Annotated in this window: 46 protein-coding genes (1 of these 46 cut by a window edge); 28 read left to right on the forward strand and 18 right to left on the reverse strand. The window is 72.3% G+C overall.

All coding sequences use genetic code 11. The features are described 5' to 3' along the window. Positions 1–162 precede the first annotated feature (162 nt). The 3 genes from ACFWU9_RS19285 (at position 163) to ACFWU9_RS19295 (ending at position 2,805) form a co-directional block, all read left to right on the forward strand. Positions 163–765 carry an NADPH-dependent FMN reductase gene (locus ACFWU9_RS19285; RefSeq protein WP_384319859.1) on the forward strand — a complete coding sequence of 201 codons (603 nt, stop codon included), beginning with the start codon at positions 163–165 and terminating at the stop codon, positions 763–765. A 157-nt stretch (positions 766–922) separates the two neighbouring features. Beyond that, positions 923–1,948 carry an ATP-binding cassette domain-containing protein gene (locus tag ACFWU9_RS19290; protein ID WP_384319861.1) on the forward strand — a complete coding sequence of 342 codons (1,026 nt, stop codon included), beginning with the start codon at positions 923–925 and terminating at the stop codon, positions 1,946–1,948. Continuing rightward, on the forward strand, positions 1,945–2,805 hold the full coding sequence (locus tag ACFWU9_RS19295; protein WP_384319864.1) for an ABC transporter permease: 861 nt from the start codon (positions 1,945–1,947) through the stop codon (positions 2,803–2,805). Before ACFWU9_RS19290 ends, ACFWU9_RS19295 begins: the two co-directional genes overlap by 4 nt. A 136-nt stretch (positions 2,806–2,941) precedes the next feature. Here ACFWU9_RS19295 and ACFWU9_RS19300 read toward each other — a convergent pair whose 3' ends face one another. The 3 genes from ACFWU9_RS19300 to ACFWU9_RS19310 form a co-directional block, all read right to left on the reverse strand. Next, positions 2,942–6,262: an ATP-binding protein gene (locus tag ACFWU9_RS19300; protein WP_384319866.1), complete on the reverse strand. Its 3,321-nt coding sequence runs from the start codon at positions 6,260–6,262 to the stop codon at positions 2,942–2,944. Positions 6,263–6,482: 220 nt separating this feature from the next. After that, entirely contained in the window at positions 6,483–6,800 is a 318-nt protein-coding gene (locus ACFWU9_RS19305; RefSeq protein WP_384319869.1) for an SCP2 sterol-binding domain-containing protein, read from the reverse strand. A gap of 278 nt (positions 6,801–7,078) precedes the next feature. Next, positions 7,079–7,504, reverse strand: a complete 426-nt coding sequence (locus ACFWU9_RS19310) for a universal stress protein (protein ID WP_384319871.1) — start codon at positions 7,502–7,504, stop codon at positions 7,079–7,081. A gap of 229 nt (positions 7,505–7,733) precedes the next feature. Here ACFWU9_RS19310 and ACFWU9_RS19315 point away from each other — a divergent pair, with 229 nt between their 5' ends. The 7 genes from ACFWU9_RS19315 to ACFWU9_RS19345 all read left to right on the forward strand — a co-directional run bounded on the left by ACFWU9_RS19315 (position 7,734) and on the right by ACFWU9_RS19345 (position 20,333). Further along, the gene (locus ACFWU9_RS19315) at positions 7,734–8,351 is read left to right on the forward strand and encodes a TOPRIM nucleotidyl transferase/hydrolase domain-containing protein (RefSeq protein ID WP_384319874.1); all 618 of its coding nucleotides are present in this window, start codon (positions 7,734–7,736) and stop codon (positions 8,349–8,351) included. 376 nt (positions 8,352–8,727) lie between these two features. After that, positions 8,728–9,927, forward strand: coding sequence for a S1 family peptidase (locus ACFWU9_RS19320; protein WP_384319876.1), 1,200 nt, complete (start codon positions 8,728–8,730; stop codon positions 9,925–9,927). 181 nt (positions 9,928–10,108) lie between these two features. Continuing rightward, positions 10,109–11,050 carry an XRE family transcriptional regulator gene (locus ACFWU9_RS19325; RefSeq protein ID WP_384319878.1) on the forward strand — a complete coding sequence of 314 codons (942 nt, stop codon included), beginning with the start codon at positions 10,109–10,111 and terminating at the stop codon, positions 11,048–11,050. 50 nt (positions 11,051–11,100) lie between these two features. After that, complete coding sequence (locus ACFWU9_RS19330) at positions 11,101–12,537, forward strand: hypothetical protein (RefSeq protein WP_384319880.1); 1,437 nt, start codon at positions 11,101–11,103, stop codon at positions 12,535–12,537. An 823-nt stretch (positions 12,538–13,360) separates the two neighbouring features. Then, the gene (locus ACFWU9_RS19335) at positions 13,361–15,124 is read left to right on the forward strand and encodes an AAA family ATPase (protein ID WP_384320028.1); all 1,764 of its coding nucleotides are present in this window, start codon (positions 13,361–13,363) and stop codon (positions 15,122–15,124) included. Between the two features lie 125 nt (positions 15,125–15,249). Beyond that, positions 15,250–17,703: a hypothetical protein gene (locus ACFWU9_RS19340; RefSeq protein ID WP_384319882.1), complete on the forward strand. Its 2,454-nt coding sequence runs from the start codon at positions 15,250–15,252 to the stop codon at positions 17,701–17,703. 116 nt (positions 17,704–17,819) lie between these two features. Continuing rightward, positions 17,820–20,333 (forward strand): hypothetical protein, encoded by a 2,514-nt coding sequence (locus ACFWU9_RS19345; protein WP_384319884.1) that lies wholly within the window; start codon positions 17,820–17,822, stop codon positions 20,331–20,333. Between the two features lie 24 nt (positions 20,334–20,357). On the opposite strand, the gene ACFWU9_RS19350 is transcribed toward ACFWU9_RS19345, so the two are convergent. From ACFWU9_RS19350 to ACFWU9_RS19360, 3 genes are all read right to left on the reverse strand, one after another. Then, the gene (locus ACFWU9_RS19350) at positions 20,358–20,804 is read right to left on the reverse strand and encodes a protein-tyrosine phosphatase family protein (RefSeq protein WP_384319886.1); all 447 of its coding nucleotides are present in this window, start codon (positions 20,802–20,804) and stop codon (positions 20,358–20,360) included. A 159-nt stretch (positions 20,805–20,963) separates the two neighbouring features. Further along, positions 20,964–21,764, reverse strand: a complete 801-nt coding sequence (locus ACFWU9_RS19355) for an SAM-dependent methyltransferase (RefSeq protein ID WP_384319888.1) — start codon at positions 21,762–21,764, stop codon at positions 20,964–20,966. Next, positions 21,761–22,645, reverse strand: coding sequence for a helix-turn-helix domain-containing protein (locus tag ACFWU9_RS19360; protein WP_384319890.1), 885 nt, complete (start codon positions 22,643–22,645; stop codon positions 21,761–21,763). The genes ACFWU9_RS19355 and ACFWU9_RS19360 overlap by 4 nt, the downstream gene beginning before the upstream one ends. Before the next feature lie 230 nt (positions 22,646–22,875). Between ACFWU9_RS19360 and ACFWU9_RS19365 the strand changes: the two genes are divergently transcribed. Both ACFWU9_RS19365 and ACFWU9_RS19370 read left to right on the forward strand, forming a co-directional pair. Then, on the forward strand, positions 22,876–23,355 hold the full coding sequence (locus ACFWU9_RS19365) for a hypothetical protein (protein WP_384319892.1): 480 nt from the start codon (positions 22,876–22,878) through the stop codon (positions 23,353–23,355). A 347-nt stretch (positions 23,356–23,702) separates the two neighbouring features. Next, positions 23,703–24,380 carry an SDR family NAD(P)-dependent oxidoreductase gene (locus ACFWU9_RS19370; protein WP_384319894.1) on the forward strand — a complete coding sequence of 226 codons (678 nt, stop codon included), beginning with the start codon at positions 23,703–23,705 and terminating at the stop codon, positions 24,378–24,380. 131 nt (positions 24,381–24,511) lie between these two features. Here ACFWU9_RS19370 and ACFWU9_RS19375 read toward each other — a convergent pair whose 3' ends face one another. Both ACFWU9_RS19375 and ACFWU9_RS19380 read right to left on the reverse strand, forming a co-directional pair. Further along, the gene (locus tag ACFWU9_RS19375) at positions 24,512–24,946 is read right to left on the reverse strand and encodes a PPOX class F420-dependent oxidoreductase (RefSeq protein ID WP_384319896.1); all 435 of its coding nucleotides are present in this window, start codon (positions 24,944–24,946) and stop codon (positions 24,512–24,514) included. A 16-nt stretch (positions 24,947–24,962) separates the two neighbouring features. After that, the gene (locus ACFWU9_RS19380) at positions 24,963–25,847 is read right to left on the reverse strand and encodes an NAD(P)-dependent oxidoreductase (RefSeq protein ID WP_384319898.1); all 885 of its coding nucleotides are present in this window, start codon (positions 25,845–25,847) and stop codon (positions 24,963–24,965) included. 87 nt (positions 25,848–25,934) lie between these two features. Here ACFWU9_RS19380 and ACFWU9_RS19385 point away from each other — a divergent pair, with 87 nt between their 5' ends. From ACFWU9_RS19385 to ACFWU9_RS19400, 4 genes are all read left to right on the forward strand, one after another. After that, on the forward strand, positions 25,935–26,390 hold the full coding sequence (locus ACFWU9_RS19385) for a MerR family transcriptional regulator (RefSeq protein WP_384320030.1): 456 nt from the start codon (positions 25,935–25,937) through the stop codon (positions 26,388–26,390). A 562-nt stretch (positions 26,391–26,952) separates the two neighbouring features. Beyond that, entirely contained in the window at positions 26,953–28,404 is a 1,452-nt protein-coding gene (locus tag ACFWU9_RS19390) for a diaminobutyrate--2-oxoglutarate transaminase family protein (RefSeq protein ID WP_384319900.1), read from the forward strand. After that, a complete protein-coding gene (locus tag ACFWU9_RS19395) occupies positions 28,401–29,981 on the forward strand; it encodes a pyridoxal phosphate-dependent decarboxylase family protein (RefSeq protein ID WP_384319902.1) in 1,581 nt (526 codons plus the stop codon). Before ACFWU9_RS19390 ends, ACFWU9_RS19395 begins: the two co-directional genes overlap by 4 nt. 121 nt (positions 29,982–30,102) lie before the next feature. After that, positions 30,103–31,530, forward strand: coding sequence for a lysine N(6)-hydroxylase/L-ornithine N(5)-oxygenase family protein (locus tag ACFWU9_RS19400; RefSeq protein ID WP_384319904.1), 1,428 nt, complete (start codon positions 30,103–30,105; stop codon positions 31,528–31,530). A 64-nt stretch (positions 31,531–31,594) separates the two neighbouring features. Here ACFWU9_RS19400 and ACFWU9_RS19405 read toward each other — a convergent pair whose 3' ends face one another. Further along, positions 31,595–32,572, reverse strand: a complete 978-nt coding sequence (locus ACFWU9_RS19405) for an ABC transporter substrate-binding protein (protein WP_384319906.1) — start codon at positions 32,570–32,572, stop codon at positions 31,595–31,597. A gap of 211 nt (positions 32,573–32,783) precedes the next feature. Here ACFWU9_RS19405 and ACFWU9_RS19410 point away from each other — a divergent pair, with 211 nt between their 5' ends. Both ACFWU9_RS19410 and ACFWU9_RS19415 read left to right on the forward strand, forming a co-directional pair. Further along, positions 32,784–34,229, forward strand: a complete 1,446-nt coding sequence (locus ACFWU9_RS19410; protein WP_384319908.1) for an amino acid permease — start codon at positions 32,784–32,786, stop codon at positions 34,227–34,229. A 140-nt stretch (positions 34,230–34,369) separates the two neighbouring features. After that, complete coding sequence (locus ACFWU9_RS19415; RefSeq protein WP_384319910.1) at positions 34,370–35,140, forward strand: GPP34 family phosphoprotein; 771 nt, start codon at positions 34,370–34,372, stop codon at positions 35,138–35,140. 26 nt (positions 35,141–35,166) lie between these two features. On the opposite strand, the gene ACFWU9_RS19420 is transcribed toward ACFWU9_RS19415, so the two are convergent. After that, entirely contained in the window at positions 35,167–36,621 is a 1,455-nt protein-coding gene (locus ACFWU9_RS19420; RefSeq protein WP_384319912.1) for a hypothetical protein, read from the reverse strand. A 113-nt stretch (positions 36,622–36,734) separates the two neighbouring features. Between ACFWU9_RS19420 and ACFWU9_RS19425 the strand changes: the two genes are divergently transcribed. Further along, complete coding sequence (locus ACFWU9_RS19425) at positions 36,735–38,243, forward strand: molybdopterin-dependent oxidoreductase (protein WP_384319914.1); 1,509 nt, start codon at positions 36,735–36,737, stop codon at positions 38,241–38,243. Between the two features lie 346 nt (positions 38,244–38,589). On the opposite strand, the gene ACFWU9_RS19430 is transcribed toward ACFWU9_RS19425, so the two are convergent. Genes ACFWU9_RS19430 through ACFWU9_RS19440 form a run of 3 tightly spaced genes read right to left on the reverse strand, consistent with a single transcriptional unit; the run spans position 38,590 to position 40,765 of the window. After that, positions 38,590–39,381: a methyltransferase domain-containing protein gene (locus ACFWU9_RS19430; RefSeq protein ID WP_384319916.1), complete on the reverse strand. Its 792-nt coding sequence runs from the start codon at positions 39,379–39,381 to the stop codon at positions 38,590–38,592. Beyond that, on the reverse strand, positions 39,378–40,031 hold the full coding sequence (locus ACFWU9_RS19435; protein ID WP_384319918.1) for a DUF2064 domain-containing protein: 654 nt from the start codon (positions 40,029–40,031) through the stop codon (positions 39,378–39,380). Before ACFWU9_RS19435 ends, ACFWU9_RS19430 begins: the two co-directional genes overlap by 4 nt. Continuing rightward, positions 40,028–40,765 carry a glycosyltransferase family 2 protein gene (locus ACFWU9_RS19440; RefSeq protein ID WP_384319920.1) on the reverse strand — a complete coding sequence of 246 codons (738 nt, stop codon included), beginning with the start codon at positions 40,763–40,765 and terminating at the stop codon, positions 40,028–40,030. The genes ACFWU9_RS19435 and ACFWU9_RS19440 overlap by 4 nt, the downstream gene beginning before the upstream one ends. A 123-nt stretch (positions 40,766–40,888) precedes the next feature. On the opposite strand from ACFWU9_RS19440, the gene ACFWU9_RS19445 reads away from it, so the two are divergent. Further along, on the forward strand, positions 40,889–41,665 hold the full coding sequence (locus tag ACFWU9_RS19445; RefSeq protein WP_384319922.1) for a response regulator transcription factor: 777 nt from the start codon (positions 40,889–40,891) through the stop codon (positions 41,663–41,665). Further along, a complete protein-coding gene (locus tag ACFWU9_RS19450; protein ID WP_384319924.1) occupies positions 41,658–42,764 on the forward strand; it encodes a sensor histidine kinase in 1,107 nt (368 codons plus the stop codon). The genes ACFWU9_RS19445 and ACFWU9_RS19450 overlap by 8 nt, the downstream gene beginning before the upstream one ends. A 30-nt stretch (positions 42,765–42,794) precedes the next feature. Here ACFWU9_RS19450 and ACFWU9_RS19455 read toward each other — a convergent pair whose 3' ends face one another. Both ACFWU9_RS19455 and ACFWU9_RS19460 read right to left on the reverse strand, forming a co-directional pair. Continuing rightward, positions 42,795–43,241, reverse strand: a complete 447-nt coding sequence (locus ACFWU9_RS19455; RefSeq protein WP_384319926.1) for a hypothetical protein — start codon at positions 43,239–43,241, stop codon at positions 42,795–42,797. 569 nt (positions 43,242–43,810) lie between these two features. Then, complete coding sequence (locus ACFWU9_RS19460; protein ID WP_384319928.1) at positions 43,811–44,887, reverse strand: NAD-dependent epimerase/dehydratase family protein; 1,077 nt, start codon at positions 44,885–44,887, stop codon at positions 43,811–43,813. 115 nt (positions 44,888–45,002) lie between these two features. On the opposite strand from ACFWU9_RS19460, the gene ACFWU9_RS19465 reads away from it, so the two are divergent. Together ACFWU9_RS19465 and ACFWU9_RS19470 are read left to right on the forward strand one after the other, a co-directional pair. Next, positions 45,003–46,676 carry a hypothetical protein gene (locus tag ACFWU9_RS19465; RefSeq protein ID WP_384319930.1) on the forward strand — a complete coding sequence of 558 codons (1,674 nt, stop codon included), beginning with the start codon at positions 45,003–45,005 and terminating at the stop codon, positions 46,674–46,676. A 134-nt stretch (positions 46,677–46,810) separates the two neighbouring features. Continuing rightward, complete coding sequence (locus ACFWU9_RS19470; RefSeq protein WP_384319932.1) at positions 46,811–48,328, forward strand: alpha/beta hydrolase; 1,518 nt, start codon at positions 46,811–46,813, stop codon at positions 48,326–48,328. Between the two features lie 7 nt (positions 48,329–48,335). Here ACFWU9_RS19470 and ACFWU9_RS19475 read toward each other — a convergent pair whose 3' ends face one another. After that, entirely contained in the window at positions 48,336–49,673 is a 1,338-nt protein-coding gene (locus tag ACFWU9_RS19475; protein WP_384319934.1) for a CAP domain-containing protein, read from the reverse strand. A 361-nt stretch (positions 49,674–50,034) separates the two neighbouring features. On the opposite strand from ACFWU9_RS19475, the gene ACFWU9_RS19480 reads away from it, so the two are divergent. From ACFWU9_RS19480 to ACFWU9_RS19495, 4 genes are all read left to right on the forward strand, one after another. Continuing rightward, complete coding sequence (locus ACFWU9_RS19480; RefSeq protein ID WP_384320031.1) at positions 50,035–50,841, forward strand: class I SAM-dependent methyltransferase; 807 nt, start codon at positions 50,035–50,037, stop codon at positions 50,839–50,841. 95 nt (positions 50,842–50,936) lie between these two features. Next, positions 50,937–52,013: a pyridoxal-phosphate dependent enzyme gene (locus tag ACFWU9_RS19485; RefSeq protein ID WP_384319936.1), complete on the forward strand. Its 1,077-nt coding sequence runs from the start codon at positions 50,937–50,939 to the stop codon at positions 52,011–52,013. Continuing rightward, the gene (locus tag ACFWU9_RS19490; protein WP_384319938.1) at positions 52,010–53,257 is read left to right on the forward strand and encodes an ATP-grasp domain-containing protein; all 1,248 of its coding nucleotides are present in this window, start codon (positions 52,010–52,012) and stop codon (positions 53,255–53,257) included. Before ACFWU9_RS19485 ends, ACFWU9_RS19490 begins: the two co-directional genes overlap by 4 nt. 26 nt (positions 53,258–53,283) lie before the next feature. Then, a complete protein-coding gene (locus ACFWU9_RS19495; RefSeq protein WP_384319940.1) occupies positions 53,284–54,567 on the forward strand; it encodes an MFS transporter in 1,284 nt (427 codons plus the stop codon). Between the two features lie 28 nt (positions 54,568–54,595). Here the strand turns inward: ACFWU9_RS19495 and ACFWU9_RS19500 are convergent, their stop codons facing one another. Continuing rightward, on the reverse strand, positions 54,596–55,360 hold the full coding sequence (locus tag ACFWU9_RS19500) for a sigma-70 family RNA polymerase sigma factor (protein ID WP_384320033.1): 765 nt from the start codon (positions 55,358–55,360) through the stop codon (positions 54,596–54,598). Positions 55,361–55,494: 134 nt separating this feature from the next. Continuing rightward, entirely contained in the window at positions 55,495–56,223 is a 729-nt protein-coding gene (locus ACFWU9_RS19505) for a hypothetical protein (RefSeq protein ID WP_384319942.1), read from the reverse strand. Between the two features lie 225 nt (positions 56,224–56,448). Between ACFWU9_RS19505 and ACFWU9_RS19510 the strand changes: the two genes are divergently transcribed. Then, positions 56,449–57,494, forward strand: partial view of a ferric reductase-like transmembrane domain-containing protein gene (locus ACFWU9_RS19510; protein ID WP_384319944.1) — the 5' portion only. 91 nt of this gene lie beyond the right edge of the window; only the first 1,046 of its 1,137 coding nucleotides appear in the window; it begins with the start codon at positions 56,449–56,451; the stop codon falls past the right edge of the window.

Genomic DNA, 57,494 nt, shown 5'->3' on the forward strand with positions numbered 1-57,494 from the left:
GTTGTCTCTACGCTTTCGGCGCGGGGGTTGGGGGGGCCCGGGGGCCGGCCGTCCCCCTCTTTGCCTCCGCGCGGCGCCCCGCTTTTTTGTTTCGGGGGGGCGCGCGGTCCTGTCTGGCGCCTTGTCTGTGAGGGCGGGCGAGGGGGGAAGGAGGCGGCCCACATGCGGCACTGCGGCGACGGGGAAGAGGACGGCGCGACTCCGCTGCGGGTCGCGGTCATTATCGGCAGCACCCGTGAGGGGCGCCTCGGTGAGGCGATAGGGAGGTGGTTCGCCGGAGTGGCCGCCAAGCGGGACGAGTTGGAGGTGTCGGTGGTGGATCTGGCCGACTTCGACTTCCCCGCGCGCTACCCCGACCGGGCGACGGAGCCGATGACGGACTTCACCGCGGAGGTCGACCGCGCGGAGGCGTTCGTGGTAGTGACTCCGGAGTACAACCGTTCGTTCCCCGCCTCCCTCAAGCAGGCCGTCGACTACGCGTACGACGAGTGGCAGACCAAGCCGGTCGCCTTCGTCAGCTACGGCCACGGGTCCGGCGGGCTCTACGCGGTGGAGGCGCTGCGCACCGTCTTCATCGAATTGCACACGGTCACCCTGCGCAACGGAGTGTCGATCAACCTCTTCGACTGCGGCGACGACGTGCTCGACGTCGACGCGGTGACGGAGGAGCGCAGGGACCGCGAGGCGAGTGTGCTGCTCGACCAGCTCGGGTGGTGGGGCCTTGGCCTCCGCGAGGCGCGGGCGGCCAGGCCGTACATCTGCTGAGCACACGGGTGGCACGGGCGGCACCGCTGGATGGTGATGAGTTTCGGGCCCGCCCGGAGTCGTAACGGAAACCCCTCACACGTTCCGGAACGCAGACGCAGTACGAAGTCGCAGAACGCAGACGCAGAACGATCAAGCAGAACGACAAGGACTGATGATGAGTAATGATCTCGCGATCGAGACCACGGGGCTGGTGAAAGTCTTCGGCTCGAACCGCGCCGTGGACGGAGTCGATCTCGCCGTGCCGACGGGCACGGTCTACGGAGTGCTGGGTCCGAACGGCGCGGGCAAGACCACCGTCGTACGGATGCTCGCGACGCTGCTCCGCCCGGACGGCGGCGAGGCCCGTATCTTCGGCAAGGACGTGGTGAAGGACGCCGAGTCGGTCCGCAGCCGGGTCGCGCTCACCGGGCAGTACGCGTCGGTGGACGAGGACCTGACCGGTTCGGAGAATCTGGTCCTGCTCGGCAGGCTCCTCGGGCACACCAAGCCCGACGCCCGCGACCGCGCGGGGCAGTTGCTGGACGCGTTCGGTCTCACGGAGGCGGCCGGCCGGCAGGTCAAGAACTACTCGGGCGGTATGCGGCGCCGTATCGACATCGCCGCCTCCATCCTGAACACCCCCGACCTGCTCTTCCTGGACGAGCCGACGACCGGCCTCGACCCGCGCAGCCGCAACCAGGTGTGGGACATCGTGCGGGCCGTGGTCTCGCAGGGGACGACGGTGCTGCTGACCACCCAGTATCTGGACGAGGCCGACCAGCTGGCCTCCCGGATCGCGGTGATCGACCAGGGCAAGGTGATCGCCGAGGGCACGAAGGGCGACCTGAAGGCGTCGGTCGGCTCCGGCGCCGTCCACCTGCGGCTGCGTGACGCGGCGCAACGGCCCGACGCCCAGCGGGTGCTGGCCGCCGTGCTCAGCGCGGAGATCGTGCTGGACGCCGACCCGCTCGCGCTCACCGCCACGATCAGCGGGGCGGGCAGCGACCAGGGCGCGGCCGAGAAGGCCGGGCGGGCGCTGGCGGAGCTGGCCCGCGAGGGGATCGTCGTGGACAACTTCTCCCTCGGCCAGCCCAGTCTGGACGAGGTCTTCCTCGCCCTCACCGACAAGAAGAAGCCGGCCGGTCGGCCCGCCGGGAGCTCCACCGAGACCACCGATCTGAAGGAGGGGGCGGCGGTATGACCACCGTAGCCACGAAGACGCAGGACCTGGACGACCTCGAACTCGCCACGCCCACGGCGGAGGACCTCGCCGCCCTGCTGGTGAGGAAGGAACGGCCGTCGAGACCCAGCGCGCTCTCCGCGTCGATGACATTCGGCTGGCGGGCGATGCTGAAGATCAAGCATGTGCCCGAGCAGCTCTTCGACGTGACCGTCTTCCCGGTCATGATGGTGCTGATGTACGCGTATCTCTTCGGTGGTGCGCTGGCGGGGTCGGTCTCCGCGTACATCCAGTTCCTGCTGCCCGGCGTGATGGTGATGAGCGTCGTGATGATCACGATGTACACGGGCGTCGCGGTCAACACCGACATCGCCAAGGGCGTCTTCGACCGCTTCCGTACGCTCCCGATCTGGCGGCCGGCCCCGATGGTCGGCTATCTGCTCGGTGATGTGATCCGGTACATGATCGCCGCGGTCGTGATCCTGGGTGTGGGCCTGGCCATCGGATACCGGCCCGACGGTGGCGTGCTGGGCATCGCGGCCGGCGTGCTGCTGCTGCTCGTCTTCTCCTTCTCGTTCTCCTGGATCTGGACGATGTTCGGGCTGATGCTGCGCACCGAGAAGTCGGTGATGGGCGTCAGCATGATGGTGATCATGCCGCTGACGTTCCTGAGCAACGTCTTCGTCGACCCGAAGACGATGCCGGGCTGGCTCCAGGCGTTCGTCAACAACAGCCCCGTCTCCGAACTCTCCAGTGCTGTGAGGGAGTTGATGGCGGGCAACTGGCCGACCCACGACATCGCGGTGACGCTGGGCTGGTCGGTCGGTCTGGTGCTTGTCTTCGGTACGTGGACGATGCGGCTGTACAACCGCAAGTGAGCACATGGATCCCGACAGCTGTGGCCCGCGACTCCCGGGGGGAGAGCCGCGGGCCACAGCTCTGTGCGGGGGCGTGGTCGTGACGAAGGGGCCGTGGCGGTGGACGAGGTGCCGCCGTCCCCGGCGGGGCCGGGTCTCAGAGGCGCCAGTTGAGCGCACCGGGCGAGGCGTTGTCCGCGAGGTCGGGGCGGTAGGCGCAGGTCGAGCCCGTCGTCACCGACCTCCGCAGATGCGCGGCCAGTTCGGGGTGGAGCGCGTCGAGTCTGCGCAGCGTGTCGCGGATCCGGGCCGTGACCGTCTTACGGGCCCGTTCGGCCTCGTCGCCCAGCCGTCGCGTACGCCCGCCGAGACCGGCCGCGGTGCGCAACTCGTCCAGGAGCGCCTGGCGTTCCCTGTCGTACGTGGCCGCGCGTGCGTCGTCGCCGCGCTCGCCCGCGCGGTCGATCTCCCGGTCCAGCTGATCAAGCCGTCGGCGGTACTCGGACTTGGCCCGTTCGTCCAGGACCGGGTCGCCGCCCATGGCGCGTGCCGCCACGACCGTCTCGCCGCCGTCCGGGGCGAGCAGCCGGACGGCGGGGAAGTCCGTGCCCGGGTGGGAGAGCAGCGTGTGCAGGTCACGCAGCCCCTTGGCGTCCGGCACATGGACCGCCCGCCCGTCGAAGGCGAGCGCCCACACGGTCCCGTCCCGTCTGAACTCCGGCCCGGGCGGGCCCGGTTGACCGCCCGTGCCCGAGCTGGCGCCTGCGCCTGGGCTTGTGCCCGCGCTTACGCCCGTGCCCGTGCCCGGGTCGGCCTCGGTGTGGAGGGGGCGCGACCCCTCCGGCAAGCGCCGCTCCAGATGCCCCAGCCCCAGCCCCATCGCCTTCGCCGCCCGCACCGCCTCCGCCCGCACCTTCGCCTCCGCCGCGGCGTCCCCCGGCCCGCCGCGGGCCCGCAGGGCGTCCGCCAGTCCCAGTCCGGCGCGCACGGACCACGGTCGCGCCTGGAGACGGTCGGCCGAGTCGCGCGCGGAGGTGAACGCGGAAACCGCCGCGTCCCAGCGCCCCTCCGCCGCGTCGAGCATGCCGAGCCAGAGGTCCACGGGTCCGCTGACGTCGCAGCCGTACAGCGCGACGAGCCATCGCCCGCTGTGCGCTCCGAGGGCGTCCCTGGCCTCGGCGATCAACTGGGGATCGCCCGTCGCGGCGGCCGTGTGCGCCCGGAGCCGGAACAGCAGCGGCGCGAAGATGCGCGACACCGGCTCGGGCCGGTCCTCCAGCTCCCGCAGATGCCGCAGCGCCCGTTCCGTGTCACCGCGCTCGATCGCGGCGATCCCGTCGAGCAGCACGGGCAGCGGATAACCCACGCCTTCGAGACGGCGCGTGACACCGTCGGCCCGGTCGTAGCGCCCCCGGATCATGTGCAGGGCCCAGAGCAGATGCGAGGCGAGGAACTCATAGGGCCCGTGCCCGTCCGTCACCTCGACCGTGTCGGCGTACCACTTCTCGGCCTGCTCGAAGTCCCCGCTGAGCGCGGCGACGATGCCCAGGTCGACGGCCTTCCCCAGTTCGTACCGGCGCTTGCCCGCCCGCTCGGCCAGTCCCGTGTACGTACGTAACTGGCTGAGGTAGAGCGGATCCCCCAGCTCCAGCAGCGTCACCCAGCGCATCGCCGCGGCGTGCAACTCCATGTCCAGATTCTGGGTGCGGCGCGCGACGGCGGACATCTCGGTCGTGAGGGTGAGCCGCTCCTCGGAGGTGCCGAGACCCCAGATCGTGTCGTGGCGCGCCCAGAGGGAGAAGGCCAGCGCCTCGTCGTCATCGTCCCGGCGGGCGAGATCGGTGGCGCGGACGGCGAGGTCCTGCGCCATCCGCTCCCTCTCCCCTTCGCCGGCCCGGCCCCCGCCCCGGCCGACGATCCCGTCATCGTCACCGTCATCGTTACCATCACCGGCACGCTCGCCGTCGCCGAAGAGCGCGCGGTACGCCTCGTGCAGCAGCTCCGCCGCCTGAGGCGCCTGACCGGGGATGTCCTGCAACTGATGGACCGTGAGCGCCACGCGGGTCAGCAGCTCCGGATCGCCCAGCTCACGGGCGGGTGTCACCGCGCGGTCGAAATAGCGGTTGGCCTCCTCCTCCATGCCGTGATGCCGCAGCTCGCCGGCCAGGTCGAGCGCGATGAGGACGGCGCGGCGAGGATCACCCTCCCCCGCGGTCTCGGCCACCTCCAGCGCCCGCCGGTAGTGACTGATCGCCTCCTCCGCCGCGATCCTGCTCGACGCGTCCCGCGCCGCCGCGAGCAGCAGATCGATGCGGTGGTCCCGGTCCACGCTGTCACCGGCCAGATGGGCGTGCCGGGCCAGATCGGCGGGGAAGATCTTCTCGCCCAGCGCGGGCGCGGTGTCCAGGCCCCGTACGACCGCGCCGTGCAACCGGGCCGCCTCCGCCTCCTCCAGGGAGTCGTAGAGCGTCTCGCGGACGAGGTCGTGGGCGAAGGCGAACCGCCCGCCCTTGCGCGTCACCACGAGCCGGGCCGACACGGCCCGGTCCAGCAGCCGGTCCACGTGCGGCACGGGCGCCGAGGTGGTGGCGGCGAGCACCTGGCGGTGGAACTCCCTGCCCAGCACGCTCGCCGTGACCAGCAGGTCGCCGACCGGTTTCGGCAGCATCGACAGCCGCCGCCGCACGGCCTCGCGCACGCCGGGGGCGATCGTGCTGACCGGGCTGCCGCCGTGCCAGAGGCGGGCGGTCTGCTCCACGAAGAACGGATTGCCGCCGGTGCGGCTGTGCACCTCGTCCACCAGATCGGGCTCCGGCTCCCGCCCGGTGGTCAGCGTGAGGAGCGCGCCCACGTCGTCCCTGTCGAGCCCGGTCAGAGTCACGGCCGTGGTGGCGCGGGCGACGAGCGGGAGCATGAGCTGCTGGAGGGGGTGGCCGGGGGCCTCCACCTCCACGTCGCGGTACGTCCCGATGAGCAGCAGCCGCTCGAACCACGCGTGCTGGGCGGCGAACTCCAGCAGCTTGAGCGACGCGGTGTCCGCCCAGTGCAGGTCGTCCACGACCACGACGACCGGCCGGTGCTGGGAGACCGTGACGAGGGCGGTCGTCACCGCGTCGTACACGGAGAAGGCGTCCTTGGCCTCGTCGTCCCCCGCCGACTCCCCGAGCAGCACCGAAAGCCGCCCGCCCGCCGCCCGCTCGGCCTTCGTCCACTCCGTCTCGTCCAGGCCGCGCCGCAGCCCGCGCACCACCTGCACCCACGGCCAGTACCCCGGAGCGCTGCCCTCCCAGCAGGAACCGCCCAGCACGAGCGCCCCGCGCTGTCTGGCCTCCTGGGCGGCGGCGGTGACGAGCGTCGTCTTGCCGATGCCCGCCTCGCCCGCGATCAGCACGAGACCCCCGTGGCTGTCCGTCGCCCGGGCGATCTCCGCGCGCAGGACGCCTGCGGGGTGGTCACGCCCGATCAGTGCAGGGGTCATGACCAAAACCATAGAAGGCACCACTGACAATCGGCATACGAGATCTTTGCCGGCGGCTGACCTGCCACTTTGCCGGGCCGGGCCGGTCGACCCCGCCCGGCCCGTCGTACGAGTCGGCCCCTCACGCGAGTGGGCCCGCGGTCACCGAAGTGACCGCGGGCCCACCGCGTCAGCCGATCAGCGGGATCAGCTGTTCGTCCGGATCAGCCGTTCGGCCGGATCAGGCCGGGAACAGCGTGCTGAGCTTCTGGGCGACGTCCGCGTCGCCCTCTATGCGGAGCCTGCCGGCGGCGAACTCCTGCGTCCCGTCGGTGGATCCCGACTGGATGGACTTCAGGGTGTCCGCGTCCAGCACGAGCGTGGCGTTGGCGTCCGCGTTCTCCCCCTCTTGCAGCGAGCAGGTTCCGTCCTTCACGGTCAGCGCGAAGTGCTTGCCTTCGTCGGTGACGTTGAAGCCGAAGGTGAGGTCCAGGCCGGCGGCCGCGGCCGAGTCGAACCTGGCGGCGAGAGCCTGCATGGTGGCGTCGGAAGTGCTCAAGGGTCTCTCCATCGTTCAAGCGAGCTTGGTCGAGGTCCATTCAACCCCTCTCGACCGACCGCTTGGAGGATGTTCTTGAAAACATTCGGAACGTTTCAGAGAAGGTCGTCGCGATGCACACAACACTTGCGAACAGCCACGTGAATTCCTGCAAGAAATTCGCGTGTTTGTAGTAGAGGTTCGAGTCAACTCCCGTACGTTTTAGTCGACTTGGCCGAATAGCGCGGAAGTTCGCTCTTACGCCCCGCCTGCTCGTACGGCGCCCTTTATTCGCCGGATCATTCGCCTCGGACGACCACTACCGGAACCGACGCGTGCTGAGTGACATGAAGGCTTACGGAGCCGAGCAGCGCCGCCTTGAAACCGCTGTAGCCGCGGTCGCCGACCACCAGGAGTTCGGCGCCTTCGGCGCGGGCGAGAAGCGCCTGGGCGGCGTGCGCTCCCACGACCTGCCGGTCGACCGCCGCCGCGCCCTCCTTACCGAGGGCGGACTCCAGCGTCTCGTCCAGGATCTGCGCCGCCAGCTTCTCCGGGTCGAACTCCGGCGGTATGCCGGGGGCCATCGTCGCCCAGGCGCCGGCCGGGTACTCCCAGCCGATCGCGGCCTCCACCGTGTCCCCGGTGAGCCCCGCCTGCCGTACGGCCCAGTGCAGCGCCTTGACCGAGGAAGCCGACCCGTCGACTCCCACAACTATCCTGCCCATGACATACCTCCGTGCGTTCAGTGGTTCATCTCCGAGACGCCGCGGACGCGGCGCTCCCAGAGTGTTGTTGAAGCTTGTACCAGCCATGCCTGCAACCTCTGGCATCACCGGGCTATTCCGACGTACCGCCTCTGATCGCCCCCCGCGCCTCACCGCCCTCCCGTCCGCCGAGCGGCGCGCCGGTCGAAATTCCTTATCGCGCGGGCCGAAAAGGGCGGAGACTCGCCATATGGCTGACATGGAGTCTTTCCGGCAAGCGGTCATCGCGTGGGCGGCCGGGGGTCCCGAGGCCCCCGCGCGCGAATTGGCCGCGCGGCTGTCCGTCCGGACGGCCGTCCTGCTCGAAGGGCCGAGCGATGCCGCGGCGGTCGGCGCGCTGGCCGCGGCCCGAGGCCGGGACCTGGCGGCCAAAGGGGTCTGCGTGCTGCCGATGGGCGGCGCGATGAGCGTCGGCCGCTTCGCGGGGCTTCTCGGGCCACCCGGCCTCGATCTGCGGCTCACCGGCCTGTGCGACGAGAAGGAGCGCCGCTTCTACGAGGCCGGACTGGAGCGGGCCGGAGCCGCCGAGGGGAAGTTCTACGTCTGCACGGCCGACCTGGAGGACGAACTCATCCGCGCGCTCGGCGTGACACGGGTCGCCGAACTTGTCCGCGCGGAAGGTGACGTACGCGCGCTCCAGACGTTCCTGCGCCAGCCCGCACAGCAGGGACGTCCGGCGGAGCAGCAGTTGAGGCGCTTCCTCGGTACGAAGAAGGGGCGCAAGATCCACTACGGCCGGGTTCTCGTGGAGGCCCTGGGGCCCGACCGCATACCGGCACCGCTCGCCGATCTCTTCGCCGACCTGTGAGGTCCTGAACGACCGTTCCTGTCCGGCAAGTCCGACGCGACGATCTCGCGGCGCACCGGCGGTGAGCACGCGGACGGCGCGGTGGTCGCGATCGGCGGCAACGTCTCCGGCCTCCGGCGGCAACCGGCGCCCGGCCCCCTGGGCTCTCAACAGTTATCCGCAACTCTGTTGAAAACACCTCCCTGGCCAGCCCTTGTCCGGAAAGGGAGCGTTCGGCGAGAGTTCATCCCGCGACGCCCCACACACCCCCCAACCACGTCGCCGGACAAGCGCCCAGCCATGGCTCATCCATGAACGCACGCGGCAGCCAGCCCTCATCCCCAGGGGCTCGACGCCGCGCGGCTCGGCGCAGCCTCCGATAACGAGAGGAAGCACTGTGCAGGTTTCCCGCAAATATCTCGTCGCCGCCGTGACCGGCGTCCTGCTCTCGGCCTCCGCCGTGACCGGCGCGCAGGCCGCCGACCCGTCCGGTGCCGCGGCTCAGGCGCCCCGGTACCAGCCCGAGATGGTGGCGGCACTCGCCAAAACGCTCGGTGGCAGCGAGCAGGCGGCCGTCGAGAGGCTCGACCACGAGGCCGCGCAGCAGCGCGAGTTGGCCGCCGTGAACAAGCAGGGCATCAAGACGGACGGCGCCTTCTTCACCAAGGCGGGCACGCTCACCGTGAACGCGCCGGACGCGAGATCCGCGGCCCAGGTGGAGGACGCCGGCCTCAGCGCCCGCGTCCCCGAGCACGGCAAGTCCGCGCTGGACCGGATCAAGAGCGAGCTGGACGCGAAGGCCGTCAAGCAGGTTCCCGTCGGTGTGTCGTCGTGGTCGGTCGACCTCGCGTCCGACACCGTCACGGTGGAGGTGAACAGCGACAGCGGCGCCGCCGCCCGTTCGTTCATCAAAGCCGCGAGCAAGCACGGCGACGCCGTCCGTGTCGTACGGGGCCAGGAGCGTCTGGAGACCCAGGCCGTGGTGCCTCCGGGCAGCCGGATGACGTTCAACGGCTACATCTGCTCCGTCGGCTTCGGGGCGCGCGACGCCGCCGGCAAGCAGTATCTGGTGACCGCCGGGCACTGCATCGAGGACCTGCCGAACCTGGCGTACAACAACGTCAAGTTCGCCAAGGGCACGAACTCCCGCTTCGCCGTGGGCACCCGCAGCGTCGACATGGGCATCGCCGCGGTCGACGCCGAGGACTCCATAGGCACCCAGGTCACCACCCACGGCCAGGCCGGGAACGTCGCCGTCCGGGGCAGCACGCGCGCCTCGCAGGGCTCCGCGATGTGCAAGTCCGGCCAGACCACCGGCTGGACCTGCGGCACCGTCGGCTCGTACAACGTCACCGTCACCTACACCGACGCCAACGGCGGCCCCGACACGGTCGTCACCGGTCTGGGCAGCTCCACCGTCTGCACCGAGGGCGGCGACAGCGGCGGCGCGTACATCTCCGGCAACCAGGCGCAGGGCATGACCTCCGGCGGCCCGATCGGCCAGAACTGCACCGGCGTGAACACCCGCGGCTCCTCGTACTTCCAGCCGCTCACGGACGCGCTCTCCTACTACAAGCTGACCCTGAACGTCGCCTGACCCTCCCGACAGGGAGCGATCCCGAACGTCACCCGAGCCACTGATCTCTCCGATGCCCCCGGGGAGACAGCGGCGGAGCCGCCCACCCTTACCGGTGGGCGGCTTTCGTCGTCCGCTTACCATCGGACGGAATATCGGAGTTCGGCCGGTGCGGGACTCCTCTTCGATCGGAGCTGCTGCCATGACCGACATGGATACGGACATGGACCTGGGCGGGGCCGACGGAGACGCCGAGGTGACGTTCGCCGACGTCTTCCGCGACGCGCTGCGTCGCCGCGGTCTCTCCCTCGAACGTGTACGGGACCGGCTCGAAGCCCAGGGCATCGGCGTCAGCCTGGCCACCCTCAGTTACTGGCAGCGCGGGCGCAGCCAGCCCGAGCGCGCACGGTCCCTGCGCGCCGTGGACGCGCTGGAGTCCATCCTCGCCCTGCCCGCGGGCGCGCTCCGCTCGCTCCTGCGCCCCGGCCGGCCGCGCGGCCGTACGACGACCGAGCTGCTCGACCTGTCCGCGTCGCACCGTGTCTTCGGCGAGAACTCCGACGTCGAACAGGCCCTCGGCGCGGACTTCGCGCGCTTCAACGAGGACGTCACCTCGCTGGTCATCCATGAGACGGTCCATCTCGACGAGGAGCGCTGCATACGGCAGATGTCCGTGAACCAGGTGCTGCGCGCGACCCGCGACGGGGCGAGCCGGATGACCGCCGTGCATGTCATCGACGACCCGGCGACGGCGTCGGTCGACGTCACCGTACGGTGCGGCAAACTCGGCCGCCTGGAGTTCCTGCCGGAGCGGCAGAGCATCGTGACGGAGATCCTCTTCGGCGGGGAACTCGCCAAGAACGAGACCGTGGTGGCCGACTACACCATCTCGCTCACCCCGAGCCGCGAGGTGTCGACGTACCACGAGCGCCGGACGCGGGTGAGCCTGCGGGAGTATCTGCTGCACGTCTACTTCCACCCGGACGCGCTGCCGGTGAGCTGCCACCGCTACTACCGGGAGCGGATCGGCGCGGAGAAGACCAGCAGCCGGCAGATCGCCCTGGACGTCTCGCACTCGGCGCACATGCTGCCGCCGAAGTGCCCGGCGGGGATACACGGCATGTCGTGGGAGTGGCCCGCCTGACGGGTTCCTCCGCCGGACGGGATGTCAGACCCCGCCGCTACTGTTTTCCCATGACCGAAGCGTCCGTGACCACGCCCACGCACGCCGCCGAACTGCGCGACTGGCGGCGGCTGTTGGACGACCCCCCAGACCCTGTCGTCACCGAGAAGGGCCGACGGCTCAAGGAAGCCGCCATGCTCGACTTCGGGGTGCGGGAGAGCGCGATCGCGTCCTGGCTGTACACGAAGTGCCATCAGCAGATTCCCACCCTGGCCGTGGACACGGCCGCCGTCGTCGCCACCGGCGACGGCAGCTGCGTGCTTCTGTACAACCCGGAGTTCTTCGAGGCGATCGGCGCGGACGGCGTGCGCTTCGTGCTCTTCCACGAGGCGCGCCACCTCATACACCGGCATCTGTACGCGGCTCCGGAGCTGCGCGCGGACCCCGTGTTCAAGCTGGCCGCCGAGGTCTCCATCAACCATGTGGTCATGCGGCGGCTGCGCAGCAAGCTGCCCACACGCCTGACGGGCGGCACGGCGGGTGAGGGGAGCGGCGGGCAGGTACGGGAGCCGGTCGGGATCGATCCGCACGAGATCCACGCCCTGTACGAGGAGGACCTGCGCGCACAGGGCCTGGAGCCGGTCTCGTACGAGCACTTCACCGAGACCGACATGAGCGTGTACGGCGAGCTGAAGCGGATGAGCGACCCACCCGTGCCGGCCGGTGCCGTCTGCCCGCATCTGCTCGTCGACGGGATCCCCCTGGACGACGAGACCGTGGGCCAGGTCGTGGAGGGCGTCCTCGCGAACGTGCTGCGGGCCGCCCTGCGCGGGGAGGGGATCGCCCGCGACGAGATCCTGCATCTCGCCGACCGCTCCGAGGGCGGCAGCGACCGGGTCTCCAAGCTGTGGGGCCGCCTCGGCCTCGGCGCGCTGCGCGGCCGGACCGAGCCCACCCGCCGGGTCGAGTGGTGGAAGCGCTGGCTGTCCGACACGCTCGCCTCCAAACTCCGCGACGGCGAACGGCTCATCTACCCCAGGAAGCACGGCGCGGTGCTGCTCGCCCTCGGGCACGATCCGATGCTGTCGCGGCGCGGCAAGGAGCGTACGAAGGTGGTGGTCATCGCGATCGACACCTCCGGTTCCATGTCCCAGCGGGTGATCGACTGGCTGATGACACTGGTCGGCCGCACCGACGGCGTCGAGACGCACTGGCTGAGTTTCGACGGGGAGGTCATGCCGTTCGTCGCGGGAGAGCGGGTGACCGGCGGTGGCGGCACGGACTTCGGCAAGGTCGTGGAGTACGTGGAGGGGCGCCGGGAGGTCGGCGGCAAGCGGTGCGAGGTGAAGCCGGACGCGGTGATCATGGTCACCGACGGTCATGCGCCGCCAGTGACTCCGGCCCGGCCCGAGAGCTGGATCTGGCTGATAACCGACGGCGGGGACGACTGGCCGGAGCGGCACACCCCGCCGATGGCCTGCCACCGCGTCACGACCGGCGACGGCTGACGGCTCGGGGGCGTACGCCGCGCTGGCGGGGGAGCGGTGGCGCGGGCGCCGGGGTCCGTGAGCCGCACCGGCCCCGGTGCGGGGTCAGCCGACCGCACCGGCGTCGGCGCGGGGCCCGGACCGCCGCCGGTGCCGGGGCAGCCGACCCAACCGCACCGGCGCGGGACCGGCGTTGGCGCCGGGTCTGCCGTCCGAACCGCACCCGCACCCGCACCCGCACCCGCACCGGCGCGGGGCCCGGACCGGCGTCGGCGCGGGGCCCGGGGAGGCCCCGGTGCCGAGCCGGGCCCTCCGACCCCAGCCCCAGGCCGGCCCCCGCGCAGGCGCCAGACCTGCACGCGCACCCGCACCTGCGCCGACCCGCACCGGCCCCGAGCCGACCCGCACCGGCCCCGAGCCGGCGCGGAACCGGTACCGGCCGACCCCCCGACCCGCACCCGCCCTCCTCACCCGCACTGGTACCGGCGCCAGTTCAGCTCCCCGACCCGCACCCGCACCGGTACCGGCCAGCCCCCCGACCCGCACTCGCCCTCCTCACCCGCACCGGCACCAGCGCCAGGTCAGCCCGCCGACCCGCACCCGCACCCGCACCGGTGCCGACCCACCCGACCCGCACCCGCCCTCCGCTCCCTCACCCGCATCGCCGTAACCCGTATCCACCGGACGAGGACTGGACCCCACCGTGATCAAGACCGCTCCCAAGCCCGCCGCGCGCCGCTCCTCCCGGGGCTCCCGGGACGAGGCATGGACCGTCACCACCACCTATCCGGAGCGGCCGGCCGGGCCCCAACCGGGCACGCGCCTCGCGGAGTTCATCGACGCCATGATCGCCATGGGCCAGACCGGCCAGGTGTTCGGCGAGCACGGCATCGGCAAGACCTCCACCTTCCTCAGCCACATCCCCGAGGCCCACCCCGGCACGCGCGTCGTCCTCGTCCCCGCGGCCAATCTCACCCCCGACGACCTGCTGATGAACGCACCCGTAAGGGACGACAGCACCGGCGGGCTCGTCCTCACGCAGCTGATCATGAGCCAACTCGACCCCGGCGAGCCGTTCGTGCTGCTGATCGACGACTCGTTGCAGGCCGGCGAGATGATCCAGTCCCAGCTCATGCAGGTCGCCTGCAACTGGACCCTCGGCGAACACGACCTGCGCGCCCTCGGCTGCGTCGGAGTCTTCCTCTGCGACAACGAGTCCCGGACCGAGACCGGCTCCGTCCGCAGCGACCTCGCCGTGCTCGACCGCATGGTCACCCTGCGCCTCACCTCCAACGACACGGCCTGGCGCCACACCCTCGCCGCCCGCTACCCGGACTGGGACCTCGGCGAGGTCTTCCGGATCTGGGCCGCCCTGACGCCCCCGCTGCGTTCCCTGCTCTCCCCGCGCACCCTGGAGCACGTGCTGGACTGCGCCCGCGCCGGTCTGCCGCTGAGCTGGGGGCTGCCGCTGGTGGGCGGGGTCCGGCTGCGGCTGAGGGACCGGCGCAAGGACGGTACGGAGGGAGCCGACCGTACGGCGGAGACCCTCGACGCGCTCGCGGCGGCCGTGGGCGCCGCGAACCCGCGGACCGTCTCCGATCCCGTACGCCGCATTCTGCGCACCGCCCTGCGGGAGAACTGGGCCGTGCTGCTGCAAGGACCGCCCGGCTGCGGAAAGACGGAGATCACCAAGAGTCTCGTACGGGACGAACTCGGCGCGGAGCCGGTGTACTTCTCGCTCCCCGTGACCAACGTCGAGGACCTGTGCGTGCCCGTGCCCACCCCGGACGGCCGGCTGGACACCCTGCTCACCCAGTCGCTCTCGGGGCCGGGGGAGAAGGTGATCATCTGGGACGAGTACAACCGGCCGAAGGACAAGGCCGCGTTCGCCAAGCTGATGGAGATCACCCAGGAGTGGTCGCTGGCGGGGCGGCCGGTGGAGGGCCTGCGCGCCCAGATCGCCCTCCAGAATCCGCCGTACCACCTCGGCCGGAAGCTCCAGGTCAGCCGGAACAACGTGGCGCAGGCCAGCCGCTTCACGATCAGTTACGAGGTGCGGCCCGAGGACATCCCGGCCAACGAGTGGCTGATGGCCGCGTACGGTGAGGTGGCCGAGACCGTCCTCGAATGGTGGAAGAACGACATAGACGACGAGGCCCGCGACTGGATCACCAAGCGGACCCTGGAGCGGCTGATCAAACTGCATCTGGCCGGCCAGCCGCTGATCTCCGGCCTGATCTATCTCGGCGAGGGCGAGTTCGCACCGGTGCCGCTGACCGCGCTCGAAGCCAGACTGCTCGGTGCCGGGCAGGAAGCGGCCCTGGGCTTCAAGGAGTTGGTGCGGGACATCGACATCTGGGAGAAGCGGCTCGCGGTCGCGTCGGAGGTCTCGTCGGAGGGGACGAACGACACCGACCTGGTGCACCGGGTGCTGGCCAACGCCGAGTTGTCGCAGCTCAAGAGGAACCCCGAGGTGGTCGCGCGGGCGCTGCGCCATCTGCCGCCGAAGCTGCGCGCCACGTATCTCGTGGGGCAGACGCCCGCCCGCCAGAGCTTCTGGGTCGGCGCGCTGGCCCGGATGAAAGAGCTCGCCGCGTCGTCGTCCTGAGCCGGCCTCGGGCCGCTGACCTCCGCGGCCGACGTCCGGACCCGGCCCCGTACCTGAGCCCCGTCATCGGCCCCCGTAACCGCCTTTCCCTCACCGCCTTCTCCAGAAAGCCGCAGCCCCTCGCCATGCGCCTCGCCGAGCACACCGTCGTGTCCGCCGCCTACGCACTCGCCGACCGGGACTTGACCCGCGCGCTGATACCGCGGATACGGGAGGAGACGCTCGCGCTGCTCGGCAGCGCGGCGCCGGTCCCCTCGGTCCTCCTGGACGAGGTGCTCGCCTCGTCCGACCCGGAGTTGCGCGGCGCGCTCTTCTCGGCGGCCCGATACCACAGCGATGTGTTCCGCCGGCTGGCCCTGCTCGGCGATCCCGCGCTGGCCGTCCACCTCCACGGCCTGCGCGACTGGGAGCGCACGGCGAGCGAGCGGGCCGCGGTGTGGGAGGGCGCGGCTGCCACGGCCGACGACCCCGCCTGGCACGCGAAGGGCGCGCTTCCGGGGCGGCTGCTGACGGCCACGTCCCGGGACCTGCTGGAGCCCGCCCTGCTCTCGCCCTTCCCGGAGCTGGTGGCGTACGCGCGGCGCGTCCTTGAGCACGCGTCCACGCCGGCGCCTCCTCGGACGGTCTCCGTCCCCCGGCCGAAACCGTCGCCGCCCGCCCCCGGGACGACGAAGGAGCTGGTCGGGCATCTCCGCGACGCGCACTACTACGGCGAGATAGAGCTGCCGACGGCGCCGGGCGCCCTGGACTGGGACGAGCTGCTCGCCGAGCATCGCGGGGCGCCGCTCACCGCGAACGGACTGCTCAGGCTGCGGGCCCACCCGGACTGCCCGGAGGAGCTGGCCCTGGCCGCCTTCGAGGTCAACCGCGTAAGCCAGGTCGACGGCAGCCTCCACTGGTCGATGCTGGCCGCCGCCGACGAGGACCGTCTCGCCGAACTCCTCGTACCGGGAATCCGGTCCGGTGCCTACCCGGTCGACCGCGTCCTTCGGGAGATCGGCCCGGCGCGCAAGGTCGTGTGCGGGCTGCCCCACGGCCACGAGGGCGTACGTACGGCCCTGGCCGCCCAAGTGGCCCGGCTGGGCTCGGACTTCGCGCCCTGGCGGGCCCTCCACCTCCTGCTCCCGCGCTTCTCCGGCACCGTCACCGAGCTCATCGACGCCGCGCTCGCCGAGACGCCGAAGCACCTGGACCAGCCGTGGCCGAAGCCGGTGGGACCGGAGTTCCCGAGCCGCGGGCGGCAGGGCGGCCGGGCCGCCTGGCTGCATCTGTACGACGCGGCCGACCACGGGACCCGGTGCGCGCTCACGGAGCACATGGACCTGAGGGCCATCCAGCAGTTGCTGCTCCGGCATGCGCCGAGTCCGGAACTGCGGGCGCATATCGTCCGGGTGAGGGGCGCGTCCGCCCTCGCGGGCATCGCGTCGGAGTGGTCGACCTCGCCGGAGGCGATCGAGGAGCTGATCCCGTACAACGACCCCGAGGTCAACGCCGCGCTTTTCCTCCACACGAACCTCACTCCCGCCCAGCGCCGGCACATCCTCTCGGGGCGGCTGTGGCGCGACGGTCACTCGGCGGACACTCCCGCGGCCGACCGGATTCCGCTGACGGAGCCGTTGACCGACGGTCTGCGCGAGAGCGCGCGGCGGTCGTGGCTGCTCGCGTGCTGCGACTCCGGGGACCCGCTGCTCTGCCGCGTTCTGCTGGGCAGCCCCCGGGCGAAGGCGCACACGCTCGCGCTTGAGCTGCTCATGCTTCTCCGGCTCTGGGAGCGCCACGGCCCCGACGCCGTAAGGGAGTTGCTCGACGAGACCGACTTCCCCGGCCGGAAGAAGCAGTCCAGGCATCCGCTGTCGCCCAAGGCCATTGAGACGGGGCGTACGGCGCTGGAGGTGGTGGGCTCGGAGAGCGGACTGGCCCTGCTGCGTGCCGCGTACGAGCGGGCGGCGGGTCCGGTCGGCCGGGCGGACTTCCTCTGCGACAAGGGCGCGGGCAGCGAGAGCGACGACCTGGTGAAGGCACTCGCGATCCTCGTCGAGGAGATCGGACCGGGGCCGATGCCGTGGGCACGGCTGGAGGCGATGCACGCGCTGAAGCCTCTGCACGACCGGGTCCTGGTCCGGCTGGCCGAACAGGACGCCTGCCCGGCCGCGCTCACCGAGGCGTCGGAGATCGCCGGTCTGCGTCTGTCGCACCCCGAATACCGGCCCCGCAAGGCGGGAAGGCCGCCGACGGCTTCGGAGATGCTGGGGAAGTATCCGCAGCGGCTGGACAGAGCGGGCCGCTGCCACTGGCTGGAGAAGGCGTATCACCTGGGTCGGATCACCCTGCCCGAGGTGGTGCGGTCCGTCTTCCCGGCGCAGGCGGCGGTCGCGTTCCTGTCCACGACGCTGAGCGCGGCGCCGCGCACGGAAGCGGAGACCGAGGAGAGACGGGAGGCACGCGGTGAGGTCGCCGCGCTCGTGGCGGAGCACCTGTCGGACAATCCGGAGGGCTGGGCGCTGGCGCTGCGTCTGACACCGGAGTTCGAGGGGACGCTCCCCGATCTGCTGCGTGCGTCGGGAGCGGTGCTGAGCTGAGGCCCCCCCGGCCCGGCCCCGGCACGCCACCCCCGGCCCGTTCGCACCCCTCTCCGGCTTCGCGCCCCCCTCCCCACCGCCCAACCGACCGTCACGAGAAAGCACGAGTCTCCACGATGCGCTTCGCCGAGCCCACCGTCGTATCCGCCGTGTACGCCCTCGCCGACCACGCGCTCACCCGTGCGCTGATGACCCGCGTGAGGGACGAGACCGTCGAGCTGCTGGGCAGCTCGGCCGAGGTGCCGCGTTCCCTGCTGGAAGAGGTGTTCGCGTCGGGCGACCCGGGCTTCCTCGCCGCGCTCGCCGCCTCCTCTCCGGGCCGCGGTGAGGTGTTCGACCGGCTGGCCGCGCTGGGCGATCCCGAGCTGGCCCTGATCCTCTACGGCACCCACGGCAACGAGCGCACCCCCGCCCAGCGCGCCGCTGTGTGGAAGGGCGCGGCCACCACGGCCGACGACCCCCGCTGGCGGACCGAGGACGCCCTGCCCGCGCGGCTGTTGGCCTCCGACCACAGAGATCTCCTGGAACTGCTGGAGCCGGCACTGCTGTCGCCCTTCCCCGAGCTGGTGGCGCACGCGCGGCGGGTCATCGACCACAGCGGCGGGGAGAGCACCGTGGAGCGGTACTGGCGCAAGGCCTGTCCCAAGACGCTGCCGGAGCTGATCGACGCCCTGCGGGACAGCACCATCAGCGGCCGTGACATCGATCTGCCCGCGGGAGTGGTGGACTGGGACGTACTGCTCGCCGAGCAGCGCCGCGAGCCGTTCGGCGCAAAGGAACTGCGAAGGATGTGGCAGCACCCGGACTGCCCCGAGGAGCTGGCCATGGCCGCGTTCGAGTGCAGTGAGAACGACCGGCCCTCCGGCGCCACGTACTGGTCGATGCTCACGAGCCCCGCCCTCGACGAACTGGCCGACCACAGCCTGGCCCAGCTCTTCCGCGCCGGCGTCGAGTCCGGTGTTTTTCCGGTCGACCGGCTGCTGTCGGAGATCGGCCCCGCTCGCAGGACTCTGGGCGGGCTGCCGGACGGGCACGACCCGACAGAGACCGCGCTCGCAGCCCAGGCGGCCCGGCTGGGCTCGGACTTCGCGCCCTGGCGGGCGGTGTACGCGCTGCTTCCCCGCTTCCAGGGAAGCGTCACCGAACTGGTCGACGCCGCGCTCGCCGAGGCGCCGGAGCACGAGGGCCGGCCGTGGCCGAAGCCGTTGGGGCCCGAGACCCCGAGCCGGAAGCCCGCGAAGAGCCGGGCGGCGTGGCTGCGTCTCTACAGCGCGGCCGGTCACTCCACGCAGTGCGCGCTCGGCGGGCACATGGACGTACGGACCGTCCAGCAGCTGGTGTTCTGGCAGGAGCCGTCCGCCGAGCTGCGTTCCCATCTCGTCCGGTCGCGGGGCGAGTCCGTCCGCGTGGCCCTGGCCTCGGACTGGAACACCCCGCAGGAGTTGATCGAGGAGCTGATCCCGTTCAACGAGCCCGCGGTCAACGCCGCGCTCTTCCTCGAAACCGACCTCACCCCCGCTCAGCGGCGCCATATCCTCTCCGGCCGGCGCTGGGCGGACGGTGTCTCCGCCGATACCCCGTCCGCCGAGCGCCTTGAGCTGAGGGACTCCCTGGTCGGCGGTCTCCGGAGCAGTGCCAGGCGGCACTGGCTGCTCGCGTGCGCCGACTCCGGCGACCCGCTGCTCTGCCGCATCCTGCTCGGCAGCCTCCGGGTGAAGATCCATACGTCCGCGCTTGAGCTGCACATGCTGATACGTCTCTGGGAGCGCCACGGCCCGGACGCCGTACGGGAGTTGCTGGACGAGACCGACTTCCCCGGGCGCAAGCGGCCGGCCAGGCATCCGCTGTCACAAGCGACTTCGGAGACGGGCCGCGCGGCGCTGGAGGCCGACGGCTCGGCGGGGCCGGGCGGCGGACCGGCCCTGCTGCGGGCGGCGTACGAGAAGGCCGTGAGCCCGGAGGGGCGGGCGGAGTTCCTGTGCGAGAAGGGGTTCGGCAGCGAGGGCGACGAGTTTCGCGACGCCCTGTCCCATCTGGAGGAGGAGGTCGGTCCGGGGCCGGTGCCCTGGGCGGAGCTGGAGGCGCGTCACCACGTGAAGGCTCTCGACGACCGGCTCCTGGACCAGTTTCGGCCCGGAGTGCTCGATCCCGATGATCTGGAGGGGTGCCCGGCGGCCCTCACCGAGGCGTCCGCCGCGGCCGCCCTGCGGATGTCGCACCGGCACTACCGGCCCCGCCGGGGCGCGGAGCCGCCCACGATCGCCCGGATGCTGGAGAAGCTGCCGCTTCCGCTGATGGGGGGCGAGTGCGAGTGGCTGGAGAAGGCGCACAGGCGCGGCCTCGTCACATTGGACGAGGTGGTGCGGACCGGCTTCCCGGCGCATGCCACCGTGGCGTTCCTGGCCAAGGCCCTGGCGCCGCGCGCCACGGCCGGCGCGGACCCGGACGGCGACGCCGAAGTCCTGGTCGAGACCGAGGAGATACGTGAGGCGCGGCGCGCCGTCGTTGCACTCGCCTCGGAGCACCTGTCGGACAACCCGGACGCCTGGGCTCTGGCGCTCCAGCTCATACCGGAGTTCGAGGGCACGCTGCCGGATCTGCTGCGTGCGTCCGGGGCGGTGGTGAGCTGAGGTCCCCGGCCCGCCGAACAGGTTCTACGCGAAGCGCGAGACGTACCGCTTCTGCCAGGGCGTCTCGACCGCGTGCCGCGAGTAGTGCTCGCGGACATAGGCGACGGCCTCGGCGTTCGGCACTCCGTCGAGGACGGCGAGGCAGGCCAGGGCCGTACCGGTACGGCCCCGCCCGCCGCCGCAGGCGACTTCGACCCGCTCGTCCGCGGCCCGAGACAGGGCTTCGCGCAGCGCGTCGGCGGCGCCGGCCCGGTCGGCGGGGAGCCGGAAGTCGGGCCAGCGGACCCACGTGGCCTCCCACTCGACGGCAGGGGGCTCCTTGCCCAGCAGATGGAGCGCGAACTGGGGTACGGGGCCGGCCGGAAGGGGGTGACGGAGTCCCCGGCCCCGTACGAGCCGGCCGGAGGGAAGCCGTAGCACTCCCGCCGCCGTGGGTGCCCACGTGGTGTTCACCGCACCGGAATCAACCATGACGTCCGTTCCTCCCCGACCCGACCCGACCCGACTCGCCCCGACCGCGACCTGACCTGACCCGCTCACTGTGGCCCGACCCGCCTCACCACGTCGGGCCGTACGGACAACGAGACGCCGCTCGCTGCGCACGGCCCGCCGTCAACAGCCCTTCCCCCGCTACGGCTTGACCGCCAGGAACCCCCACTGCACACAGTCCGCCGCCCCCGCCGGAATGTCCTGCCCGGCCGGCACCAGGATCTCCGGCAGCGGGCGCAGGCCCGGCGGAAGCAGCGTCAGCCCACGGGCACAGGCCTCGATCTGGGCGGGCTTACGCGCGAGGTAGGCCCCCTCGGGGTCGGCCTCCAGATAGTGCTCCTGCATCTTCAGCACGCCCGGCGTCTCGATCGTGTCGCACACCGCCAGATAGGAGCCGGAGGCCAGGCGGCTCGTGTACTTCTCGACCAGGTCGGCCGCCTCGGCGGGCGGGAAGTGCCCGAGGGTGGAGAGCACCAGGAGGGCGACGGGCTCGTCCAGGTTCAGCGTCTGTGACGCGCCGTCGAGAACCTTGTCCACCAGACGGAAGTCCTGCTGGAGATAGTGGATCTTGCCCTCGGGCGAACTCCGCAGCGAGCTTGCGTGGTTGAGGACGACCGGGTCGTTGTCCACGTACACGACACGTGATTCGGGAGCGACTCGCTGCGCCGTGCCGTGGGTGCCCCGCCCGGTGGGGATGCCCGTGCCCAGGTCGAGGAGCTGCCTGATGCCGCCCTCGCGCACGACATGGTCCGCCACCCGCTCCTGGAAGGCCCGCGACTCCATGGCGGCCGTCTTGATCTCCGGGAAGTCGCCCATCATCACATCGGCGAGGTCACGGTCGAGCTGGTAGTTGTCCTGGCCGCCCTGGGCGTAGTTCCAGATCCGCGCGGAGTTGGGGATGGTGGGCATGACATTGGTTCCGGGGCGTACGGAGTCGCTCATCCGAAGTCCTTACTCGTCAGGGGCAGAGGGGTGAATCGAGGCGGTGCGAATCCACTGGTCACGTCCACCGCCATGCGGTAGTTCTCCACCGCGTCGGAGTCGTCGGTGATGAGCGTCATGGACGGGTGGAGGCCGATCTGGATCAGCCTCTCTCCCATCCCGAACTCGTTGAAGCGGAGAATCTCGATATGGCCGCAGAGACTGATGGCCAGCGGGTGCGGTACGCCGGGCGGAATGACCTGGATGGCCACCGACGACCCGACATCGGCGATATGGGCTTCAAGGTAGTCGAGTTGACGGGTCATCACCCCGGATCCGCCGACACGGCGGCGTAGAGTCGCCTCCTCCAGCAGGACCCACAGCCCGGCCCTGTCCCCGTTGTCCGGGTCGCCGGACTTGCCCTCGATGGTGTGCTCCTTGCGGGCCTCCAGCAGTTCCAGCCGCAGACGCCGTACGGCGGGGTCCTCGTACGGATTGCGCAGGCTCATCAGCGCTTCCGCGTACTCCGTCGTCTGGAGGAGATCCGGCAGCACGCCCGGCGCGTACGAGCGGATGCCGGTCGCGGCGGACTCCAGATCGATGACGCCGACCTCGGCGACCTCGCGCCAGGGGTGCCACCAGCCGGGCTTCTTCGCCTCCTCCAGCGCGTGCAGGACCTCGTTCCGCTCGTGGGCGGGTGTGGAGTAGAGGTCGAGCAGGATGCCGACCATGCGCGGATTCGGCACGGTCTCGGCGTTCTCCCAGCGGGCCGGTGTCGCCCGGTCCTTCTTGATCGCGTCCGCCACGCCCTGAAGGGTCATACCCGCGGATTCGCGCCGACGGCGGAGATCCGCCCCGAAACACCGCAGGGCGACCGTGGGGCCGGATCTTGGCTGGCTCACCGGGCCCTCCTCGCGTCCGCGGGTGGGGAGGGTCTCTTCCTCTCCGTTCAGCGGACCACGATACCGCCGTATCGAACTCTGTCACGTTGCAGAGTGTCCGGCGCATGGCTACGATGGAGCCCGGAGTTCCCCTACGCGGCACCCCCCAGCCAGCCGCGCCAGGGCCGGGTACCGACCCCGCCGACACGCGACCGAGCGTGCGGGGCGGGGGGTCACGGAGAACCGATGCCATGCACGTCTCACTACCGGCCGTTCCGGAGCAGATCCAGGTCGCACGCCGCATCGTCCGCAAGGAACTGGCCGGTCTCGGCTGGCCACCGGCGAAGATCGCCGCTTGCGAAGAGGTGGCGGCCCAGCTCGCCCGGCACGCCATCGGTGTGGTGGGCGTCAGTGGTTACTACCTCGGGGTGACGAGGCGGACCGGACCCGAGGACGCCGTCGCCATAAGAGTCAGTGTCACGATCCTGGACGCGCCGAACGGGACGGTGACGGTGCCGGCGCAGACCCGGTCGGAAGAACTCGTGGGCTCGGCGGAGGCCCCGGTCAACGGCTTCCCGGAGGACAACCCGAGCGTGGAGGACGGCCCGAGCCTGGCCGAGGTTCTGACGGAGCGGTGCGGAGCCCAGGTCAACATAGTCGCGCAACAGGGCAGTTGGGCGGCCTCGGCCACCCTTCCCGCCGAGGTGCCTTGCCTCAGCGCGCAGCCGTGAGCGTACGACCGACTCTTGGATCGCTGTCTGGTGGGCACGGGCCCGATGGGCGCTGACCAACCCGTCTTGGAGAGGCTGCAGTGGACGCATTGAGGAGTTTCGCACCCGATGAGCCCGCGCGAGAGCCCGCGCACGAGACAGCCCCGGCACATGCTGGCGCGTACCACGCGGACAGATCATCCCTCGGGACACCGCCCGCCGCTCATGCGGCGAGCCTCGGCGCCAGTCACCGTCTGCCGCGGTCCCCGCGTGCCCGCAGGTGGACCGCCTGGTACCGGCCGACGAGCGCGGAGCCGCGGGCGGCGGTGCGCGACCGTGACGTCACGCGCAGTGGGGGAGTGGCAGACGTGAGCCGTTCGGTGCTGGTCGTGAGCGGGGCCAGCGGGAGCGCCGAGAGCGTGGCCGCGGCATATGCCCGCCAGGACGACTGGGTCGGTTTCCTCTACGAGCGGGGGACTCCTCCCGACGAGCTGTACAACGTACGGTGCGATGTGAGCGACGCGCTCCAACTGGACGCCGCCGTCTCGGAGTTCGAAACCGGGCACGGAATAGTGGACGTCCTGGTCGTGGACGCGGACCGGCAGGAGCACCACAACGAGGAGTCCTCCGTGGCCGCGGCGGCCGGGACGCGCGCCAGGGCGAACGCCATCATCGGCCGCACCCTGCCCGGCATGCGCGAGGCCGGGCACGGGCGGATCGTGCTGATCGCCTCCACGAAGGGCCTCGGCCGTGGCTCCGCCCTGGCGGGCGGCGCCCCCCACGCGGACCTGATGAGTCTGGCCTGGCACCTGGTCCACGAGTGCCGCGGCTCGGACGTGACGGTCAATGTCATCACGTACGGATCGCCGCAGAGCTCGTCCCGCCAGGGCCGCGCGTACCGGGCCCAGCAGATCGCGGACCTCGCGATCCACCTGACCAGGCCGGAGGCGACGGACACGGGCGCGGTGATCCCGATCGAGGTCCTGGGCGCGATCTCCGGCTTCGGCCCGGTACGCGCGGACGGCGCCTCCTACCAGGGCCGCTGACCCCCCCGAACCGCCGCGCCTCCAGGGGACCCCTCAGCCCCGGGGGCGCGGCACTTCCCTTCCCCGGCAGGCGAGTTGGGCACGGTCCGACCGCCGACCGCTGACCGCCAGCCGCTCACCGCCGGCCGACGTCAGGCGATCCGCTCGCCGTAGACGCGGGTCACCTTCATCGTCATCAGGACGCGGCTGTCCGAGACCATCACCGAGCGGTACTCCGCCCAGTCCGGGTGTTCGCCCGCCGCGAGGCGGTAATAGGTGACCAGGGCCTCGACCTCCGGGCCGTGCGGGTCGGTACCGGGGCCGGTCAGGGTGACCGGGCCCTCCGCCGTCGCCCAGGACCAGCCGTCCGGGCCGGTGACCTCCAGGGCCGCCCGGGGGTCCCGGCGCAGGTTCGTCGTCTTGGCGCGGCCCTCCGTCATCGATACGTACAGGACACCGGCCTCCTCGTCGTAGAAGGGCATCACCGGGGAGAGCTGGGGAAGGCCGTTCGACTTGATCGTCGCGAGCACGCCCAGGCGGCTCTCCGCGAGGAGCTTGTGCGGGTTGAAGGGTGGGGCGGTGGTCATGTCCGGCTCCAGATCGTCAGGGCTTGCGGAACTGCTCGATCAGCCTCGCGTAGCCCCCGGGGCCGTGCCCCTCCGCCACGGCCCGGTCCGCCATGGCCTTGATGAACCTCGGGAACTCCGCGCTGACGCCCTGCGCCTCGCTCTCGTGGATGAGGTGATTCATCGACGCCACGTGCGTGTCCAGGCTGGCATCGACGGCCGGGTACACGCCGTCGTCGATCTGGCGCGCGTATCCGGCCACCCAGTCGGCCACCATCCGGATCCCCCCTGCGGCCATCGGCGCGTACGTCGAGGCCTCTACTCCCGCCGCGCCCAACAGCGCGACGCCCTGGAGGAAGCCGTTGGTGATGCCCCACATGAGGCTCAGCATCGCCGCGTCGTGCAGCGAGGCCAGCCCGTGGTCCTCGCCGAGGTACGTCGTTCCCCCGCCGAAGACCCTGAGCGCCGGCTCGTACGCCTCGAACGCGTCGCGCGGCCCGCTGTGCAGGATGATCGTGTTTGCCGTGCCGATGCCCGCGGGGGCGCTGAGGATCGCGCCGTCGAGATATGTCGCGCCGTGCCCCGACGCCCACTCGGCCGTCGTACGGCCGAGCTGCGACGTGCCGGACGTGAGGTTGACCAGGACCCGCCCGTCGAGGGCCTTGCCGAGCGGGTCCAGGACCTCGCGGACGGCGTCGTAGTCCAGGAGGCAGACGATCACGAGGGGGCTCGCGGCGACGGCGTCGGCGGCCGAGCCCGCGAGCTTCGCGCCCTGGGCGACGAGGGGTTCGGCCTTCTCCGCCGTACGGTTCCACACGGTCGTCTCGTGCCCGGCGGTCAGTAAGGCCTCGGCCAGCGCCCGGCCCATCAGACCCAGGCCCATGACGGTCACGGGTGTCGGGACGGCATCGGGATTCCGCATCGGTTGCTCCTTCTTACGAGGGGTGCGCGTGACAGAATCCTTAACGTTCATACCGATATGAAGGTCAAGTGGGAGGGTGAAACCGACGTGCTGATCGGGGAGTTGAGCCGGCTGACGAGGGTCAACACGCACCAGTTGCGCTACTACGAGGCGCAAGGCCTGCTCGAACCCGGCCGCGGCGCGAACGGCTACCGCGAGTACGGCAGCGACGACGTCACGACCGTGACGCAGATCAGAAGGCTGCTCGACGCCGGTCTCTCGACCGAGGAGATCGCGGTCCTGCTGCCCTGCGCCTCCGGCGAGGCGCCCGTACTCGAACCCTGCCCCGATCTGCTGGACATGCTGCGGGCGCGCCTGCGCGGGCTGGACGATCACATCGACATGCTCATCCGCACCCGCAGGACGCTGCGCGAGTACATCGAGGTCACGGAGCGGCGGGAGTCGCCGTACGCGGATGAGTGCGACGCGGAGGAAGCGGGCGACCTGGACGGCGCGGGCGGCGCGGGCGAGGTCGTCGGCGGGCCGGGGGAGGTGGCGGCGTGATCCGGGAGTCAGGGGATCATGGATCGCGTGGCCGGAAATCCTCCCCGCCGAATGGGGGGTTTTGGTGCCCCCTCGGCAAGCCATTAGGTTAGGCTCGCCTAAGTCTTTTTGGCCGGTCTGTTGGCGTGAGCCGGCGCTGTCGGCCGTTCTGTCCTTATCCGGAGGGACCCATGTCGACGCCCCACGCGGCCCTCGAACCCGCCCGCCCGGCACGGCAGTTGACCGTCGGCCCGCCGGACCGGCGCCCGCACGCGATGATCGTGTGCCTCCTCATACGCTGATGCCGCAACCGGGTCGATACCCCACCCCTCAACCGAGGTCGAAGCCGCCGTGTCCGTCCAGTTCCCGCCATCCGCCGCGCCGCTCGCCGCCCACCCCGTGGACGGACCGCCGGCCTCCGTCCGCCGCCGACCGCCGGAACAGGCCGGACCGGTGAACTCGCCGCGCTCCACGGGCCACCCGTGGGGGTGAAGTTGGGGCCGGAACCCGGGCCGCGGTTCTGCCCCTCGCCCTGAGCCGTCCCCCTCCTCTCCCCACCTCTCATCACTACCGGAGCCGTTCCATGACCGTAGCCACCGAGAGCGCCGACTCCATCCTGGGGCGCCAGCGTGCCAGGGAGTCGTCCGCGCGTACGTACGCCCGTTCCTTCCCGATCGTCCCGGCCCGCGCGCACGGCATGACGATCGTGGGCACCGACGGCCGCCGTTATCTCGACTGTCTGTCCGGAGCCGGAACGCTCGCGCTCGGCCACAACCACCCCGTCGTGCGCGACGCGCTCCGGCGCACCCTCGACAGCGGTGCGCCGCTGCATGTGCTCGACCTCGCGACGCCCGAGAAGGACGACTTCACGGACGCGCTGTTCGAGACGCTGCCCGGTGAGTTCGCCGACCGGGCCCGGGTGCACTTCTGCGGACCCGCCGGGACCGACGCCGTCGAGGCCGCGCTGAAGCTGACGCAGACCGCGACCGGGCGGCGCGGGCTGCTCGCGTTCACCGGCGCGTACCACGGGATGACGGCGGGCGCGCTGGCGGCGAGCGGCAGCGTGGCGGTCAAGGAGCCGGTGCCGGGCGGGGGCGCGGCGGGCGGCGAGGTGACGCGGCTGCCGTATCCGTACGCGTACCGCTGCCCGTTCGGCGTCGGCGGCGAGCGCGGCGCGGAGCTGGCCGCGACGTACACCGAACGGCTGCTGGACGATCCCTCGGGCGGCGTCGTACGGCCCGCGGCGATGATCGTGGAGGCGGTCCAGGGCGAGGGCGGGGCCGTGCCCGCGCCCGACGGGTGGCTGCGGGAGATGCGGCGTATCACCCGCGAGCGCGACATCCCGCTGATCGTGGACGAGGTGCAGACCGGCGTCGGGCGCACCGGCGCCTACTGGGCGGTCGAGCACAGCGGCGTCGTGCCCGACGTGATGGTGATGTCGAAGGCGATCGGCGGCGGGCTGCCGCTGGCGGTGATCGTGTACGACCGGGAGTACGACGGGTGGCTGCCCGGCGCGCACACCGGCACCTTCCGGGGCAACACGCTGGCGATGGCGGCGGGCGCGGCGACGCTCAGGTACGTCACCCGCGAGGGGCTCGCGGAGCGGGCCGCGACGGTCGGCGCGCGGATGACCGCCCGGCTGGAGGGCCTGCGGTCCCAACTGCCGCCGATCGGGGACGTACGCGGGCGCGGGCTGATGATCGGTGTCGAAATCGTCGACCCCGAGGGGCCGTTGGACGCGTGCGGGTCCCTGCCGGTGGCGCCGGAGCTGGCGGCGCGTATCCAGGAGGGCTGTCTGGAGCGGGGGTTGGTCCTGGAGCTGGGCGGGAGGTTCGCCTCGACCGTACGGCTGCTGCCGCCGCTGGTGATCACGGACGAGGAGGCGGAGTCCGTACTGGAACGGCTGGCGGAGGCGATCGCGGAGGCCTGGGCGTCGGGGCAGGCGAAGCTACCGGCGCGGGCGACGGGGGCGGCGCACGCCTCGACGTCGTCCGACGAGTCGCGTCCCACGCCCGTTGCGGGATGTGCGGCGTGAGAACCGACGCGCTGGGCGCCGCCGTCGAGGAAGCCCTGAGGCCGGCGATCGGTACGGCGCTGTCCGGCGGGCCGTGCGGGGCCGCCGCCCTGGAGCCCCTGGTACGCGAGGTGCTGGGCGCGCTCGCCGAGGGCGCGGCCCGGCGCGGCGGGCCCGTCCCGCCCGGGGCGCCCGCCGAGATCACCGCCGCCGTCGCCGAGGCGTTCCGCGCCGCGCGCGGCCCCGCCGCGCTCGACCGGCTCACCGAGACCCTCGCGCACGGCACCGCGGACCCGGCAGACCCGGCGTGCGCGGCACATCTGCACTGCCCGCCGCTGGCCGTCGCCGTCGCCGCCGACCTGGCGGTGTCGGCGCTGAACCCCTCCCAGGACTCGTGGGACCAGGCGCCCGCCGCGACCGCCCTCGAAACACTGCTCCTTGAGGAACTGGCCGCCATGGTCGGCTACGACCCCACCGAGGCGGCCGGCGTACTGACCTCGGGCGGCACCGAGTCCAACCTGATGGGCCTGATGCTGGCCAGGGACCGGGTGCTCGGCACCGCCACCGGCCGGCAGATCGAGCTGACCGGGGTGCCGAGGGCGGGCATCGGCGCCGGCGCGGGGGCGCGGCCGAGGATTCTGGCGTCCGCCGCCGCGCACTTCTCGGTGCAGCGGGCCGCGGCCCTGCTCGGGCTCGGCGAGGACGCGGTGATCCCCGTACCGGTGGACACCCAACTCCGCATGAGGGCAGGCGCGTTGGCGGCGACCCTGGAAGCGTGCGTGGAGCGCGGCCAGCTGCCGGTCGCGATCGTCGCGACCGCCGGTACGACCGACACCGGCGCGATCGACCCGCTGCGCGAGTGCGCGGAACTGGCGGCGGAGTACGGGGCGTGGCTGCACGTGGACGCCGCTTACGGCGGCGGCGCGCTGCTCTCCGACCGTCTGGCGCCCCTGCTGGACGGCGTCGAACGGGCCGACTCCGTCTCCCTGGACTGGCACAAGCTGGGCTGGCAGCCGGCCGCGGCGGGCATCTTCCTGGTGCGGAGGTCGGAGACGTACGCCTCGCTCGCCCGCCGCGCGGTCTATCTGAACCCGGCGGACGACGAGGAGGCGGGCTATCCGAGCCTGTTGGGGCTCTCCCTGCGCACGACGCGGCGCGCCGACGCCTTCAAGATCGCGGTGACGCTGCGGACGCTGGGCCGCGAGGGCCTGGGACGGCTGGTCGACGCGTGCCACGAGCTGGCGGTGGCGGGGGCGCGCGCGGTGTCCGCGCACCCGCGTCTTGAGCTGCACGGGGAGGCCGGGGGCGCGGCGGGTGCCGGTGCGCGGGCCGGCGACCCGGTGCTGACGGCGTTCCTGTTCCGGTACGTCCCCGAGGGGCCGGCGGACGGGGAGCGTACCGACCGGCTGAACGCGTCGCTGCGACGGCGGTTGCTGCGCGAGGGCGGCGCGGTGGTGGGGCGTACCGAGCTTCCAGGGGAGGGCCCGGGGCGGGTCCGGCTCAAGCTGACGCTGCTGAACCCGCATACGACGGTCGCGGAGGTGGAACGGCTGCTGCGGGCGGTGGTGGCGGCGGGCGAGGCGGAGGAGAAGCTGTGAGCGCACGGGCCGCCGGGCGGGGCTCCGGGCGGGGCGCGGCCCCGTGGCCGTTCCCCGCCTCCGCGTTACCCGGGCCCGCCCGTCCACCTCGACCTGACCAACCCCTCGCGGAGGCCAAGCGGTGACCGAGTCCGAGCCCAACACGCGTGTGTACGACCTGGTCGGCGTCGGGATCGGCCCGTTCAACCTCTCGCTCGCGGCACTGGCGGCCGGCGCGCCCGAGGTGCGCGCGCTGTTCCTGGACACGAAGCCCGCCTTCTCCTGGCACCCGGGCCTGCTGATGGAGGGCACCACCCTCCAAGTCCCTTTCCTGGCGGACCTGGTGACCATGGTCGATCCGACGAGCCCGTGGTCGTACCTCAACTACCTACGCCACCACGACCGGATGTTCCCCTTCTTCTTCTCCGAGCGCTTCCACATCCCGCGCCGCGAGTACGACGCCTACTGCCGCTGGGTCGCCGAGGGGCTGCCCTCCTGCCGGTTCGACGCGTACGTCGAGGAGTTGGGCTGGGACGAGGAGCGGGAGGCGTTCGTCGTCACCCACCGGGCGGCCGACGGAACCCCCACACGGGTGCTGGCCCGCCAGATCGTCCTCGGGGTGGGGACCAATCCGGTCGTGCCCGAGCCGCTGCGCCCGCTGCTCGCGGAGGGCGCGCACACGGGCCGCGTCCTGCACAGCGCCGACTACCGCACCCACCGCGCGCGGCTCGCCGCCCGCGACGACGTGACGGTGATCGGCGCGGGGCAGTCGGGCGCCGAGGTCGCGCTCGACCTGCTGCGCCACCAGGACGGGGACGGGGCGGGCGGACCGTACGTCCGCTGGCTCGCCCGCACGAGCGCGTTCGCGCCCATGGAGTACTCCAAGATCGGGCTCGAACACTTCACCCCCGACTACATACGCTATTTCCGCGCCCTGCCGGAGGCCCGGCGGGAACAGCTCGTCGGCGAGCAGTGGCAGCTCTACAAGGGCGTCAGCGAGGAGACGCTGGGCGAGCTGCACGACGAGCTGTACGAGCGGACGATCGGCGGCGCGGAGCCAAGGGCCGCGCTGCATCCGGGAGTCGCCGTGGTCGCCGCCGAAGCCGCCGGTGACCAGTACGTACTGACGTGCCGTCATACGCAGCAGGACGCGCTGTTCGAGATACGTACGTCCGCGATCGTCTCCGCCACCGGCTACGCGGCGTCCCGCCCCGCCTTCCTGGACGGCCGGGAGGGCAGGGACGGAGTGGGCACCCTCGTGGACTGGGACGACAAGGGCCGCTACCGGATAGACGCCGACTACCGCGTCGCACTGGACCCACGCGTCTCCGGCCGCCTCTACGTCCAGAACGCCGAACTGCACACCCACGGAGTGGGCGCCCCCGACCTGACACTGGGCGCCTGGCGCGCGGCGACGATCCTGAACGCGGTGGCGAACCGCACGGTCCTCCGGGTCCCGGAACGCGCGGCCTGGACAACCTTCGGCGCCCCGTCCCCCCGCACGAACACCACACCGGACCCGGCCGGAACCGACGTACCGGGCGACGTGGCGGCGGCGGGGCGACCGTGAGAGGGGTGCGCGGAGCGCCCGCGCACCCGGTCCAGCCGGTGCGCGGGAGCGCCGTGAAGGAGATTCAGCTCGCCGCCGCGCCGCCGTAGTTCTTCTCGATCTCGGAGAGGACCTGGCCCGCGCCCGTGTAGCCGATGCCCAGCATCCAGAGGTTGTCGTCGACCTTGAACGACGACTTCTTCTTCACCGCCGTCAGGTTCTTCCAGAGCGGGCCGCCGAGGATCTCCGTCTCCTTGGCCTTCTTCGCGTCGCCGTAGGTGGAGTAGAAGATGACGTCCGCCTCGGCCTCGTCCATCTTCTCCGGGCTGACGTCGAGCGAGAAGCCGTCCTTGTCCTGGTTGGCCGGGCGGCCCAGGCCGAGGTCGGCGAAGATCGAGCCGACGAACGTGTCGTTGAGGTAGAGGCGGGTGTCGGCGCCCTCGACGAAGCGGACGAAGCCGACCTTGGTCTTCTTCGCCTCGGCGGGGCCGCCGAGGGCCGTCGTCAGGGACTTCACGCGGGTGTCGTAGTCGGCGGCGATGTTCTTCGCCTCCGCCGCCTTGCCCAGCGCGTCCGCGTGCAGTTCGAAGTTGGCGCGCCAGTTGGGGCCCGTGGTGTCGGAGAAGACGGTCGGGGCGATCTCGGAGAGCGACGTGTAGTTCTTCTCGTCGCGGACCTTGCTGCTGAGGATCAGGTCGGGCTTGAGCGCGGCGATCGCCTCGAGGTTCGGCTCGGCGATCAGGCCGACGGGCTTGACGCCCTTGAGCCTCTCCTGCGGGAGGTAGGTGGAGAAGGGCACGTCCGCGACGGCCGTCGTCGCGCCCACCGGGGTGATCCCCAGGGTGACTGCGGAGTCGAGCGCGTCCGTGTCGAGGACCACGACGCGCTCGGGGTCGTCCTTGACCTTCACCTCGCCCATCGCCGTCCGCACGGTGTGCGTCGCTCCCGACCCGGCGTTGTCCGACGGCTCGTCGCCGTCCCCGCCGCTGCACGCGGAGAGCGGGACGGCGAACGCGGTGAGCGCGGCGGCCACGGTGATACGGCGAGTGAGATGTGTCGACACGGTCGGAAGCCTCCCTGACAGCCGCCCGGAGTCTGCCCGAACGTAACTAAGGCGAACCTAACCTCAGCGGTGCCGGGCCAACAACCTCCCGGCATCACGGTCCAGTCACAGGTCCCGCACATGTCATGCCTTCCCGCGCGGCCGGGCATCCGCCACGATGGCGCGTTGCCGGTGCAACGCCGACGAAGGGTCCAGCGAGAGGAGTCGCGTCATGGCCGGGTTCCGCGCGGGTGAAGGCGTCTTGCGCCGTAAACCCATCCACACCATCCAGGACTCGGAGGGCCCGGAGGGCGAACAGCTCACCCGCACCCTCGGGCTCTGGCAGCTCACCGCGATCGGCGTCGGCGGCATCATCGGTGCCGGTATCTTCACGCTGGCCGGGACGGTCGCGAACGGCACGGCGGGCCCCGCCGTCCTCCTCTCGTTCCTGATCGCGGGCGTCGCGAGCGCGGCGGCCGCCCTGTCGTACGCGGAGTTCGCCGGGCTCATCCCGAAGGCCGGGTCCGCCTACACGTACGGCTACGCGGTACTCGGCGAGCTGGCGGGCTGGTTCATCGGCTGGGACCTGCTGCTCGAATACACGGCGATCGTCGCCGTCGTCGCGATCGGTATCTCCGGGTACTTCAGCTTTCTCGTCGAGTCGATGGGCGGCGATCTGCCCGCGTGGATGCTGGGCGCGCCCGGCACCGGCGAGGGGCACAAGGTGGACCTCTTCGCCGTCGTGCTCTGTCTGTTCATCGCGTATCTGCTCACCCTCGGCATGCGGAGCGCGGCCCGCTTCGAGATGGTCGTCGTGGTGCTGAAGGTGCTGGTGGTGCTGCTCGTCATCGCGGTCGGCGTGTTCCACATCGACACCGGCAACTACAACCCGTTCTTCCCGTACGGCGTCGGCGGCGCGTTCACGGGTGCGGCGACCGTCTTCTTCGCGGTCTTCGGGTACGACGCCATGAGCACCGCCGCCGAGGAGTCGAAGGACTCGCAGCGCCATATGCCGAAGGCGATCATCTACTCGCTGGCGATCTCGATGGTGCTCTACGTGCTGGCCTGCCTGGTGCTGACCGGTATGCAGAACTTCAAGGACGTCGACAAGGAGAGCGGCTTCTCGACCGCCTTCGCGTCCGTCGGGCTGGACGGGATCGCCGACATCGTCGCGGTCGGCGCGATCATCGGCATCCTCACCGTCATGTTCACGTTCATGCTCGGGGTGACGCGTGTGTGGTTCTCGATGAGCCGCGACGGGCTGCTGCCGAAGTGGTTCGCCAAGACGCATCCGACGCGGAAGGTCCCGACCCGGGTGACCTGGATCGTCGGGTTCGCGTCGGCGGGCATCGCGGGGTTCGTGAAGATCGGCGAGGCGGCCGAACTGACCAACATCGGGATTCTGTTGGCGTTCGCGGTGGTCTGCACGGCGGTGATCGTGCTGCGCTACCGGCAGCCCGACCTGCCGCGCGGGTTCCGCTGCCCGTGGATGCCGGTGGTGCCGGCGATCGGGGTGGTGGCATCGCTCTGGCTGATCACGTACCTCCAGTGGCAGACCTGGGTGCGGTTCGGGGTCTGGTTCGCGATCGGCATGGTCGTCTACTTCACGTACTCCTACCGGCGCTCCGAACTGGCCAAGAATCCGGAGCTGTTGAAGGGGCCCAAGACCGGGGAGTGACGTGCCCCCCGCGCCTCGCCCCGTGCCCCCCCGCGTCGCGGCCCGGCCGCGACGCGGCGCGGGAGCCGTCCGCGTGCTCCGTGCGTCCCCGGAGGCAAGACGTGCGCATACCCCCCACGGTCAGAGGAGAGACGAGGGTCATGAGCTTCGCCACGAACAGCCCCGAGAACACGCCCGGCAACCCGACCCCCGGCACCCCGACCCCGGGCACCCCGGCCCCCGGCACCGCGCCCGGTGGCACCCCGCCCGTCGAGACCACCCTGGGCGAGCAACTGCTCCTCCTGTCCCTCGACGACGAGTCCGGGATCGAGAAAGCGCCGGCGAACGTCGCCTACGCCATCGCCGCGGCGTCCCTGGTCGAACTGGCGCTCGCGGGCCGGATCGAGGTCGACGGCGAACAGGTCACCGTCCGTGACGCGGCGCCCGTCGGGGACCCCACGGTCGACGCGGCACTGGCCGACATCGCCGGGTGGGAGAAGACCAGGGCGCGTGCCACGAAGGAGTGGATCGAGCATCTGAGGAGGGGCGCGGTCGACGGGACGACCAAGAGCCTCGTCGCCAAGGGCCTGCTCCGCGAGGAGAAGAAGAAGGTGCTCGGCCTCTTCCCCGTACGCCGCTACCCGGAGGCCGACGGCTCGGTGGAGGCGGCGCTGCGCCGGCGGCTCGACGAGGTCGTGCTGCGGGGGGCGGCTCCCGACGAGCGGATCGCGAGCCTGGTGGCGCTGTTGCACGGGGCGAAGCTGCACGGACTGCTGTACGAGAAGGAGCGGCTGGCGACCGCCAGGACGAACATGGAGGCGATCGCGCACAGCCGGTGGGCGGCGCCGGCGGTGCGGCAGGCGGTCAAGGCGGCGGAGGACGCGCTGACGGCGATCGTCGTGATGACGGTGGTGACGACGACCGTGCTGTAGTCGCCCGGGAAACTTCTGACGCGCCCTCACCAGCCGGTGAAGACAAGGTGGTTGACCAGCAGCGCGACGAGCGCCTGCGCGGCCAGCCAGCCCCGCCGCCGGCCCGGAATCAGGGCGGTGGCGGGGATCAGCCACAGCATGAACGGCAGCCAGATACGTTCCGTCTCCGCCTTGCTCATACCGGACACATCGGCCGCTGCGATCGCGAGCAGCGCCGCGAGGACGAGAACGGCCAGGCGGAGAGCGGGAGTTGATGCCGGGGGCCTCCGTGCCGGACGCAGTTCGCGTACGGCGCGGGGCGCCAGCGTCAGGACCCGGCCGACCCCGGCGACCGTCGCCAGACCCACCGCCAGGGTCGTCGCGGCGAGGTTCGCCCAGATCCAGTATTCGTACGGGCGGATACCGCCCGCGCCCTGGTAGTAGCGCACGACCAACTCCTGATACGCCTCCCACCAGTTGAACCCGGCCAGCGTGAACGCGAGCGGTACCACGAGAGCGCCGGCGAGCACGAGCGGCAGCGGGCGCGCGGTGCGGGCCAGCACGAGGACGCCGAGGCCCGGGAGCGCCATGAGCGTCAGACCGTACGAGAGGTAGCAGGTGAACCCGTACAGCAGCCCCGCTCCCAGCGCCGCCGCCGCGGGGAAGCGCACGGTCCGGGTCGCGGCGAGCGCGAGCAGGGCGAGCGACCAGGCGGCGACGCCCGCGAAGTAGCCGTCGGCCGACGTGCCCATCCAGACGGCCGCCGGGGCGAGCGCCAGGAACGGCACCGCGCGGCGCGCCGTGGCCTCGTCGGTGAGGGCGCGCACCGTGACGAGTACGGCGGCCACGGCCGAACCGCCGATCACGACGCACCAGACCCCGGCCCACGACCCGCCGCCGAGGCCGATCCGGTCGAGCCAGACGAAGGTGAGCGTCGCGCCCGGCGGATGGCCGGCGACATGCGCGGGCCAGTTGTCGGGAGAGCCGATCACGATGTGGCCGGCGAAGCCGCGCAGCGTCGCTCCGATGTCGGAGAAGCGGTCGATGACGGTGAGGTACTCGTTCTTGGTGGTCAGCCGGCGGGCGACGCCCCAGTGCCAGCCGTCGACGAGGGCGAGCGAGAACGTCCACGCGAGCGCGGCGGCCCAGGTGGTGGCGAGAAGCGCGCGCCAGGGCAGCCGGGCGGCCAGCCCGGGGCCGTACGCGATGATCAGGACGGCGACGACGAGCGCGGCGGGGGTGCCGGGGCCGACCCGGGGGTCCCAGGTGCCGAGCAGCGGCGGCCAGTTGACGCGGAGGATGCCGTTGGTGCGCTGGATCGCCGTGCCCACGAGCACGGCGGCCGTGACGAGGGCGATGCCGCACGCGGCGGCGACGAGATCCCGGCGGTGGGGGCGGCCCGCGCGTGCGCCGGGCCGGTCGTCCGGCCGATCGGATGCTTGGACGTCCTCGTGCGCGTGCGCGGCCTCGCCGGTATTGCTTCCGGGTGCGTCGGTCTTCACCCCGGCACGTTAAGCAGCGGGCGGCGGCTTCCGTTGGTACGGCGGGGCCACGTCACCGTTTCGTCAGAAGTCGTACCGCCTCCGGGGCGGGTAGGCGGGCTTACGGTCGCCGCATGGATCACCGCCCACCCCCCTCCCCACCGCCTCCGTCACCCTCCCGCCGCCGGCCGCGCGCACTGCCTCCGCTGCCGTCGGATCCCGGTTTCTGGCGCAGCCCGGTACGTGGGCTCCGCTTCACCGCGGCGCTCGGGATCGTCCTGCTGATCGGGCTCACGCTGCTGTTCGTGACGGGCCTGCTGTCGTACGCGGCGTACAACCCGGATCTCGCGTCCGTCAACGACAAGACGCCGGACCGGGGGTGGCTGGGCTTCTACCTCTTCGACTGGCCCACGCACCCGTACTGGCTCTACCGCCTCACACAGGGATTCCATGTCACCGTCGGCGTCGCGCTGATCCCGGTGCTGCTCGCGAAGCTCTGGTCGGTGATCCCGAGGTTCTTCGCGCTGCCACCGGTCAGGTCGCTCGCGCACGCGCTGGAACGGCTCTCGCTGGTGCTGCTGGTGGGGGGCGCGCTGTTCGAGTTCGTGACCGGGGTGCTCAACATCCAGTTGGACTACATCTTTCCGGGGTCCTTCTACCGGCTGCACTTCTACGGGGCCTGGGTGTTCTTCGTGGGGTTCGTGGCCCATGCGGCGCTGAAGCTGCCGAAGGCGCTGCGGGTGATCCGGAGCGGGGAGCTGCGCTCGGGGCCCGGTGGTGGGGGCTCCGGTGCGGGCGCGTGGCCGGCGCCCGACGGGGGTGGGGGCGCGGGTGGCGGCGCGGATGCCGGTGCCGGTGCCGGTGCGGATGCCGGTGCGCGCGCGGTTCCTGACGGCGCCCGCAGTGGCGCCCCTGACCGCGCCCGCAGTGGCGCCGCCGCTGGTGGCGCTGGTCGCGCCCCCGGCGCCGTGCCGGGCGCCGCCTTCGACGACGACGATCTGACGTCCCCGGCCCCCGCCGCGCCGACCGTCTCGCGGCGCGGAGCCTTCACCCTCGTCGGTACGGCGTCGTTGTTCATGCTGCTCACGACCGCCGGCCGGAGCGTCGACGGGCCGCTGCGCCGTACCGCGCTGCTCGCCCCGCACGGCTGGGAGGACCCCGGCGGCGGACCGAACGGCTTCCAGATCAACAAGACCGCCGCCTCCGTCGGTGTCAGGGCGGCCGACACGACGGACAGCTGGCGGCTGACCGTCAGCGGCCCCGCCGGTGAGGTCCGTCTCTCCCGCGCCCAACTCCTCGCCATGACCCAGCACACCTCGGAGCTGCCGATCGCCTGTGTGGAGGGCTGGTCGACGTCGAACCAGTCCTGGCGCGGCGTACGCCTGCGCGACCTCGCCGAACTCGCGGGATTCCCCGAGAGCCCGCCCGGGGTCTTCGTGGAGTCCCTCCAGCGCGGCGGCGCCTTCCGCTCGGGCGCGCTGCGCGACAACCAGGTGCGCGACGACCGCTCGCTGCTGGCGCTGCGCGTCAACGGCGCGGACCTGTCGCTCGACCACGGATTCCCCGCGCGGATCATCGTCCCGGCCGCGCCCGGGGTGCTCAATACGAAGTGGGTCGCCAAGCTGACGTTCGGAGCGGTCTGATGGGCAAGGGTGATGTGCGCGGAACGGGCGGTCCCGCCCCCAAGTACCGGGCCCTGCTGGGCAGCCCGTTCCAGATCGTGCTGCTGCTCGGTACTCTCGCGTTCGCCGGCTATGTGGGCGTACGGCTGCTGAAGGGCGACACGTTCATGATCGTGGTGTGGTTCGTCGGCGCCGCCCTCGTGCACGACCTCGTCCTGCTGCCGGTCTACAGCGCGGCTGACCGTACGGTGATCGCCGCGCTGGGGCCCCGGCGCCGGCTCGTGAACTTCGTACGCGTACCGGCGTTCCTGTCCCTGCTGCTCCTGCTGGTGTGGTTCCCGTTGATCACGCGGCGGGTGAGCGGCCGCTACGAGAGGTACGCCGGTCTGTCGTCGGAGGGGTTCCTGGAGCGCTGGCTGCTGGTCACCGCCGCGCTGTTCGTGTGCTCGGCGCTCTGTCTGGTGACGCGGGCACTGCTGCGGCGCAGGGCCACGAAGGGGCGGCCGTCCGCCTCCCACTGATCGACGGGGAGCCAGCCGAGGGCCCGGCCGTGACGGAGCAGGGCGGGGGTGCCGAGCCGGGCCCACGGGAAGTGCGAGCCCCGGGCCGACGGCCGGGGCCCGCGTCCGTCGTCCACCCGTACGTCCACGCGCTCGTCGATGTCGACGGGCGCGGTCTCGGCGATGATCAGCCCGCCGCGCGCCAGCAGCCCGCCGGCCCGGCGGAGCAGACCGGCCGGGTCGCCGCCGATGCCGATGTTGCCGTCGACGAGCAGGACGGTGCCCCAACGGCCCTCCCCGGGAAGGGGATCGAAGACGGAGCGGCGCAGGGCGGTGCCGCCGTGGCGCAGCGTACGTTCGACGGCCGCCTCGCTGATGTCGACGCCGAGCGCCCGCTGTCCGCGCGCCGCGAGCGCGGCGACCAGGCGGCCGGGGCCGCAGCCGACGTCCAGGACCGGGCCTTCGCAGCGGTGCAGTGCCGAGAGGTCGGCGGCGTCGGCGCGCGAGCACCAGCGTTCGACGTCGAGGGGGAGCAGCCACCCGTCCGTACGGCGCAGGAAGAGCGGGCCCCGGCCGGCGCGCAGCGCGTCGGCGTACGGGTCGTCGCTCCAGGCGGCGGGTTCGGTGCCGGTGGCCGTCGTCGTTCCGGTGAGGCTCATCGGGCGCCCACCGGGGTCAGTCGGCGCAGCGTGGCGGCGAACCGTCCGTGCGGGGCGAGCGCCGCGACGTACTCGGCGTCGGCGGCCGTGTCCACGTCGCGCAGCGGCGGCAGGTCGCGCACGGTGAGCTCGGCGGCGAGGAGCCGGTGGCGCTGTACGGCGCCGGTCTCCGGTGCGGACATGGGCACCCCGCGGATCAGGTCCGGCGGGGCGGACTCGGGCGCGGCGAGGCCGAGTGCCCAGAAGCCGCCGTCGTCGGCGGGACCGAACCAGGCGTCGCAGTCGGGGTGGCCGGCCGGGGTGCCCAGGGCGGGGGCGAGCAGGGCGGGGGTGATCTGCGGGGTGTCCATGCCGACGAGGAGCGTCGGCCCCGTACACCGTTCGAAGGCGGCGGCCAGCCGCTCGTCGAGCCCGCCCGCGCACTGTGGCACCACCTCGATACCGGGCGGCAGCCAGGGCCCCGGGCGGCCTTCGAGGACGAGGACACGGCGGCGGGCGGGGACGGCGAGAACGGTCCGCAGGGTGTCGGCGAGCGACGCCTCGGCGAGGAGGGCGGCCTCGGTGGGGGTGAAGGGCGGGGTGAGACGGGTCTTGACGCGGCCGGGGAGCGGTTCCTTGGCGATGACGAGGAGGGTGGTGGACGGGATCACTTGGCGGCCTCCACCCTGGCGGTGGACGTGGCAGCCGCGCCGGCGGGCGGCTGTCGCAGCACGGCGCGCATGTCGCGTACGGCGTGCCAGGTGCCCCGCCAGGTGCCGGTGACCTTGGACTTTCCCGTACGGGGCCGGTAGGGCACGTCGGTCTCGGACACCGTCAGTCCCGCGTCGGCCGCGCGCACCACCATCTCCAGCGGGTAGCCGCTGCGGCGGTCGGTGAGGCCCAGCGCGAGCAGGTCCGAGCGGCGCGCGGCGCGCAGCGGGCCGAGGTCGCGCAGCCGTACGCCGGTGCGGCGGCGCAGCATCCGCGAGAGGGCGAGATTTCCGGCGCGGGCGTGTGCGGGCCAGGCGCCGCGCCCCTGGGGGCGACGGCGGCCGAGCATCAAGTCGGCACGTCCGAGGGCGACTTCGCGTACGAGGCCGGGGAGGAGGCCGGGGTCAAGGGAACCGTCGCAGTCGCAGAAACAGACGTACTCGGCGTCCGAGGCGAGCAGGCCCGCGTGGCAGGCGGCACCGAACCCGCGCCGGGATTCGTGCACGACGGTCGCGCCGAGCGAGCGCGCGATGTCCGCCGATCCGTCCGTGGAGCCGTTGTCGACGACAATCGCGCGCCAGCCGACGGGGATGTGTTCCAGCACCCAGGGCAGGGCTGCCGCCTCGTCGAGGCAGGGCAGGACGACGTCGGCTGTGAGGTCAGCGTCGGCTGTGAGGTCAGCGAAGTGGGTCACGGCGCTCACCCTACGGATCGTAAAGCGGCATTCCGGACTTCTGGACCTTACGAAACACGGACGTCCGGCCGTTGCGGGCGCTCGCCGGGACCGGTCCGCGCGGTGGAGTGCGAAGGTGGACGTATGCAGAACAATGCCCTGGGGCCGGCCCATGTGCTCGTGGTCGACGACGACCCGACCGTGGCGGAGGTCGTCGCCGGCTACCTCCACCGGGCCGGCCACGACGTCGGACGCGCGGCCGACGGCCCCTCCGCGCTCGCGCACTTCGCCCGGCGGCGCCCGGACCTGGTCGTCCTGGATCTGATGCTGCCCGGCATGGACGGTTTCGAGGTCTGCCGCCGGATGCGTGAACAGGGCGGACCGGTACCGGTCATCATGCTGACGGCGCGCGGGGACGAGGAGGACCGCGTGCTGGGTCTGGAGACGGGCGCGGACGACTACGTCACCAAGCCGTTCAGCCCCCGGGAGTTGGTGCTGCGGGTGGAGTCGGTACTGCGCCGGGCGCGCGTCGCGGTGCCCGCGCCCGGTGCGTCCCCGGCGGCGGACGTGCTGCGCACGGCGACGCTCACCCTGGACCCGACGGCTCGCCGCGCGACCCGCGAGGGCGCCGAACTCGCCCTGACGCTGCGCGAGTTCGACCTGCTGGCGTTCTTCCTGCGGCACCCGGGGCGGGCGTTCTCGCGGGAGGAGCTGATGAGCGAGGTCTGGGGCTGGGACTTCGGCGACCTCTCGACGGTCACGGTCCACGTCCGCCGCCTCCGCAGCAAGATCGAACCGGACCCGGCCCACCCGAGCCTGATCCAGACGGTGTGGGGGGTGGGCTACCGCATGTCGGGACCGGAGCCCGCGGAGCCCTCGGCGCCGGAGCCCTCGTCCCAGGGGGCGGCCGGGCATGAGTGACATGCTTCTCATCGCCCTCATCGCGTTTCTCGGGGCCGGCGCCGCCGGGGTTCTCGGGGCGCTCGCGCTCCGGCTCTTCCGGCACCGGTCGCTGGTCGTGTCCGTGACCGTCGTCGCCGCCGTCGCCGTCACCGCCATGCTGGCCGGGACCCTCGCCGTCGCCTGGGCCATGTTCCTGTCCCCGCACGACCTGAGCGTCGTCACCACCGTCGTCGCCATGGCCGCCGTCGTCTCCCTCCTCACCGCCGTCGTCCTCGGCAGATGGATGGTCGCCCGCAGCGAGGACCTGACGCTGGCCGCCCGCTCGTTCGGCGACGGCGGGGTCTTCGCCGCGCCCGCCGCCCCCGCCACCGCCGAACTCGCCGCGCTGACCCGCGAGTTGGCCGCCACCAGCGCCAAGCTCGACACCTCGCGCGAGCGCGAGCGCGCGCTGGAGACCTCGCGGCGCGAGCTCGTCGCGTGGATCTCGCACGATCTGCGCACTCCTCTCGCCGGGCTCCGCGCGATGTCGGAGGCGCTGGAGGACGGCATGGCCGTCGACTCCCCCCGCTACCTCCGGCAGATCCGTACGGAGGTCGAGCGCATGAACGACATGGTCGGCGACCTCTTCGAACTCTCCCGGATCCACGCGGGCTCGCTCACCCTGACCCCGACCCGTATCTCCGTCTACGACCTGGTCGGCGACGCGCTCGCCGGCGCCGACCCGCTGGCGCGCGAGCTGGGCGTACGGCTCGTGGGGGAGCGGATAGACGCCGTACCGGTGGAGGTCGACAGCAAGGAGATGAGCCGCGTCCTCGGCAATCTGCTGGTCAACGCCATCCGCCGGACCCCGGCCGACGGTACGGTCGCCGTCGCCGCGCACCACTCCGACGTCGGGGTGGTGCTTTCGGTGACCGACGGCTGCGGCGGGATCCCGGAGGAGGACCTGCCGCGCGTGTTCGACACGGGCTGGCGCGGGAGCGACGCGCGTACGCCCCCGGCCGGGGCGGGTCTCGGACTGGCGATCGTGCGCGGCATCGTGGAGGCGCACGCGGGCCGCGCGGCGGTCCGCAACGTCACGGGCGGCTGCTGCTTCGAGGTGACGCTCCCCGCCGCCTGACCCCGGAGTCCGCCCGGAGGGCAGGGGCCGTCAGGGACCGCCGGGGCCGTTCGCGGTCGACCGGTGTCCCTCCCTCTCCCAGCCTTCCAGGGTGAGCGCGGCCACCTCAGGGTGCGCGCCGATCCGGTTCGCCCATCCGCCCTTGTCGAAGGTGAGCCGGGGGGTGGTCCTACGGTCGCTCCGCACCATGACGACCAGCGAGACCGCGAACATCACGACCAGCACCAGAGTCACTCCACCCAGCACCGGCGAGCGCGTACCGACGGCGAACGTCCCCGCCGCCGGGGCGCCCAGCAGCGCGAGGGTGAAGAGGATGTGCCACACGGTCGTGCCCTCTTCGCAGAAGGCCCGGTAGCGGTGAACGCACTCCAGGCAACTCAAGATGTCCACCGCTCGCCGGCCCCCGTGCCCGACCAACTCGACGCACATCACCTGTTCGGCGTCCACCGGATCCCCGCAGAAGAAACATTCCCCCATGACCCCAGGCTCGCAGAAGGCACACGGGGGCGGGAGCCCTCCGCACGACTCCTGCGACGACCGACGCGGCTCGGGTGGTGGGCTGATGCGGTGGGCTGGGGCGCCAGCCCTCAGGCGGTGGGCTGAGGTGGCAGCCTGAGGCGGCGGGTTGAGACGGCGGGTTGAGACGGCGGGTTGAGGCGGTGGGCTGAGGTGGCAGCCCTCAGGCGGTCGGCTGAGGTGGCAGCCTGAGACGGCGGGTTGAGACGGCGGGTTGAGGCGCCAGCCCTCTGACGGCGGGCCCGGGCGCCAGCCCTCAGGCGGTGGGTTGAGGTGGCAGCCTGAGACGGCGGGTTGAGGCGCCAGCCCTCAGGCGGTCGGCTGAGGTGGCAACCTGAGGCGGCAGCCTGAGGCGGCGGGTTGAGGCGCCAGCCTGAGGCGGTGGGCTGAGGTGCCAGCCCTCAGGCGGTCGGCTGAGGTGGCAGCCTGAGGCCGTGGGCTGATGCGGTGGGCTGGGGCGCCAGCCCTCAGGCGGCGGGCCCAGAAGTCCGGCCCAGACAGGGCCCTACGCGGCGACCCCCCAGAGGGACCTACGCGGCGACCCCCCGGAGGGACTCCCGCAGTGGCGCCTTCGCGAACTCCGCCATCCCCTCCGCGAAGCCCACCTCCGGCTTCCAGTCCAGCTCCTCCCGCAACGCCCGCGAGTCGGCGGTCACATGCCGTACGTCCCCGAGCCGGTACTCACCGGTGACGACGGGCGCCGGCCCGCCGTGCGCCGACGCCAGCGCGGCGGCCATCTCGCCGATGGTGTGCGGCTCGCCGCTGCCGGTGTTGTACGCGGCGAAGCCTGGGCACCCGGCCTCCGACACCGCGTCGAGCGCCGCCGCGTTGGCGGCGGCCACGTCCCGTACGTGTACGAAGTCCCGGCGCTGGCCGCCGTCCTCGTAGACGCGGGGCGCCTCGCCGCGCGCCAGGGCGGACCGGAAGAAGGAGGCGACCCCCGCGTACGGGGTGTCGCGGGGCATCCCCGGCCCGTAGACGTTGTGGTACCGCAGCGACACCGCGCGCCCGCCCGTGGCCCGCGCCCAGGACGAGGCCAGATGCTCCTGGGTGAGCTTCGTCGCGGCGTACACGTTACGGGGATCGGTGGGCGCGTCCTCCGCCACCAGGCCGGGCGTCAACTCGGCGCCGCACACGGGGCAGTTGGGCTCGAACCGCCCGGCGTCCAGATCGGCTGCCGCGCGTGGGCCCGGCCGGACCACACCGTGGCGCGGACAGTCGTAGCGGCCCTCGCCGTACACGACCATCGACCCCGCGAGCACCAGCGAACGCACGCCCGCCCCGGCCATGGCGGCAAGGAGCACCGCCGTACCGAGGTCGTTGCAGCCCACGTACGCCGGCGCGTCGGCGAAGTCCTTGCCGAGCCCGACCATGGCGGCCTGATGGCAGACGGCGTCGATCCCGTCGAGCGCCGCCTCGACCGAGGCCCGGTCCCGTACGTCCCCGACGACCAGCCGCTCGCCGTCCCGCATCGGCCGGGCCGGGGCCCCGCCGTGCGCGGAGGGCAGCAGCGCGTCGTACACGACGACTTCGTGGCCGCGGGAGACGAGGTCGCCCGCGATCTCCGACCCGATGAACCCGGCTCCGCCGGTGACAAGTACACGCATGCGTCCCACGCTAGGCGTGCGATCACGGAGCGGTCGGTACCCGCCACGGCATGTCACGGGACCGTAAGATCGCGCCCGCGTCGTCGAGCCGCACCACCCTTCGAAGGAGACGTCCATGGAGTACTTCGACCTCGGCACCCTCACGCGGCCCGTGTCGACGCGTTCGGCCGATGCGCAGCGCTGGTTCGACCGCGGGTTGGCGTGGACGTACGCGTTCAACCACGAAGAGGCCGTCAGCTGCTTCGAGAAGGCGGCGGACGCCGACCCCGACTGCGCCATGGCGCACTGGGGCGTCGCGTACGCGCTGGGGCCCAACTACAACAAGCCCTGGGAAGCCTTCGACCCGCTCGACCTGGAGCGGACCGTCCGCAGGACCCATGCCGCCGTCGAGCGGGCCCGCGCCTCGGCCGCCGGCGCGACACCCGTCGAGCGGGCCCTCGTCGAGGCGCTGCTCGCCCGCTACCCGCAGTCGCGGGCGGCGGAGGACTGCTCGGTCTGGAACCTGCCCTACGCCGAAGCGATGCGCGGCGTGTACGAACTCGCGCCCGACGACGCCGACGTCGCCACCCTCTACGCCGACGCGCTGATGAACCTCACCCCCTGGCGGCTCTGGGATCTGCGCACCGGCGAGCCCGCCGCCGACGCCCGCACGCCGGAGGCGAAGGCGGTCCTCGACCGCGCGCTGCTGAGCGAGGCGGGGGCCGACCATCCGGGCGTCCTCCATCTGTACATCCATCTGATGGAGATGTCGCCGACACCGGAGGACGCGCTGGTGATCGCCGACCGGCTGCGCGGATCGATGCCCGACGCGGGGCATCTGCACCACATGCCGTCGCATCTCGACGTGCTGTGCGGTGACTACCGTCGTGTCGTGTCGGCGAACAGCGATGCCATCAGGGCCGACGAGAAGTACGTGCGGCGGGCGGGCTCGATGAACTTCTACACCCTCTACCGCTCGCACAACTACCACTTCAAGATCTACGGCGCGATGTTCCTGGGGCAGTCCGCGACGGCCCTGGAGACGGCCGCGGAGCTCGAAGCCTCCATCTCCGAGGAACTGCTGCGCGTGGAGAGCCCGCCCATGGCGGACTGGCTCGAAAGCTTCCTGGCCATGCGTGTGCATGTGCTGATCAGGTTCGGCCGGTGGGCGGACATCCTCGCCCTGCCGCTGCCGGCCGACGCCGAGCTGTACTGCGTCACCACCGCGATGATCCATTACGCCCGGGGAGTGGCGTACTCGGCGACCGGACGGATTCCCGAGGCCGAGGCCGAACGCGAGGCCTTCCACCGGGCCGTGGGGCGGGTGCCCGAGACCCGGACGCTGTTCAACAACACCTGCCAGGACATCCTGGCCATCGCGTCGGCGATGCTCGACGGCGAACTGCACTACCGCAAGGGCGAGTACGACCAGGCCTTCGCCTCCCTGGAGCACTCGATCACGCTCGACGACAGCCTGCCGTTCGACGAGCCCTGGGGCTGGATGCAGCCGACCCGCCACGCGTACGGGGCCCTGCTGCTCGAACAGGGCCGCGTCACGGAGGCCGAGGCGGTCTACCGCGCGGACCTCGGCCTCGACAACACGCTCCCCAGACCCTCCCAGCACCCGGGAAACGTCTGGTCGCTGCACGGTTTCCACGAGTGCCTGCTGCGACTGGGCAGAACGGCCGAGGCCCGGATCGTCGCCCCCCAACTCAAGGTGGCGACCTCCCTGGCGGACGTCCCGATCACGGCCTCCTGCTTCTGCCGCCTCCCCACCGAGCCCCCACCCACCGACTGCTGCACGGCTTGAGGGCGCCGGGGGGCGTCGGGTCGCCCCACCTCCGGGCGTGGGGGCGCCTGCGGGGTCCCCGGGGGATACCCCCACCTCAGGGATGCGTGCCTGCCGCATGGGAAACAGAGGCGGCGTCAACAAGTCTTGTGGGCATGAACACTTACCGGAATCTCAGCCAGAGAAGTCTCCTCCTCGCCCTCTCCGTCGCCGCTGTCGCGGGGTCGTTGGTCGTCGGTGGGAGTGGGGGTGCGCGGGCCGTCGAGGGTGGGGGTGGGCGGGGGGTCGTGTGGGAGCCGTGTGCGCGGGGCGGGGGGCCCGTGGGGCAGGAGTGTGGGGAGTTGGAGGTGCCGTTGGACTACCGGGAGCCCGGTGGGGAGAAGGTGACCCTCGCCGTGAGCCGGGTGCGCAGTGAGCGGCCGGAGGCGCGGCGGGGGGTGCTGCTGATGCTTCCCGGCGGGCCCGGGGGCTCCGGGGTGCAGGCGCTGGCCACGAAGGGGGTCGCGTTGCAGCGGGAGATGGACGGGGCGTACGACCTCGTGAGCTTCGATCCGCGTGGGGTCGGCGGCAGTACGACCGCGAGTTGCGGGCTCGACGCGGACGACCGGTATCTGGCGCATCTGCGGTCCTGGCCCGGCCCCGACGGGGAGATCGGGGAGAACACGGCCCGCTCGCGCCGTACCGCCGAGGCGTGTGACGAGAACGGCGGCCCCGTGCTGCGCAGTTTCACCTCCGCCAACGAGGTCCGGGACGTCGAGAGCTTCCGGCAGGCGCTGGGGGTGGAGAAGCTGTCGGCGTGGGGGACCTCGTACGGCACGTACATCGGGGCCGTCTACGCGCAGAAGTACCCGGACCGCACCGACCGTTGGGTGCTCGACAGCAGCGGCGACCCGGACCACACGCGGGTCGAGCAGGGCTGGATGGCCAACACGTCGAGGGCCGTCGAGGACCGCTTCCCCGACTTCGCCGCCTGGGCCGCCGACCCCGACCGGGAGGCGGAGGGGCTCCGGCTGGCCGAACGGACCGAGGACATACGGCCGTTGTACCTCGCTCTCGCGGCGCGGCTGGACCGCGAACCCAAGGAGTCGACCACCGAGGGCAACCCGCTGACCGGCGGCATGCTGCGGCAGGCGTTCCTCAGCGGTCTCTACTCCGACGCCAACTTCCCCCGGCTCGCGCGTCTCGTCCAGGACGCCCGGGACCCGGCCGCCACCCCCGTGCTGACCCCCGACGTCGCCCAGCCGCTGCGTGACGAGGACGCGGCGATCACGTTGGCCGTCATCTGCAACGACGTCCGCTGGCCCACCTCCGTCGCCGGATACGCGCGCGCCACGGAGGAGGACCGCGCCCGCTACCCGCTCACCGCGGGCATGCCCAGGAACGTCCTGCCCTGCGCGTTCTGGAAGAACGGCCCCACCGAGAAGCCGACCCGCATCACGGACCGGGGCCCGTCCAACATCCTGATGATCCAGAGCCTGCGGGACCCGTCCACCCCCTACTTCGGCGCCCTGAAGATGCGCGAGGCCCTGGGCGACCGGGCCAGGCTCGTCACCGTCGACCAGGGAGGCCACGGTATGTACCTGGCGAACGGAAACGCGTGCGGGGACAGCAAGGTCACCACCTTCCTGAAGACGGGCGAGCGGCCCGAGAAGGACGTGTACTGCGGGAGTTGAGCACGGCCTAGCGAGCCGTACCGAGCAGCTGCGTCCAGTACGTACCCTTCTCGCCGCCGCCGCGGAAGCCGATGCCTATGTGGGTGAAGTCCGGCTTGAGGATGTTCGCGCGGTGTCCGGGGCTGTCCATCCAGCCCCGGACCACCTCCGCCGCCGAGCGCTGACCGCAGGCGATGTTCTCGCCGATGCCCCGGTGCGTGCAGCCGGCGGCCGCCGCCCGGTCCCACGGCTGCCGGCCGTCCGGGCTCGTGTGGGAGTAGAACCCCCGCGCGACCATGTCGTCGCTGTGCGCCTGCGCCGCCGACGTCAGCCGGGGGTCGGGGGCCAGTGGGCGCAGGCCGGCGGCCCCGCGCTCCGCGTTCGTCAGGGCGACGACGTCGGACGCCACGGCCGCCAGGCCGTGCGGGGTGAGCGGGCTCGCCCACACCGCCGTCCAGAAGATGTCGCCACCCGGGCCCGGGGCATGGGCGACCCCGACCGCCGAGAGGGCGGGATCGCGGACCGTACGGCCCATGCGGGGGTCCGAGAGGCAGTACGCCAGGAAGTCGGCCTCCGTACGCGGACCGGAGACCAGCTGCTCGGCGACGGCCAGATACGCGTACCCGTGGGACACGACCCGCTGGTGGAGGGAGACGCCCGTCCGTCCCGGCGCGGAACCGAGCCGCCCGTCCGCCGCCATGGCGGCGCAGTGCGCCAGGGCCGCCGCCGCGAGACGGGCGTCGGCCGTGACGGGCGGCGCACCGGACCGGGAGCGTTCGGCGTTGACCAGGGCGGTGAAACCGTCGTCGAACCGGGGACGCGCCGGCGGCGGCGCCGACCGGGCGGGCACCGACCGTGCCGGGGTCACACCCCGCGCGGCGGGGGCGTCCTCGGCCACCTCCACCCCGAAGTCCCGCGCGATCCCGGCCAGCCCGTCCGCGTAACCCTGCCCGAGCGCCCGTAGCTTCCACCCGCCGCCCCGGCGGTAGATCTCCGCGAGCAGCAACACGCTCTCGTGCGTCGGCCGCCCCGGGGTGAACCGGGCCAGCCCCCGGCCGCCGCCACCGGTCACCGTCAGCGTCGGCACGGGCAGCCGGCCGAGCGGGACCCCCGGGTCGGCGGCGCTCACGACCACGGTGACCCGGCTCGCTCCGGCGCGCAGCCGCTCCACCTCCACGATGACCGTGTCGCCCCGCAGGTGCGCGCCGGGCGCCGACGGCTGGTTGTAGAAGACGAAGTCCCCGTCGCCCGAGACCTTGCCGTCCTCGCCCGTGACCAGCACGGACAGGTCGAAGGGCCCCGGCACCCGGATCACGAGCGCGCCCCCGGGCAGGGGCACATTCCCCCCGGCGATCAGTTCGAGCATCGTGCCGCCCTCCTCCCTCTCCGTACCGGACCCGCTCCGGACCCGGCCCGGCCCCCCGGACCGGCTCCGAATTCGTTCGTCGACGGGAGAACGGCCGACGCGAGCCACCGGGTTCCCCCGTCCGCCCTCATGGCCACCACTCGCCAATTCCCCCACTCCGGGAACTCGGGCCCGCCACGCCGCGACAACTCATGAGGACGCGGAGACGGACGGACGCACACAGCGGACACGCAGCACGCACGCAGCGCACAGCGCACGGCACGCAGCACGCAGCACGCACGCCCGAGCACACGTGGAGGCCGATGTGACACGCGACGACTGGTACGACGACGACAGCCTCTGGGTCGACTTCGCCCCGGCCATGTTCTCCGGCGCCCGCGCCGAGACCGTCGCCGAGCTGGTCCGCACCGCCCCGCTGCTGGACTTCCCGCCCGGCTCCCGGGTCCTCGACCTCTGCTGCGGCCCCGGCCTCTTCCTCGTCCCCCTCGCCGCACGCGGCTACCGCGTGACCGGCGTCGATTTGAGCCCCGCCATGCTGGAGCGCGCCGAAGCCGCCTGCCGCGAGGCGGCCGTAGCAGCCGTAGCGGCCGAAGCGGCCGTAGCGGCCGAAGCGGCCGGGACGAGCGGGGCGCCCAACCCGCCCAACCCGCCCGGCCCGCCCGTGCAGCCCGAGGCTCCCGAGCAGGACACCGTCCGCCTCGTACGCGCGGACATGCTCACCTACACCGCCCCCGAGGCCTACGACGTCATCCTCAACGTCTTCACCTCCTTCGGCTACTTCGAGGACCCCGACGACAACCTCCAAGTCCTGCGCAACGCCTGGCTCAGCCTCGCCCCCGGCGGCCGGCTGCTCGTCGACGTCATGGGCAAGGAGGTGCTCGCGGGCTGGATCGGCCGTCCACAGGCTGTGGATCTGCCGGACGGTTCGTACGTCGTGCAGCGCGACACCGTCCTCGACAGCTGGCGCAGACTCCGTACCGACTGGACGCTCGTGCGCGGCGAGACCGCCCGCACCGCCTCCATCAGGTCCTTCCTCTACAGCGCGGCCGAGCTGCACGACCTCTTCGTCACGGCCGGATTCGCGGACGTCGAGTGCTTCGGGGACTTCGACGGCGGGCCGTACGACCAGAGTTCGCGCCGGCTGATCGTCCGGGGCCTGAAGAAGTGACGCCCGGCGCCACCCTCGGCAGGGGTCCGCCCGGCCCCGGCCCCCACCCCGATTCCCGTACGCCACGCTCCCCATCCCCGGAGGACCCGTACGCCATGCCCCAGCTCAGCCCCGCCACCCCCCGCCTGTCGGTCCCCGTGCACGACCACATCACCGACGCCATGAAAGCCCCGGCCTTCCTCCGGCTCTCCGAGAACGTCGTGCTGGCCCGCTTCGAGACCATGAAGGTGTACGCGGCGCTCGGCGCCGTGCGCGAGCTGCTCGAACGCGGAAGGGTCGTACCCGGCCAGACCCTCGTGGACAGCTCCAGCGGCATCTACGCCCTCGCGCTCGCCATGGCCTGCCACCGCTACGGCCTGCGCTGCCACATCGTCGCGTCGACCACCGTGGACGCCACGATGCGCGCCCAGCTGGAGGTGCTCGGCGCCACCGTCGACCAGATGCCGCCCTCGCAGAGCCTCCGGCTCGACCAGGAGCGCCGGGTCCGCCACGTACGCCAACTGCTCGACTCCCGGCCGGACTTCCACTGGATGCGGCAGTACCACGACGGCGTGCACCACACCGGCTACCGCGAGCTGGCCGCCCTCGCCGCCGCCGCGCTGCCCGGCGAAGACCTCACCGTCGTCGGCACCGTCGGCACCGGCGCGTCGACCGGCGGACTCACACGGGCGCTGCGCGCCGACGGCCGTACCGTACGGCTGGTGGGCATCCAGCCCTTCGGCAGCGTGACGTTCGGCAGCGAGGGCTTCAGCGATCCGGACGCGATCATCGCGGGCATCGGCAGCTCCATCCCCTTCGGGAACGTGTGGCACGAGCTCTACGACACCGTGCACTGGCTCGACTTCCGGCACGCCATGGCCGGCTCGGTCGCCCTGCTCAAGGAACACGCGGTGTTCGCCGGGCTGTCCACCGGCGCGGCGCATCTCGTCGCCGCCTGGGAAGCGGCGCGCGACCCGCGCCGTACGCATCTGGTCCTCGGCGCCGACACCGGACACCGCTACGCCGAGCGCGTGTTCGCCCGGCACACCGAGGCGTCCGAACCCAGCGCCCTCAAACCCCACCCGATCGACGAACTCGCCGAACTGCGCCCGCCCTGGGCCGTCATGGAGTGGGCGAGGCGGCCCGCGCCCCCGAACGCCGTCGTCACGACCGAGAGCGAGGCCGGCCGATGACCGTCGCCGCCCTGGAAGCGCTCTCCTTCGGCCTCGGGCGTACGGCGCGGGCCTGCCACGCGACCGGGCACCGGTTCGTCCTGCTGACCGGCGACCGGAGCGTCTACCGCCACGAACTGGCCACCCAGGACAGCCGCGACGCCATCGAGGTCATCGACGTCGACACCTTCGACCCGGACGCCGTACGCCGCGCGCTCGCGCACGTGCCCGACCTCGCCGGGCTGATCAACACGACGGACACCTGGAGCGGGCCCGCGGCCGACCTCGCACAGGAACTCGGGCTGCCGGGTCCGGATCCGGAGGCCGTAAAACTTCTTCGTGACAAGGCGCGCGTGCGGCGGACGCTGCACCGGGCGGGGTTGAGCGCCGGAACGTCGGTGGTGGTCGAACCGACGGTGGACAGCGCCGAGTCGGTGCTCGGGACCGTCGGGCTGCCCGCCGTGCTGAAGGTGTCCGCCGGGACGTCGTCGCGCGACGTGTGGATCGTTCAGGACGACGAGGGGCTGCGCGCGGCGCTCACGGAGGCGGAGGAGCGCGGGCGCGGGCCGGGCGGTCTGAACGGAGAGCTCTTCGCCGAGCCCTTCCTCGCCGGGCCCCTCTACAGCGCCGAGACCCTGAGCTGGGAGGGACACACGCGGCTGCTGGGTGTGCTGAGCCGGCAGACGTCGCGCCGTCCCGCCGTACGGGAGGAGGCCGCCGCCTTCCCCGTCGCCCTGCCCGACGACGAACTGGCCGCGATCGAGCGGTGGGTGGGGCAGGTGCTGGCGGCGGCCGGACACGACCAGGGCTTCGCGCACGTCGAGTTCGTCCGCACCCGGAGCGGACCGGAACTCGTCGAGATCAACCGCAGGATCGGCGGCGCCCTCGTCGCGGAGGCCATGTGCCGCACGCTGGAGGTCAACGTCTACGAGGCGCTGGTCGACGTCACCCTCGGACGCCGCCCCCGGCTGCTGGACGCGCCGCTGCGCCCGACCGGGCCGGCCGTCGCGTTCGTCCTCGTGTACGCGGACGAGCCCGGCGTCCTCGACGGGTGGGCGGGCCTGGACGGTCTCAACGCCTTTCCGGGCGAGGTGGGTTGGTACCCGGTCCGGGCACCGGGTGACGCCGTGCAGCACGTCGGCGACCAGCGCGGCTGCACCGGCATGGTGCTCGCGGAGGGGCCGACGGCCGAACTGGCGGGGCACCGGGCGTGGAGCGCGGCCACGACCGTGCGGCCGGTCATGAAGACGGCCGCAGGGAGGTGAGGGGCCGGCCCGGAAGGGCCGGGGAGGTGAGGGGCCGGTCCGGTCCGGCCGGCACCCTGACGGGGCCGCAACTCTTCCTCCTCGGCGCCTCGTTCCTCATCACCCTCGGCAGCTTCGCCGTACTCCCCTATATGTCCGTGCTGCTCCACGACCGCTTCGGGCTCGGCCTCGGGGTCGTGGGCGCCGTACTGGCCGTGGCGTCGCTGGTGCAGTTCTCCGGCGGCGTCGTCGGCGCGGCGCTCGCGGCCCGGATCGGACTGCGGGCGACGATGCTGGTGGCGCTCGCCGTACGTACGGCGGGCTTCGCCGCCTTCGTACCCGGGCTGACCCGGCCGGTCGTCGCGGTGGCCGCGCTGTTCCTGGTGTCGTGCGGGGCGGCGCTGTATCTGCCTGCCAACAAGGCCTACCTGGTGGCGGGTTGTGGGCCGGAGCGGCGGCCGGGGCTGCTGGCGGCGAGCGGCTCGGCGTTCAACGCGGGCATCGCCCTGGGGCCGCCGGCCGCCGCGCCCTTCGTACTGACGTCGCCGGCCGGGCTGTTCACGGGGGTGGCGGTGCTGTTCGCGCTGGTGGGGGTGGGGCACGCGCTGCTGCCGTGGGTGGCGGACTCGGCGGACTCGGCGGACGAGGCGGACGAGGCGGACGAGGCCGAGGAGCCGGGGGAGGCGGGGGAGCCGGGAGAGGGCTCGGGAACGGAGAAGAGTCCCTCAGGCCGCAAAGTACCGTCCGCCCTCCCGCCGTTCGCGTTCACCGTGCTCGCCGTCTACATCTTCATGTTCTTCCAGCACTACCTCGCCCTCTACGCCGTTCCCCGCACCTCCACCGCCTTCTACGGCACCGTCCTCATGGGTTACGCGCTCCTCCTCGTCCTCGCCCAGCCGCTCTCCGCGCGCCGGCTCGCGGCGCTGCCGTACGCGACGGCGCTGCGGGTCGGCTTCGGCGCGATGGCGGCCGGTACGGCCGTGCTCGCGCTCGGCGGGCGGGCGGGGATCGCGGCCGGCGCGGTACTGCTCTGCTTCGGCGAGATCGTCCTCTTCCTGAAGAACGACCTCGAAGCGCTCGACCGGTCGACCGCCCCGTCGGCGACGGTCTTCGGCAGACAGCGGCTGGCGGCCGGGCTCGGGGCGTTCGCGGCGGCCGTGGTCGGCGGTCAGATGTACGGGGCGGCCGAACGCGCCTCGGCGGTACCGGTGTTCTGGCTGGTGGTCAGCGCGCAGGCGGTGCTGCTGCCCGTGCTGCTGGTGGCGTACGTGACCGGTACCGCGCGGCGCCGCGCGGGCGGCGAGCTCGCCGAAGCTCACCACCCGCGCTGACGTGCGCGGACTCGCGGCTAGGCGCGCGTCATACGGGGACCGCCGCAACGGCTGCAACGGCTGTGGCGCCCGTAACGTCGGTAATCTCCGTAACACCTGTAACACCCGTAGCGCCCGTAGTGCACGCAGCACTCGCAGCACTCGCAACACCCGCGACGGCAGTGACAACCTCCCCGGCCATCGCGTCCGCGTCGCGCCGGGTCCCGCCCTCGCCGCCCGGCTCCCAGACCGCCGCGAGATCCCGCCGCGCGCGGGCGACCCGGGACCGTATCGTCCCCACGGGGCACCCGAGGGCGTCGGCGGCCTCGGCGTACGACAGCCCGAGAAGCCGGGTGAGTACGAACGCCTGCCGGCGCCCCGGATCCATCGTCGCCAGCGCGTCCGCGAGCGCCACGGACTCCTCGAAGCCCGGCAGATGCCGAGGCTGTGCGCGGTCCGCGACGGTCACCCAGTCCGCGGTGTCCGCGATCCGGGGCCGTACGGCGGCCCGCCGGTACCGGTCGACCACCACCCGGCGCGCGATCGCCAGCAGCCATACGCGCGCGCAGGAACGCCCCGCGAAGCGCGCGAGGCTCGCCAGCGCCCGCAGATACGTCTCCTGGGTGAGGTCGTCCGCGCCGCGCACGTCGGCGCTGAGATGCGCGACGAACCGGCGTACGTCGTCGTACGTGGCCCGTACGAAGAGTTCCGCCGCCCGCCGGTCGCCCAGCCCGGCGGCCAGGGCCCACGCGGTGATCTCGGAGTCGTCGGCGGAGCTGTGGGCGCGTGTGCCTCGCGCGGTCGTCGGATGTATGCGGGTGGGGGGTATGTGCCCGGGCTGTCTGGAGGCAGGCGTGTGCAGGGCAGCAGGTATCACGGAACGTCCTTCGCGTCCGGGCCGCGTGGCCCGTGGAGTGAGAGCGGTGAAGGTGAGGAGTGGAGATGCGCTCAGAACGCGAAGGGCGGGGGCCCGCGCCGCGACACGACGTGCGCGGCCGGGAGTTGGGCGGGCGGCCGGATCGGCCGGTACGCGACGGGGGGTGCGAGCACCGGGCGGTACGCTGTCCCGCCGCCGCTGAGCATCGTGTGGGCGAGCCGGAGCCGCTCGTACGCCAGGCCGTACGCGAACTCGCCGACGAACAGCGCGAGCGCGCCCATGAGTTGTACGAAGGCGTGGTCGCCGCGCCACAGCCACCAGCCGCACACCAGGCCGGCGAGCAGGTGGGCGCCGATCATGCCGGAGGTGAGGCCGGAGCTGTCGAGGAGACCGATCGGCCCGTTCATGCCGAGGAGTTCACCGAAGGCCTCGTGGGACGTCTCGCCGCCGGCGCCTCTGTCGCCTCCGCCGGCGGTGGTGCCGGCGGAGGCGGCGCCCGTGTGGCCGGCGTCGTGTCCCGCGTGGCCGCCGCGCGGAGCGGGGTGCAGACCGCTGAACACCGCGTGCAGCAGCAGCTGTCCGGCGGCGCTCGCGCCGACGATCAGGGCGCCGCCGCGTTCTCTGCGGGACAGCCACCAGCCCGCGACGCACACCGGCAGGAAGGCGAAGGCGAGGGCGCGCGGCGGCAGGGGGTCACCGGACGACAGGGTGTGGCCGAGCGCCGACACCACGACGCACACGGCGGCGAAGACCGCGGTGCGCGCGAGGCGGAGTGCGGGTCCGGCTCCCATGGCCGTCATGGTGCCAGCGTGACACGGCGGTCGCGAAAGGCCGCCTGATGGGCATACATCGGATGTTCAGGCGCTTTGCGGGGACATGGAGTTGGTGTGATCCAGCTCACATGAAGTGCTCGGGAACTTCTCGGTCCCGGCCACCGACACCTCCAACAGTACGACCGCGCACCAATCCGTACGACGGCAGATGACGGAACCGGAGACCGCCCGATGAATCCGCCCCCAGAGCCAGTGACGCCCGACGCAGAGAAGACCGTGGCCTCGGCCCCGCACGCCGACCCCGCCGACCCCGTCGGCCGCGTCGGCGAAGGCGCGACCGCCGGGACCGGCGAGGCCGACGCGACCGCCGATGCCGCAGAGGCCGGCGCGACCGGCGAAGCGGCTCCCTCGGCGGCGTCCCCGGGGTCCCCCGCGTCCGCCACGGGGGCCACCGCGGTCACCGCCGCCGCAACCGCCACCACGCCGCGCGTCACCCTCCGCTCGGATCTGCGGGCGAGCTGGCTCGACGGCCTGGTCGCCCTGCTCGTCACGGCCGTTGTCTTCGTCATCCTCTACGTACGTATCGAGTCGGAGACGTCGTCCACCCTGACGGTCATGCCGTTCATGGCGGACACGAGCGAATTCTGGATGTACTACCTCAGCCAGGCCTTCGGCTGGTCCGCACTCCTCTGGGCGTGGGGCACCGTCATCATCGGGCTGCTCCTCTCGGGTCCGCGCCCGGCCCGACTGCCGCTCTCCGGCCCGACCCTTGAGCGTCTGCACCGCACCACCAGCCTCAACACGATCGCGCTCATCGTCGCCCACGCGCTGCTGTTCGCCGCCGAGCTGATCTACCAGGACACCGACTCCTGGCCCTCACGGCTGGGCAGCGCCGTCCTGGAGACGTTCATCCCCGGCGGCTACAACTCCGGCACCGGCGTCTGGGCCATGCCGATCGGCCAGGCCGCCCTCTATCTCGCGATCCCGCTCGGTCTGCTCTTCTATGTACGCCACCGCATCGGCCCGAAGACCTGGCGGATCCTGCACCGCTTCGTACTCGTCGTCTACGTCCTGAGCGTGTGGCACACCCTGCTGTACGGCACCAACGTCTGGTACGACGGAGCCTTCCGCAACACCGTGTGGCTGCTCCAACTCCCCATCGCCGCACTCTTCCTGCTCCGTCTCCTGCGTCCCGCCCGCCGCTCGGAACGGCTCCTGTCGCCGGCCGCGCACCGCGGGTCCAAGGCCGGATGGACGCTGCGCCTGACGGGGCGGGTGGCGGCTGTGGCCATCATCGG

It is taken from the genome of Streptomyces sp. NPDC058653 (genome assembly GCF_042716895.1).
In the GTDB taxonomy this organism is placed as follows: Bacteria; Actinomycetota; Actinomycetes; order Streptomycetales; family Streptomycetaceae; genus Streptomyces.

What these genes read in the sequence shown, in the direction of transcription:
- ACFWU9_RS19295 (WP_384319864.1), top strand. Translation starts at nt 1,945, where the DNA reads ATGACCACCGTAGCCACGAAGACGCAGGACCTGGACGACCTCGAACTC.
- ACFWU9_RS19285 (WP_384319859.1), top strand. Translation starts at nt 163, where the DNA reads ATGCGGCACTGCGGCGACGGGGAAGAGGACGGCGCGACTCCGCTGCGG.
- ACFWU9_RS19505 (WP_384319942.1), bottom strand. Translation starts at nt 56,223, where the DNA reads ATGACGGCCATGGGAGCCGGACCCGCACTCCGCCTCGCGCGCACCGCG.
- ACFWU9_RS19445 (WP_384319922.1), top strand. Translation starts at nt 40,889, where the DNA reads ATGCAGAACAATGCCCTGGGGCCGGCCCATGTGCTCGTGGTCGACGAC.
- ACFWU9_RS19425 (WP_384319914.1), top strand. Translation starts at nt 36,735, where the DNA reads ATGGATCACCGCCCACCCCCCTCCCCACCGCCTCCGTCACCCTCCCGC.
- ACFWU9_RS19380 (WP_384319898.1), bottom strand. Translation starts at nt 25,847, where the DNA reads ATGCGGAATCCCGATGCCGTCCCGACACCCGTGACCGTCATGGGCCTG.
- ACFWU9_RS19455 (WP_384319926.1), bottom strand. Translation starts at nt 43,241, where the DNA reads ATGGGGGAATGTTTCTTCTGCGGGGATCCGGTGGACGCCGAACAGGTG.
- ACFWU9_RS19470 (WP_384319932.1), top strand. Translation starts at nt 46,811, where the DNA reads ATGAACACTTACCGGAATCTCAGCCAGAGAAGTCTCCTCCTCGCCCTC.
- ACFWU9_RS19375 (WP_384319896.1), bottom strand. Translation starts at nt 24,946, where the DNA reads ATGACCACCGCCCCACCCTTCAACCCGCACAAGCTCCTCGCGGAGAGC.
- ACFWU9_RS19460 (WP_384319928.1), bottom strand. Translation starts at nt 44,887, where the DNA reads ATGCGTGTACTTGTCACCGGCGGAGCCGGGTTCATCGGGTCGGAGATC.
- ACFWU9_RS19390 (WP_384319900.1), top strand. Translation starts at nt 26,953, where the DNA reads ATGACCGTAGCCACCGAGAGCGCCGACTCCATCCTGGGGCGCCAGCGT.
- ACFWU9_RS19450 (WP_384319924.1), top strand. Translation starts at nt 41,658, where the DNA reads ATGAGTGACATGCTTCTCATCGCCCTCATCGCGTTTCTCGGGGCCGGC.
- ACFWU9_RS19475 (WP_384319934.1), bottom strand. Translation starts at nt 49,673, where the DNA reads ATGCTCGAACTGATCGCCGGGGGGAATGTGCCCCTGCCCGGGGGCGCG.
- ACFWU9_RS19465 (WP_384319930.1), top strand. Translation starts at nt 45,003, where the DNA reads ATGGAGTACTTCGACCTCGGCACCCTCACGCGGCCCGTGTCGACGCGT.
- ACFWU9_RS19340 (WP_384319882.1), top strand. Translation starts at nt 15,250, where the DNA reads ATGCGCCTCGCCGAGCACACCGTCGTGTCCGCCGCCTACGCACTCGCC.
- ACFWU9_RS19355 (WP_384319888.1), bottom strand. Translation starts at nt 21,764, where the DNA reads ATGAGCGACTCCGTACGCCCCGGAACCAATGTCATGCCCACCATCCCC.
- ACFWU9_RS19325 (WP_384319878.1), top strand. Translation starts at nt 10,109, where the DNA reads ATGACCGACATGGATACGGACATGGACCTGGGCGGGGCCGACGGAGAC.
- ACFWU9_RS19350 (WP_384319886.1), bottom strand. Translation starts at nt 20,804, where the DNA reads ATGGTTGATTCCGGTGCGGTGAACACCACGTGGGCACCCACGGCGGCG.
- ACFWU9_RS19330 (WP_384319880.1), top strand. Translation starts at nt 11,101, where the DNA reads ATGACCGAAGCGTCCGTGACCACGCCCACGCACGCCGCCGAACTGCGC.
- ACFWU9_RS19290 (WP_384319861.1), top strand. Translation starts at nt 923, where the DNA reads ATGAGTAATGATCTCGCGATCGAGACCACGGGGCTGGTGAAAGTCTTC.
- ACFWU9_RS19345 (WP_384319884.1), top strand. Translation starts at nt 17,820, where the DNA reads ATGCGCTTCGCCGAGCCCACCGTCGTATCCGCCGTGTACGCCCTCGCC.
- ACFWU9_RS19485 (WP_384319936.1), top strand. Translation starts at nt 50,937, where the DNA reads ATGCCCCAGCTCAGCCCCGCCACCCCCCGCCTGTCGGTCCCCGTGCAC.
- ACFWU9_RS19365 (WP_384319892.1), top strand. Translation starts at nt 22,876, where the DNA reads ATGCACGTCTCACTACCGGCCGTTCCGGAGCAGATCCAGGTCGCACGC.
- ACFWU9_RS19300 (WP_384319866.1), bottom strand. Translation starts at nt 6,262, where the DNA reads ATGACCCCTGCACTGATCGGGCGTGACCACCCCGCAGGCGTCCTGCGC.
- ACFWU9_RS19410 (WP_384319908.1), top strand. Translation starts at nt 32,784, where the DNA reads ATGGCCGGGTTCCGCGCGGGTGAAGGCGTCTTGCGCCGTAAACCCATC.
- ACFWU9_RS19415 (WP_384319910.1), top strand. Translation starts at nt 34,370, where the DNA reads ATGAGCTTCGCCACGAACAGCCCCGAGAACACGCCCGGCAACCCGACC.
- ACFWU9_RS19315 (WP_384319874.1), top strand. Translation starts at nt 7,734, where the DNA reads ATGGCTGACATGGAGTCTTTCCGGCAAGCGGTCATCGCGTGGGCGGCC.
- ACFWU9_RS19490 (WP_384319938.1), top strand. Translation starts at nt 52,010, where the DNA reads ATGACCGTCGCCGCCCTGGAAGCGCTCTCCTTCGGCCTCGGGCGTACG.
- ACFWU9_RS19430 (WP_384319916.1), bottom strand. Translation starts at nt 39,381, where the DNA reads ATGAGCCTCACCGGAACGACGACGGCCACCGGCACCGAACCCGCCGCC.
- ACFWU9_RS19310 (WP_384319871.1), bottom strand. Translation starts at nt 7,504, where the DNA reads ATGGGCAGGATAGTTGTGGGAGTCGACGGGTCGGCTTCCTCGGTCAAG.
- ACFWU9_RS19480 (WP_384320031.1), top strand. Translation starts at nt 50,035, where the DNA reads ATGTTCTCCGGCGCCCGCGCCGAGACCGTCGCCGAGCTGGTCCGCACC.
- ACFWU9_RS19335 (WP_384320028.1), top strand. Translation starts at nt 13,361, where the DNA reads ATGATCGCCATGGGCCAGACCGGCCAGGTGTTCGGCGAGCACGGCATC.